This window comes from Bacillus sp. FSL P4-0290, assembly GCF_037975435.1.
Taxonomy (GTDB): domain Bacteria; phylum Bacillota; class Bacilli; order Bacillales; family Bacillaceae; genus Bacillus; species Bacillus subtilis.
Genome location: NZ_CP150253.1, coordinates 1940288 through 1997360 on the forward strand (window position 1 = coordinate 1940288; position 57073 = coordinate 1997360).

Below are 57073 nucleotides of genomic sequence, written 5' to 3' on the forward strand. Positions count from 1 at the left end.
AGAAAACGCGGTGCAGACAAAGCTGAAGATGAGAGACTGAAGGTTGAGCTCATGAAGGATGAAAAAGAAAAAGCGGAGCATTACATGCTCGTTGATCTTGCCCGAAACGATATCGGCAGAGTAGCAGAGTATGGTTCTGTTTCTGTGCCGGAGTTCACAAAAATTGTTTCCTTTTCACATGTCATGCACATTATCTCGGTGGTTACAGGCCGATTGAAAAAAGGGGTTCATCCTGTCGATGCACTGATGTCTGCTTTCCCGGCGGGGACTTTAACAGGCGCACCCAAAATCCGTGCCATGCAGCTTTTGCAAGAGCTCGAGCCAACACCGAGAGAGACATACGGAGGATGTATTGCCTACATTGGGTTTGACGGGAATATCGACTCTTGTATTACGATTCGCACGATGAGTGTAAAGAACGGCGTTGCATCGATACAGGCAGGTGCTGGCATTGTTGCTGATTCTGTTCCGGAAGCCGAATACGAAGAAAGCTGTAATAAAGCCGGTGCGTTGCTGAAAACGATTCATATTGCAGAAGACATGTTTCATAGCAAGGAGGATAAAGCTGATGAACAGATTTCTACAATTGTGCGTTGATGGAAAAACCCTTACTGCCGGTGAGGCTGAAACGCTGATGAATATGATGATGGCAGCGGAAATGACTCCTTCTGAAATGGGTGGTATATTGTCTATTCTTGCTCATCGGGGGGAGACGCCAGAAGAGCTTGCGGGTTTTGTGAAGGCAATGCGGGCACACGCTCTTACAGTCGATGGACTTCCTGATATTGTTGATACATGCGGAACAGGGGGAGACGGTATTTCCACTTTTAATATCTCAACGGCCTCGGCAATTGTTGCCTCGGCAGCTGGCGCGAAAATCGCTAAGCATGGCAATCGCTCTGTCTCTTCTAAAAGCGGAAGCGCTGATGTTTTAGAGGAGCTAGAGGTTTCTATTCAAACCACTCCCGAAAAGGTCAAAAGCAGCATTGAAACAAACAACATGGGATTTCTTTTTGCGCCGCTTTACTATTCGTCTATGAAACATGTAGCAGGTACTAGAAAAGAGCTAGGTTTCAGAACGGTATTTAATCTGCTTGGGCCGCTCAGCAATCCTTTACGGGCGAAGCGTCAGGTGATTGGGGTCTATTCTGTTGAAAAAGCTGGACTGATGGCAAGCGCACTGGAGACGTTTCAGCCGAAGCACGTTATGTTTGTATCAAGCCGTGACGGTTTAGATGAGCTTTCAATTACAGCACCGACCGACGTGATTGAATTAAAGGACGGAGAGCGCCGGGAATATACCGTTTCACCCGAAGATTTCGGTTTCACAAATGGCAGACTTGAAGATTTACAAGTGCAGTCACCGAAAGAGAGCGCCTATCTCATTCAGAATATTTTTGAAAATAAAAGCAGCAGTTCCGCTTTATCTATTACGGCTTTTAATGCGGGAGCTGCGATTTACACGGCGGGAATTACCGCCTCACTGAAGGAAGGAACGGAGCTGGCGTTAGAGACGATTACAAGCGGAGGCGCTGCCACGCAGCTTGAACGACTAAAGCAGAAAGAGGAAGAGATCTATGCTTGAAAAAATCATCAAACAAAAGAAAGAAGAAGTGAAAACACTGGTTTTGCCGGTAGAGCAGCCTTTCGAGAAACGTTCATTTAAGGAGGCGCTGGCAAGCCCGAATCGGTTTATCGGGTTGATTGCCGAAGTGAAGAAAGCATCGCCGTCAAAAGGGCTTATTAAAGAGGATTTTGTGCCTGTGCAGATTGCAATAGACTATGAGGCTGCGAAGGCAGATGCGATTTCCGTTTTAACAGACACCCCGTTTTTTCAAGGGGAAAACAGTTATTTATCAGACGTAAAGCGTGCTGTTTCGATTCCTGTACTTAGAAAAGATTTTATTATTGATTCTCTTCAAGTAGAGGAATCAAGAAGAATCGGAGCGGATGCCATATTGTTAATCGGCGAGGTGCTTGATCCCTTACACCTTCATGAATTATATCTTGAAGCAGGTGAAAAGGGGATGGACGTGCTAGTGGAGGTTCATGATGCATCAACGCTAGAACAAATATTGAAAGTGTTCACACCCGACATTCTCGGTGTAAATAATCGAAACCTAAAAACGTTTAAAACATCTGTAAAGCAGACAGAACAAATCGCATCTCTCGTTCCGAAAGAATCCTTGCTTGTCAGCGAAAGCGGAATCGGTTCTTTAGAACATTTAACATTTGTCAATGAACATGGGGCGCGAGCTGTACTTATCGGTGAATCATTGATGAGACAAACTTCTCAGCGTAAAGCAATCCATGCTTTGTTTGGGGAGTGAGGTTGTGAAGAAACCGGCATTAAAATATTGCGGTATTCGGTCACTAAAGGATTTGCAGCTTGCGGCGGAATCACAGGCTGATTACCTAGGATTTATTTTTGCTGAAAGCAAACGAAAAGTATCTCCGGAAGATGTGAAAAAATGGCTGAACCAAGCTCGTGTCAAAAAACAGGTTGCAGGTGTTTTTGTTAATGAATCAATAGAGACGATGTCACGTATTGCCAAGAGCTTGAAGCTCGACGTCATTCAGCTTCACGGTGATGAAAAACCGACGGATGCTGATGCTCTTCGCAAGCTGACTGGCTGTGAAATATGGAAGGCGCTTCACCATCAGGATAACACAACTCAAGAAATAGCCCGCTTTAAAGATAATGTTGACGGCTTTGTGATTGATTCATCTGTAAAAGGGTCTAGAGGCGGAACTGGTGTTGCATTTTCTTGGGAATGTGTGCCGGAATATCAGCAGGCGGCTATTGGTAAACGCTGCTTTATCGCTGGCGGCGTGAATCCGGATAGCATCACAGGCCTATTGAAATGGCAGCCAGAAGGAATTGACCTTGCCAGCGGAATTGAAAAAAACGGACAAAAAGATCAGAATCTGATGAGGCTTTTAGAAGAAAGGATGAATCGATATGTATCCATATCCGAATGAAATAGGCAGATACGGTGATTTTGGAGGAAAGTTTGTTCCGGAAACACTCATGCAGCCGTTAGATGAAATAGAAACAGCATTTAAACAAATCAAGGATGATCCCGCTTTTCGTGAAGAGTATTATAAGCTGTTAAAGGACTATTCCGGACGGCCGACTGCATTAACATACGCTGATCGAGTCACTGAATACTTAGGCGGCGCGAAAATCTATTTGAAACGAGAAGATTTAAACCATACAGGTTCTCATAAAATCAATAATGCGCTAGGTCAAGCGCTGCTTGCTAAAAAAATGGGCAAAACGAAAATCATTGCTGAAACCGGTGCCGGCCAGCATGGCGTTGCCGCTGCAACAGTTGCAGCTAAATTCGGCTTTTCCTGTACTGTGTTTATGGGTGAAGAGGATGTTGCCCGCCAGTCTCTGAACGTTTTCCGCATGAAGCTTCTTGGAGCGGAGGTAGTGCCTGTAACAAGCGGAAACGGAACATTGAAGGATGCCACAAATGAGGCGATCCGGTACTGGGTTCAGCATTGTGAGGATCACTTTTATATGATTGGATCAGTTGTCGGCCCGCATCCTTATCCGCAAGTGGTCCGTGAATTTCAAAAAATGATCGGAGAGGAAGCGAAGGATCAGTTGAAACGTATTGAAGGCACTCTGCCTGATAAAGTAGTGGCATGTGTAGGCGGAGGAAGCAATGCGATGGGGATGTTTCAGGCATTTTTAAATGAAGATGTTGAACTGATCGGCGCTGAAGCAGCAGGAAAAGGAATTGATACGCCTCTTCATGCCGCCACTATTTCGAAAGGAACCGTAGGGGTTATTCACGGTTCATTGACTTATCTCATTCAGGATGAGTTCGGGCAAATTATTGAGCCCTACTCTATTTCAGCCGGTCTCGACTATCCTGGAATCGGTCCGGAGCATGCATACTTGCATAAGAGCGGCCGTGTCACTTATGACAGTATAACCGATGAAGAAGCGGTGGATGCATTAAAGCTTTTGTCAGAAAAAGAGGGGATTTTGCCGGCAATCGAATCTGCCCATGCGTTAGCGAAAGCATTCAAACTCGCCAAAGGAATGGATCGCGGTCAACTCATTCTCGTCTGTTTATCAGGCCGGGGAGACAAGGATGTCAACACATTAATGAATGTATTGGAAGAAGAGGTGAAAGCCCATGTTTAAATTGGATCTTCAACCATCAGAAAAATTGTTTATCCCGTTTATTACGGCGGGCGATCCAGTTCCTGAGGTTTCGATTGAACTGGCGAAGTCACTCCAAAAAGCAGGCGCCACAGCATTGGAGCTTGGTGTTGCATACTCTGACCCGCTTGCAGACGGTCCGGTGATCCAGCGGGCTTCAAAGCGGGCGCTTGATCAAGGAATGAATATCGTAAAGGCAATCGAATTAGGCGGAGAAATGAAAAAAAACGGAGTGAATATTCCGATTATCCTCTTTACGTATTATAATCCTGTGTTACAATTGAACAAAGAATACTTTTTCGCTTTACTGCGGGAAAATCATATTGACGGTCTGCTTGTTCCGGATCTGCCATTAGAAGAAAGCAACAGCCTTCAAGAGGAATGTAAAAGCCATGAGGTGACGTATATTTCTTTGGTTGCGCCGACAAGCGAAAGCCGTTTGAAAACCATTATTGAACAAGCCGAGGGGTTCGTCTACTGTGTATCTTCTCTGGGTGTGACCGGTGTCCGCAATGAGTTCAATTCATCCGTGTACCCGTTCATTCGTACTGTGAAGAATCTCAGCACTGTTCCGGTTGCTGTAGGGTTCGGTATATCAAACCGTGAACAGGTCATAAAGATGAATGAAATTAGTGACGGTGTCGTAGTGGGAAGTGCGCTCGTCAGAAAAATAGAAGAATTAAAGGACCGGCTCATCAGCGCTGAAACGAGAAATCAGGCGCTGCAGGAGTTTGAGGATTATGCAATGGCGTTTAGCGGCTTGTACAGTTTAAAATGAGGTGACTGATTTGCGTATCAAAGAACATTTAAAACAGCTGAAGCCTTATCAGCCTGGAAAGCCGATTGAAGCAGTGAAATCAGAATATGGCTTGGATAAAGTTGTGAAGCTTGCTTCAAACGAGAATCCTTACGGCTGTTCAGAGGCTGCAAAAGAGGCGCTTCATCATGAGATTCAACAGCTAGCCCTTTACCCGGACGGGTATAGCGCCGCTTTGCGGACAAGGCTCAGTAAGCACCTCAATGTCAGCGAAACATCACTTATTTTCGGCAACGGTTCTGATGAAATCATACAGATCATCTGCCGGGCATTTTTAAACGATAAAACAAACACGGTTACTGCTGCCCCCACTTTTCCGCAATATAAACATAATGCGGTTATTGAAGGTGCTGAAGTACGTGAAATTGCACTTCGTCCCGACGGCTCACATGATTTAGACGCCATGTTAGAAGCCATCGACGAACAGACACAAGTCGTTTGGATATGCAGCCCGAATAATCCGACTGGCACTTATACATCTGAAGGAGAATTACTCGCATTTCTGGAGCGCGTTCCTTCACGTGTCCTTGTTGTTCTTGACGAAGCATATTATGAATATGTAACAGCAGAGGATTACCCGGAAACCGTGCCGCTCTTAAGCAAGTATTCCAATTTGATGATTTTGCGCACATTTTCAAAGGCATACGGTCTGGCAGCGCTCAGAGTCGGATACGGAATTGCTGACGAGAGCCTGATTCGCCAGATTGAGCCGGCGAGAGAGCCGTTTAATACGAGCCGTCTGGGCCAGGCTGCGGCGATTGCAGCACTTGATGATCAAGCGTTTATTGCTTCCTGTGTCGAGCAAAATAATGCAGGCCTTCAGCAGTATTATGATTTTGCGAAAACTCATGGTTTAAAGTGCTACCCTTCACAGACAAATTTTGTGTTAATTGACTTTAAACGTCTTGCTGATGAACTGTTTCAGGCTCTGCTGGAAAAAGGCTATATCGTCCGGTCAGGAAACGCATTAGGTTTCCCGACATCACTCCGGATTACGATCGGAACAAAAGAGCAAAATGAAGAAATACTTGCCATTTTAGCTGAAATTTTATAAGAGGTGATCAAATATCACCTCTTTAGTCTATAAACCAGGTGATGACGTATGAATCAAATGAAAGATACAATATTGCTCGCCGGTCTCGGATTGATAGGCGGTTCGATTGCCCTAGCCATCAAAAAAAATCATCCCGGCAAACGGATTATCGGAATCGACATCTCTGATGAACAGGCGGTAGCGGCATTAAAATTAGGCGTGATAGACGATCGTGCTGATTCGTTTATTAGCGGTGTGAAAGAGGCAGCTACAGTAATCATTGCGACACCTGTTGAACAAACACTGGTTATGCTTGAAGAGCTGGCTCATTCAGGAATTGAACATGAGCTTTTGATTACGGATGTAGGAAGCACAAAGCAAAAAGTGGTTGATTACGCTGATCAAGTGCTGCCTAGCCGCTATCAATTTGTCGGAGGGCATCCGATGGCGGGTTCACATAAATCAGGAGTGGCCGCTGCGAAGGAGTTCCTGTTTGAAAATGCATTTTATATTTTAACGCCAGGCCAGAAAACGGACAAACAAGCTGTGGAACAGTTAAAAAACCTGCTGAAGGGGACGAATGCCCATTTTGTGGAAATGTCGCCAGAGGAGCATGATGGTGTTACAAGTGTAATCAGTCATTTTCCGCATATTGTAGCAGCTAGTCTTGTTCACCAAACCCATCATTCGGAAAACCTGTATCCGCTTGTTAAACGTTTTGCTGCCGGCGGGTTCAGAGATATTACAAGGATTGCATCAAGCAGCCCGGCAATGTGGCGGGATATTTTATTACATAATAAAGATAAAATCTTAGACCGTTTTGATGAGTGGATTCGTGAAATTGACAAGATCCGTACATATGTAGAACAAGAAGATGCGGAAAATCTATTTCGTTATTTTAAAACCGCCAAGGATTATCGCGACGGGCTGCCGCTTCGGCAGAAGGGAGCGATACCTGCATTTTATGATTTATATGTGGATGTACCCGATCATCCGGGGGTGATATCCGAGATAACAGCGATTTTAGCTGCGGAACGCATCAGTATCACGAATATCCGCATTATCGAAACACGAGAAGATATTAACGGGATTTTAAGGATCAGTTTTCAGTCTGATGACGACCGCAAAAGGGCAGAACAATGCATTAAAGCCCGGGCGGAATATGAAACTTTTTATGCTGATTGAGGTGGAAAAAATGAAACGAGAAAAGGTGCAGACCTTACATGGAGAAATACATATTCCCGGTGATAAATCCATTTCTCACCGCTCTGTTATGTTTGGCGCGCTAGCGGCAGGCACAACAACAGTTAAAAACTTTCTGCCGGGAGCAGATTGTCTGAGCACGATCGATTGCTTTAGAAAAATGGGTGTTCACATTGAGCAAAGCGGCAGCGATGTCGTGATTCACGGAAAAGGAATCGATGCCCTGAAAGAGCCAGAAAGCCTTTTAGATGTCGGAAATTCAGGTACAACCATTCGCCTGATGCTCGGAATATTGGCGGGCCGACCTTTTTACAGCGCGGTAGCCGGAGATGAGAGCATTGCGAAGCGCCCAATGAAGCGTGTGACTGAGCCTTTGAAAAAAATGGGGGCTAAAATCGACGGCAGAGCCGGCGGAGAATTTACACCGCTGTCGGTGAGCGGCGCTTCATTAAAAGGCATTGAATATGTATCACCTGTTGCAAGCGCGCAAATTAAATCTGCTGTTTTGCTGGCCGGATTACAGGCTGAGGGCACAACAACTGTCACAGAGCCCCATAAATCTCGGGACCACACTGAGCGGATGCTTTCTGCTTTTGGCGTTAAGCTTTCTGAAGATCAAACGAGTGTTTCCATTGCTGGTGGCCAGAAACTGACAGCTGCTGATATTTTTGTTCCTGGAGACATTTCTTCAGCCGCGTTTTTCCTTGCTGCTGGCGCGATGGTTCCAAACAGCAGAATTGTATTGAAAAACGTAGGTTTAAATCCGACTCGGACAGGTATTATTGATGTCCTTCAAAACATGGGGGCAAAACTTGAAATCAAACCATCTGCTGATAGCGGTGCAGAGCCTTATGGAGATTTGATTATAGAAACGTCATCTCTAAAGGCAGTTGAAATCGGAGGAGATATCATTCCGCGTTTAATTGATGAGATCCCTATCATCGCGCTTCTTGCGACTCAGGCGGAAGGAACCACCGTTATTAAGGACGCGGCAGAGCTAAAAGTGAAAGAAACAAACCGTATTGATACTGTTGTTTCTGAGCTTCGCAAGCTGGGTGCTGAAATTGAACCGACAGCAGATGGAATGAAGGTTTATGGCAAACAAACGTTGAAAGGCGGCGCTGCAGTGTCCAGCCACGGAGATCATCGAATCGGAATGATGCTTGGTATTGCTTCCTGTATAACGGAGGAGCCGATTGAAATCGAGCACACGGATGCCATTCACGTTTCTTATCCAACCTTCTTCGAGCATTTAAATAAGCTTTCGAAAAAATCCTGAAGTTTTACTTCAGGATTTTTTATGCAGATCATAATTCGAGGCGAAAAAACATAGCTTGTCTTATAGAACGGATAGAAAAACGAAAAGGGGGGATGTGCTTTACTTACAAGCCGGCAGATCAAAGAGCTGCTTTACTGTACAGAGGGCGATCTTCCTTTTTTCATTTTCTATCTCAAGATCTTTTGGTAAACTAATAAGACTCAATAATTCCCTTCCGTACAGAAGCATCTTATTTGCCGGGGGCATTCGTCTGAATTATGATAAGATTAACCCGAACAAATAAAGCTTTTTTTGTATGGTTGATGTTGTATAGGAAAAGAAAGGACCGGTCCGATTTGAATACATTGATTCAAGAAGCCATAAAATTAGTTGAAGCAGGTGAAACAGAAAAAGGCCTCAACACGCTCTCGAAGGCTGAAAAACAGCTGCATGATGAAGATAAAGCCATTGCAGCCCAGCTTTATTACGAGTGGGGCGATGTAGAAAAAGCCATTTCACTGATTAGTGATCTACATGATTTATATCCAAATGAAACAGAACTGACGAATTTCTACGCTGAACTTTTAATAGATATTGACGAAGAAGAAAAAGCCCTCGCTGTGCTGGAGACTATTCCGGAAACAGATCCATCATATCCGGAAAGTTTGCTGCTTATGGCGGATCTTTATCAGATGCAGGGGTTATTCGAAGTCAGTGAACAAAAGCTTTTCCAGGCAAAGTCCATTCTGGACAATGAACCTGTTATTGATTTTGCACTGGGAGAACTTTACTTTGCTCAGGGAGCCTATGCAAAAGCGGTTCAATATTTTAAAACAACGGCTGAGGAGCAGAGTGAGATCGGGGGCGTTAATGTCCATCAAAGACTGGCAGAATCGTTAAGTGCCTCAGGTGAATTTGAGGATGCCATTCCATGGTATGAGAAAGCTGTCGATGAGAATCCTGATCCTAATACGATTTTCGGCTATGGTTTTACAGCCTTACAGGCGGGGCTTGTGAAAACAGCTATTAAGCAGCTGTCTGATTTAAAGGAGCTTGATCCATCTTATACTTCACTTTATATGCCGCTCTCGAAAAGCTATGAAGCTGAAGGAATGTATGAAGAGGCATTAAAAACGGCAAAAGAGGGGATCAGATATGATGAATATAACAAAGAACTTTTCCTTTATGCCGCCAAAATGGCCTTGAAAATCGGGAAGTCAGAAGAGGGGAAGAAGCTGCTTCAGGAGGCGCTTGCGCTTGATCCGGGCTTTGTCGAGGCCCTTCATACACTTCTTGCCGTGTATCACAAAGAAGAGGATTATGATCAGATCATTGATCTTATTCAAGAGGTTCGAAGCTACGGTGAAGAAGATCCTAAATACAATTGGTATCTTGCAAGCGCATATACTGAATTAGAGCAATACGAGGAAGCAAAACAATCCTTTGAGGCTGCCTATCTTCATTACCGGGAGGATAGAGATTTCTTATATGAATACGCAAGCTTCCTATTAGAAGAAGGCCTTCAAAAAGAAGCGCTGCCGCTTTTGAAAAAGGTTCTTGAAATGGACGGAGCCAATGAAGAGCTTGAAGAAACGATTTTGCGAATCGAGGATGAATTTTCTAGATAAGCAGGAATATTAACCATTCATGTGGAACATATAAGTATATAGATTATACGAACGATAGAGGAGGGAATTACATGCAGACCCCTGTTTCTGTCAATGAGAAAAAAGATTTTATCCGTTGGTTTTTAAACCATTATCAGTTAAAGCGCCGAGAGTGCGTTTGGATCTTGAACTACTTAATGAGCCATGATTCTCTCATGGAGAAGGTTCATTTTGTGGAGCAGGCTGAATTTTGCCCGAGAGGCATTATAATGTCAACACATTGTGTTGAAGAAGTTCCGTTCCGGTTCTATAAAGAGAATGTCATGACTACCGACGCGGAAAAATCTTTTCATGATATTAGATTAAATAAACAGCAAGATTTGTTTATCCAGCTTAATTTCCGTTCGGCTTACAGCTCACCTGAATATGCGGCGGTGCTGGAGTCCAACCCGCATATTCCGAAAAACCTTTTTGAGAATAAAAAAGATCAGGGATTGGCGGAACAGATTTTAGAGCACGCTATTTCCACATTCCAAAGAGAAAAATTATTAAAAGACATTGACGAGGCGTTAGATCGTCATGATAAAGAGGCATTTGAACAATTATCGCGCCAATTAAATCAGCTCACATAATATGACCAGCCTTGCAGTGAATTGCAAGGCTTGTTGCCGTAAAGGGGGAGAACGATGAGGTGGAGAATCACTGATGCCAAGGACTATTTACAAGCTAAGGATTACATTGATACCGCTGTCATACCATTAATTAACATAAGAGTTAATAACCATTTTAAAATGGCGGCGGAGAAAGGCGAGTTTACGCAGCTTCTCTCAGAAGAACTTGAAAGGCAGTTAAAGGGACGGGTATATTTACTTCCTCCTTATACATATGTTGATAGAAATGAAATAACCGTTCAAGGGCTTAAGGATTTGCGGGAAGAGCTGATAACGGAATTTCCGCATGTTGTCCTGCTCACATCTGACGAAAGTTGGAGAGCTGAGGATGCGTTAGGCAAAATGATTGTTACACCGTCTGTTCCATTAGAGCATTTAAATGACTCTTTAAAAAGAAAAATATTGGATGAACGCACTGCTGAAATTTTGAACGTTTTGTTACAGTTATGGAGCACTTCATAAAAACACTTACATTTCCTTATAAACAATATTTTGGCTATATTGACCTTGCTGAGAGATTCATATATTATGAGGGTGTCTAGAGTTATTGCAATATTTTCTATTTTAGTCAGTTTGCAGGGGTGACCTAGAGGGGGGAGAAGAGATGGGCGGAAAACATGATATATCCAGACGTCAATTTTTGAATTACACGCTCACAGGTGTAGGAGGTTTTATGGCGGCTAGTATGCTCATGCCTATGGTTCGCTTCGCACTCGACCCGGTATTAAAATCGACAGGGAAGCAGGATATGGTTCAGGTTGTCAGCGTTGATGAGTTGACAAAAGAGCCGCAGCGCTTTGATTTTAAAATTAATCAAGTCGATGCCTGGTATGAGTCAGAAGAGTCTAGATCAGCCTGGGTCTTCAAAAACGGGGATGAAATTGTAGCACTTTCGCCAATTTGTAAGCATTTAGGGTGTACGGTGAACTGGAATAGTGATCCTAAAAACCCGAATAAATTCTTTTGTCCATGCCATTACGGACTCTATGAAAAGGACGGCACCAATGTCCCTGGCACGCCGCCGCTTGCGCCTCTTGATCATTATGAGCAAGAAGTAAAAGACGGCTTCCTGTATCTTGGAAAAGCAAAGCCTAAGGGGGAAGGGTGACATGCTGAACAAAATTTATGACTGGGTAGACGAGCGGCTTGATATTACACCGATGTGGAGGGATATTGCCGATCACGAAGTACCGGAACATGTGAATCCCGCCCATCATTTCTCTGCGTTTGTGTATTGCTTTGGGGGACTGACGTTTTTTGTAACCGTTATCCAAGTATTATCTGGAATGTTTTTAACGATGTATTATGTGCCTGATATCAAAAATGCCTGGGAATCGGTATATTATTTGCAAAATGAAGTGGCATTCGGCCAGATTGTCAGGGGGATGCACCACTGGGGTGCGAGCCTGGTCATTGTGATGATGTTTTTACATACGCTGAGGGTCTTTTTCCAAGGCGCGTATAAAAAACCGCGCGAGCTGAACTGGATTGTCGGTGTGCTGATCTTTTTTGTTATGCTCGGTCTTGGCTTTACAGGCTACTTGCTTCCTTGGGATATGAAGGCTCTGTTTGCAACAAAAGTCGGGCTGCAGATCGCCGAAGCCACGCCTTTGATCGGAACGCAAGTTAAAACGCTCCTTGCAGGGCATCCGGATATTGTAGGCGCCCAAACGCTGACTAGGTTTTTTGCGATCCATGTATTTTTTCTTCCTGCCGCATTGTTCGGGCTGATGGCTGCACATTTTATTATGATCCGGAAGCAGGGGATTTCAGGACCGCTTTAAACTCTTGATCTGCGAATAAAAGGGAGGGGATGACATGCACCGGGGCAAAGGGATGAAATTTGTAGGCGACTCAAGGATACCGGCTGAAAAAAAGCCGAATATACCGAAGGATTATTCGGAGTATCCGGGTAAAACAGAGGCTTTCTGGCCAAATTTCTTGTTAAAGGAATGGATGGTTGGAGCTGTCTTTCTCATCGGTTTTCTCGTTTTGACGATTGTGCATCAGCCGCCTTTGGAGCGGATGGCGGACCCGACTGATACTGGTTATATTCCGCTGCCGGATTGGTATTTTCTTTTCTTATACCAGCTGTTGAAGTATGAATACGCCGCCGGAAGCTTTACAGTGGTCGGCGCCATGATTATGCCAGGTCTCGCTTTTGGGGCCCTGCTTTTGGCTCCATTCCTAGACAGAGGGACAGAAAGAAGGCCGTGGAAGCGTCCGGTCGCTGTCGGTATGATGCTTCTGGCCATTTCCGCTGCTGTATTTTTGACGTGGCAGTCAGTTGCTACTCATGACTGGGCCAAGGCAGAAGAACAGGGGAAAATTACAAAAGAAGCCGACATTGACACCAATGCAGAAGGATATAAGGTTTTTAAGGAACAGGGCTGTATTTCTTGCCATGGGGATAACCTTCAGGGAGGAGCGGCCGGGCCTTCATTGGTTGACAGCGGGCTGAAACCGGATGAAATCAAAAAAATCGCTGTAGAAGGGAAAGGCAAAATGCCGGCGGGTGTGTTCAAAGGAAATGATAAGCAGCTCGAAGAACTTGCAAAATTTATTTCTGAAACAACCGCAAAATAACGTATTGTGAATTGTCAAATGGAAGGATATACTTTTATTATCAAAAGCTGACCCGGCGTCAGCTTTTTTATTTGGACATATTATTTTTACAGACTGAGAGTTGATTCGATGTGAAATGGTTTCAATATGTATTAGGGCAGCGGCCGATGCTTATTCTTGTCTTAGCCATTAATTTTCTGGGAACGGTTTACGGCTACTATTGGTACTTGCCGCAGCTTTTGGAGACACCGGCACGTTTCCTGATTTTTGTTCCGGACAGTCCGACAGCAACGTTTTTCTTTCTGTTTGTGCTGCTTGCCTTTCTCATGAAACGGAATGCTCCGTTCTTTGAGGCGCTTGCGCTAGTTACCCTCGTAAAGTATGGCCTATGGGCGGTGGCTATGAATTTTCTTGTGCTTGCAGTAACTGGTGACTTGCCGTGGGAGGGCTACATGCTAATTGCTTCGCATTTTGCAATGGCAGTTCAAGGCGTATTATACAGTCCGTATTTTCGTTTTTCATTTTGGCATCTTGCAATTGCTGCAGTCTGGACACTGCATAACGATGTCATTGACTACTTGTTTGATATGATGCCGCAATACTCTATGCTTTCTGATTATATGACTGAAATAGGATACGGAACATTTTGGCTAAGCATCTTTTCAATCGCGCTTGCTTACTTTCTTGTGGTCTCAAAAAAACAAACGAAGCTTGAGCTGATGTAAAGACAATGTTGGTCTATCCTTGTCCCTTTCTTCATATTCTGTAAGGAGAGAGAGTGGGAGGGACCTGCATGAAACGAAAGCTGACGATCTGTTTGTTGATTGCACTTATTTTTTATAATGGAAATGCCAAGGCTGCAGAGCGGGGAAGCCTCGAGGAATTGAATGATTTATCCGATACAGTCTTTCAAATGACCCGACAAGCGAAATATGAAGAGGCGCTTCAAGTCTTGGAGTATTTTGAAAAAACATTAAAATCCGCTGAGAAAAAACAGCAAGACCCCATGCTAACGGGAGCCCAAATTCGTCAAATCACATTGGGCTATAATGATATGGTTCGGAGTTTAAAGCAAGCTGATACATCAGACACACAAAAACTCAGAGCAGCCGCGCAGTTCAGAATGCTGATGGATGCGGTTGACAATCGGTCTGACCCGCTTTGGGGCTCACTGGAAAAACCGATTATGGAAGCTTTTACTGAGCTGAAGCGAGATGTCCAGAAGAATGGAAGCACAAGCTTTCATGAAAAATGGAATGAATTTATCAGTTTATATGACTTGATTTACCCCAGTCTTACAATCGATGTATCAGAGGATCAGCTTGAAACAGTCGGAAAACATATAGATGTTATTGAGCAAGAGGAATTTCAGCAAATGACAGAGAGCACGAAGCTTGAACGGCTTTCCCTTCTTCAGCATGACCTGAAAAATGTGTTTGACAGGGTGGAGGAGGATGATGCCGATCCGTCTTTACTCTGGGTGATGATTACAACCGGCAGTATCATCATTACTGCTCTTACCTATGTCGGTTACAGAAAGTACAAGGCGGAAAAAAACAAGCTGAAAAAAAGGGACTACCCTAAATAAGGGTGAGGGGCGGCGGTCAGCCGCCTTTTTTCTATTACATGTCAGCGCGGAAGCGGATTTTTATTTTCATCAAGCGTAAATCCTTCTCCGAGCACATCGTGAACATCGCTTACCGCTACAAAGGCATGGGGATCAATGGAGTTAATCACGCTTTTCAGCATCACCAATTCGTTTTTCGGCACCACACAATAAAGTACATCTATATCCTCTTTTGTGTAGGAGCCTTGTCCTTTCAAAATGGTGACGCCCCGTTCCATTTCTTCAAGAATCTTTTTCTGAATCAGGTCGTTTTTCGAAGAGATGATCGTAGCGCCTTTAGCAGCGTATCCGCCTTCCTGAATAAAATCGATTAATCTTGCCGCTACAAATACAGCTACCAGCGTATACATCGCTTCTTTATAGGAGAGATAAGTAAGCAAAGACAAAATGATGACGCAGGCATCGAAAGCAAACATCGTTCTGCCCATCGGGATCCCAAAATACTTATTCACTAAACGTGCGATGATATCAACACCGCCTGTCGTACCGCCGAACTTAAAAATAATTCCCAGGCCGGCTCCGATGAATACGCCGGCAAATAAAGCGGCGAGCGCTAAGTCGTGCTGAAGGGGCATATGGATTTCATATCGCTGAAAGATGCTGAGGAACAAAGACAAGGCTACAGTGCCGACAAGGGTATAAACAAACATTGTCCTGCCGAGCAAACGCCAGCCAATAAAAAAAATCGGAATGTTCAACACCAGGTTCGATATAGAGGGGCTGATGTGGAAAAGGGCATAAAGCAAAAGTGTAATACCTGTAAAACCGCCCTCAGCCAGATTGTTCTGCATATTGAAATGAACCAAGCCAAATGAAAAAATTGCCGCTCCGATTAAAATAAAAAATATGTTTTTTAATCTAATTTCTCCAAGCATCACATAAAACCCCTTTTCCTTCCATTAGATAGCGTTTATATTATAGTGGATGAAAAAGAAAACAGCAAACGTGCTTAAACATTTGTCAAACGTATCTGAATTAGCTAACATGTAAGAGGATGATAGGAGGTTTCGTTCAGTGAGTGATAAAACAATGAAAGACATACAGGCTGAAGTAGACCGTTACATCGGCCAATTTAAAGAAGGATATTTCAGCCCGCTGGCCATGATGGCGAGGCTGACTGAAGAACTGGGCGAGCTTGCCAGAGAAGTGAATCACCGTTATGGAGAAAAACCAAAAAAAGCGACTGAAGATGATAAAAGCATGGAAGAGGAAATGGGCGATGTGCTATTTGTATTGGTTTGTTTAGCCAACTCCCTTGATATCTCTTTAGAGGAAGCCCACGACCGAGTCATGCATAAATTTAATACAAGAGATAAAGATCGCTGGACCAGAAAAGAAGAAGGAAAGTAGAGGAGATCGAGATGTCAAACGAAACAATTAAAGTAGTCATTGCGGGACCGCGTGGAAGAATGGGGCAGGAAGCTGTTAAATTGGCAGAACGAACACCTCATTTTGACCTTGTCGGGGCCATAGACCATACATACGATCAGCAAAAATTATCTGATGTGATGCCTGTTGAGTCAGATGCTTTCATTTATACAGATATCCATGCCTGTTTTACAGAAACACAACCGGATGTCTTGATTGATTTAACAACGCCCGAAATCGGAAAAGTACATACAAAAATTGCATTAGAGCACGGAGTCCGTCCAGTTGTCGGAACAACCGGTTTCTCAGAAGCTGATTTAAAAGAGCTCACATCTTTAACAGAAGAAAAAGGGATTGGAGCCATCATCGCGCCAAATTTTGCGCTCGGTGCGATACTGATGATGAAATTTTCAAAAATGGCTGCCAACTATTTTGAGGATGTTGAGATTATTGAGCTTCATCATGACCAGAAGCTTGACGCACCAAGCGGAACTGCGCTTAAAACAGCGGAAATGATTTCAGAAGTCCGTAAAGAAAAGCAGCAAGGACATCCGGATGAAAAAGAAATTCTCCCAGGGGCAAGAGGAGCGGAGCAAAACGGTATTCGCTTGCACAGCGTCCGTCTTCCGGGACTGATCGCGCATCAGGAGGTCATGTTCGGCATGGATGGCCAAACGCTTCAGATACGCCATGATTCTTATAACCGTGCTTCTTTCATGTCAGGCGTTAAACTGTCAGTCGAACAAGTCATGAAGATTGATCAGCTTGTGTATGGTTTAGAAAATATCATTGATTAGACGGGGGGATAAACAATGAAAATTGCTTTGATCGCGCATGACAAGAAAAAACAGGATATGGTTCAATTTACGACTGCCTATCGGGATATTTTAAAGAATCATGATCTATACGCAACCGGAACCACAGGGTTGAAAATTCATGAGGCGACAGGTCTTCAAATTGAACGTTTTCAATCCGGCCCTTTAGGGGGAGACCAGCAAATCGGTGCACTGATCGCTGCCAATGCACTCGATCTTGTCATTTTTTTGCGCGACCCGCTGACCGCGCAGCCGCATGAACCGGATGTCTCGGCATTAATCCGTTTATGTGATGTGTATTCCATTCCGCTCGCCACAAATATGGGTACTGCGGAAATTCTTGTGCGCACACTTGATGAAGGTGTTTTCGAATTCCGTGACCTTCTTCGGGGAGAAGAGCCGAATGTATAATGCTGACGTTCTTGCTTTTGGCGCCCACAGTGATGATGTCGAGATCGGAATGGGCGGCACAATAGCGAAGTTTGTCAAACAGGAAAAAAAAGTAATGATATGCGATTTGACAGAAGCGGAACTCTCTTCTAACGGTACGGTCAGTTTGCGTAAAGAAGAAGCAGCTGAAGCAGCCCGCATATTAGGCGCAGATAAAAGAATTCAGCTAACGCTTCCAGACCGCGGCCTAATAATGAGTGATCAGGCAATTCGGTCAATTGTCACTGTCATCAGAATCTGTCGGCCAAAAGCGGTTTTTATGCCGTATAAAAAGGATCGCCATCCGGATCACGGCAATGCGGCTGCACTGGTGGAAGAAGCGATATTTTCCGCCGGAATCCATAAATATAAAGACGAAAAAAGCCTTCCGGCGCATAAAGTCAGCAAGGTTTACTATTATATGATAAATGGTTTTCATCAGCCGGATTTTGTTATTGATATCTCGGATACAATAGAGGCAAAGAAACAAAGCCTCAACGCCTACAAAAGCCAGTTTATCCCGTCAAAGGATTCCGTTTCTACTCCTCTGACGAATGGGTATATTGAAATCGTTGAAGCGAGAGAAAAGCTTTACGGTAAAGAAGCGGGCGTGGAGTATGCCGAAGGTTTCTTTTCCAAACGGATGCTGATGCTTGATCATGATGTGCTTGGGGGCGAACAATGAGAAAACTAAAAATAGGAATCACATGCTATCCGAGCGTTGGAGGCTCAGGTATCATTGCGACAGAACTGGGGAAGCAGCTTGCTGAAAAGGGACATGAAATCCATTTCATCACATCAAGCATTCCGTTTAGACTGAATACATATCATCCCAATATTCATTTTCATGAAGTTGAGGTTAATCAATATGCTGTTTTTAAGTATCCTCCGTATGATTTGACATTGGCAAGCAAAATCGCTGAGGTGGCGGAACGGGAGAATTTAGACATTATCCATGCTCACTATGCTCTCCCGCATGCCGTTTGCGCCTATCTTGCAAAACAAATGCTGAAACGCAATATCGGCATTGTTACCACTTTGCATGGCACGGATATCACGGTGTTAGGTTATGATCCGTCTCTAAAAGATCTGATCCGTTTTGCTATTGAGTCATCAGACAGGGTGACGGCCGTCTCCTCAGCGCTTGCGGCTGAAACATACGATTTAATTAAACCGGAGAAAAAAATTGAAACGATTTATAACTTTATAGACGAGCGCGTGTATCTGAAGAAAAACACAGCGGCAATTAAAGAGAAACATGGAATTTTACCAGATGAAAAAGTCGTCATCCATGTGTCCAACTTCAGAAAAGTTAAACGCGTGCAGGATGTCATCCGTGTGTTCCGCAATATCGCTGGCAAAACGAAAGCGAAGCTGCTTTTAGTCGGAGACGGTCCGGAGAAATCGACAGCCTGCGAGCTTATCAGAAAATATGGCTTGGAAGACCAAGTCTTAATGCTTGGAAATCAAGACCGTGTTGAAGAGCTTTATTCTATTAGCGATTTGAAGCTGCTGCTATCTGAAAAAGAAAGCTTTGGCCTTGTCCTGCTTGAAGCGATGGCTTGCGGAGTGCCTTGTATTGGAACAAACATTGGCGGTATCCCTGAGGTTATAAAAAACAATGTGAGCGGATTTTTGGTGGATGTCGGTGATGTTACGGCCGCAACAGCCCGCGCGATGAGCATTTTAGAAGATGAACAGCTAAGCAATCGTTTTACAAAGGCGGCAATAGAGATGCTTGAAAATGAATTTTCTTCTAAAAAAATTGTCAGCCAGTATGAACAGATTTATGCCGATTTAGCAGAACCGGAGTGATCACATGGAAAAAGTTTTTATCAAAGCACTTCCCGTGCTCCGCATCTTAATCGAAGCGGGCCATCAGGCTTATTTTGTCGGGGGCGCAGTTCGTGACAGCTATATGAAACGAACGATCGGAGATGTCGATATCGCGACAGATGCGGCACCTGATCAAGTAGAACGGCTGTTTCAGCGGACTGTTGATGTAGGCAAAGAGCACGGGACCATTATTGTGCTCTGGGAGGATGAAACCTATGAAGTCACGACATTCCGGACTGAATCTGATTATGTTGATTTCAGAAGACCGTCAGAAGTGCAATTTATCTCATCATTAGAAGAGGATCTAAAACGCAGAGATTTAACGATCAATGCGATGGCCATGACAGCGGACGGGAAGGTGCTTGATTATTTTGGCGGCAAGAAAGATATTGATCAGAAAGTGATTCGAACCGTTGGAAAGCCTGAGGATAGATTTCAAGAGGATGCGCTTCGTATGCTGAGAGCCGTACGCTTTATGAGCCAGCTTGGCTTTACGCTTTCACCGGAAACAGAAGAAGCCATTGCGAAAGAAAAATCACTCCTCTCCCATGTTTCAGTCGAACGAAAAACTATAGAGTTCGAGAAATTGCTGCAGGGAAGAGCTTCTCGCCAGGCGCTTCAAACACTCATTCAAACGAGATTGTATGAAGAGCTTCCTGGTTTTTATCATAAACGAGAAAACCTGATTTCAACGAGTGAGTTTCCATTCTTCTCTTTAACATCCCGTGAGGAGCTTTGGGCTGCTCTTTTAATTAACCTTGGCATAGTTTTGAAAGACGCGCCCCTTTTCCTGAAAGCCTGGAAGCTCCCGGGAAAAGTGATCAAGGAAGCCATTCACATTGCCGATACGTTTGGCCAGAGCCTTGACGCAATGACAATGTACAGAGCTGGGAAAAAAGCACTGCTCTCAGCGGCCAAAATATCGCAGCTTCGGCAAAACGAAAAACTGGATGAAAAGAAACTGAAGGACATTCAGTACGCTTATCAAAACCTGCCGATCAAAAGCCTTAAGGATCTTGATATCACGGGTAAGGACTTGCTTGCGCTTCGAAACCGGCCGGCCGGAAAATGGGTATCAGAAGAATTACAGCGGATCGAGCAGGCTGTTGTGACAGGGAAGCTCTCCAATCAAAAGAAACACATAGAGGAGTGGCTGAAGACATGCGGTCAACATTAAGAAAAGACCTTATTGAATTATTTTCTCAGGCCGGCAATGAATTTATTTCCGGCCAAAAAATCAGTGATGCTCTCGGCTGTTCAAGAACTGCTGTGTGGAAGCATATTGAAGAGCTTCGGAAAGAGGGTTATGAAGTAGAAGCCGTTAGAAGAAAAGGATATCGGCTCATCAAAAAGCCCGGAAAACTCAGTGAAAGCGAAATCCGCTTTGGATTAAAAACGGAAGTGATGGGCCAGCATCTTATTTATCATGACGTTCTTTCAAGCACGCAAAAAACGGCTCATGAGCTTGCGAATAATAACGCACCGGAAGGCACCCTCGTGGTGGCTGACAAACAAACAGCCGGAAGGGGCCGAATGTCTAGGGTATGGCATTCTCAAGAAGGAAACGGCGTTTGGATGAGCCTGATTTTGCGGCCTGACATTCCGCTCCAAAAAACACCGCAGCTAACTCTGCTTGCTGCAGTAGCTGTTGTGCAGGGAATAGAAGAGGCAGCAGGCATCCAAACGGATATTAAATGGCCAAATGATATTTTGATTAACGGAAAAAAAACAGTCGGCATCCTAACGGAAATGCAGGCTGAAGAAGACCGCGTACGTTCAGTGATCATTGGGATCGGCATTAACGTTAACCAGCAGCCTAATGATTTTCCAGATGAATTGAAGGACATCGCGACAAGCCTCAGCCAAGCTGCTGGGGAAAAAATTGATCGGGCCGGCGTCATCCAGCATATTTTACTATGCTTTGAGAAACGGTACCGGGATTATATGACGCACGGATTTACGCCGATTAAGCTTTTATGGGAAAGCTATGCGCTCGGTATTGGCACTAATATGAGAGCCAGAACGTTAAACGGAACCTTTTACGGTAAGGCGTTAGGTATAGATGATGAAGGCGTTCTGCTTTTAGAAACGAACGAAGGCATTAAAAAAATCTATTCTGCCGATATCGAATTGGGCTAATGTGTTGGTACAAGCCCGTTGATTTTGGTATACTTCCATTGGGCAGTATCGCCTGCGAACTGCACCTATTATTAAAATAGATAGACATTGCAGCAGTCTGCCTTGATCCAAAAAAGGACTGGGACAGAGGGATGAAACTCGCCGAACTTTAGAAAGTGAAGAATCCTTCTCGTTGTAACGGAAGGTTTTTTTGGCTTGTAGAAGAAAACGGCAGATCATCTCCTCTAAACATAAGGAGGAGAAAACATGAAAACAAAACTGGATTTTCTAAAAATGAAGGAGTCTGAAGAAGCGATTGTCATGCTGACCGCTTATGATTATCCGGCAGCTAAACTTGCTGAACAAGCGGGAGTTGACATGATTTTAGTCGGTGATTCACTCGGAATGGTCGTCCTCGGCCTTGATTCAACTGTCGGTGTGACAGTTGCGGACATGATCCATCATACAAAAGCCGTTAAAAGGGGGGCGCCGAATACCTTTATTGTGACAGATATGCCGTTTATGTCTTATCACCTGTCTAAGGAAGATACGCTGAAAAATGCAGCGGCTATCGTTCAGGAAAGCGGAGCTGACGCACTGAAGCTTGAGGGTGGAGAAGGCGTGTTTGAATCCATTCGCGCATTAACGCTTGGAGGCATTCCAGTAGTCAGTCACTTAGGTTTGACACCGCAGTCAGTCGGCGTACTGGGCGGCTATAAAGTACAGGGCAAAGACGAACAAAGCGCCAAAAAATTAATAGAAGACAGTATAAAATGCGAAGAAGCAGGAGCTATGATGCTTGTGCTGGAATGTGTGCCGGCAGAACTCACAGCCAAAATTGCCGAGACGCTAAGCATACCGGTCATTGGAATCGGGGCTGGTGTGAAAGCAGACGGACAAGTTCTCGTTTATCATGATATTATCGGCCACGGTGTTGAGAGAACACCTAAATTTGTAAAGCAATATACGCGCATTGATGAAACCATCGAAACAGCAATCAGCGGATATGTTCAGGATGTAAGACATCGTGCTTTCCCTGAACAAAAGCATTCCTTTCAAATGAACCAGAAAGTGCTGGACGGCTTGTACGGGGGAAAATAAGATGAGACAGATTACTGATATTTCACAGCTGAAAGAAGCCATAAAACAATACCATTCAGAGGGCAAGTCAATCGGATTTGTTCCGACGATGGGGTTTCTGCATGAGGGGCATCTAACCTTAGCAGACAAAGCAAGACAAGAAAACGACGCCGTTATTATGAGTATTTTTGTGAATCCTGCACAATTCGGCCCTAATGAAGATTTTGAAGCATATCCGCGCGATATTGAGCGGGATGCAGCTCTTGCAGAAAACGCCGGAGTCGATATTTTATTTACGCCAGATGCTCATGATATGTATCCCGGTGAAAAGAATGTCACGATTCATGTAGAAAGACGCACAGACGTGTTATGCGGGCGCTCAAGAGAAGGACATTTTGACGGGGTCGCGATCGTACTGACGAAGCTTTTCAATCTAGTCAAGCCGACTCGTGCCTATTTCGGTTTAAAAGATGCGCAGCAGGTAGCTGTTGTTGATGGGTTAATCAGTGACTTCTTCATGGATATTGAATTGGTTCCTGTCGATACGGTCAGAGAGGAAGACGGCTTAGCCAAAAGCTCTCGCAATGTATACTTAACAGCTGAGGAAAGAAAAGAAGCGCCTAAGCTGTATCGGGCCCTTCAAACAAGTGCGGAGCTGATCCAAGCCGGTGAAAGAGATCCTGAAGCGGTGATAAAAGCTGCAAAAGAAATCATTGAAACGACTAGCGGAACCATAGACTATGTAGAGCTTTATTCCTATCCGGAACTCGAGCCTGTGAATGAAATTGCTGGAAAGATGATTCTCGCTGTTGCAGTTGCTTTTTCAAAAGCGCGTTTAATAGATAATATCATTATTGATATTCGAGAAATGGAGAGAATATAATATGTATCGAACAATGATGAGCGGCAAACTTCACAGGGCAACTGTTACGGAAGCAAACCTGAACTATGTGGGAAGCATTACAATTGATGAAGATCTCATTGATGCTGTGGGAATGCTTCCTAATGAAAAAGTACAAATTGTGAATAATAATAATGGAGCACGTCTTGAAACGTATATTATTCCTGGTAAACGGGGAAGCGGTGTCATATGCTTAAACGGTGCAGCCGCACGCCTTGTGCAGGAAGGAGATAAGGTCATTATTATTTCTTACAAAATGATGTCTGATCAAGAAGCGGCAAGCCACGAGCCGAAAGTGGCTGTTCTGAATGATCAAAACAAAATTGAACAAATGCTGGGAAACGAACCAGCCCGTACAATTTTGTAGAAGAAAAGCCCCCTTTATCGGGGGTTTTCTTTTAAGATTTTGAGAGTAAAACGGTTTTGCCGCTCCATTTCCGTACAAAACGTGTTACACTTTTGTCGTATGCAAGAATTGAGGTGTCCATTTTAATGAATAAGCAACGGTTCGTTGTTATAGATGTAGAGACAACAGGGAATTCGCCGAAGAAAGGCGATAAAATCATACAAATCGCAGCGGTTGTAATCGAAAATGGACAAATTACTGAGCGGTTTTCAAAATACATTAATCCAAATAAATCAATCCCTGCTTTTATTGAGCAGCTTACTGGAATCTCTAATCAAATGGTCGAGAATGAACAGCCATTTGAAGCAGTTGCTGAAGAAGTATTCCAATTGCTTGACGGCGCTTATTTTGTCGCCCACAATATCCATTTTGACCTTGGATTTGTCAAGTATGAGTTACATAAGGCGGGCTTTCAGCTCCCAGATTGTGAAGTGCTTGATACTGTCGAGCTCTCACGCATTGTTTTTCCGGGATTTGAAGGGTATAAGCTGACGGAATTAAGCGAGGAGCTTCAGCTGCGGCATGATCAGCCGCACCGGGCTGACAGCGATGCTGAAGTGACAGGGCTTATTTTTTTGGAAATCCTTGAAAAGCTGCGGCAGCTTCCTTATCCGACATTAAAGCAGTTAAGAAGGCTTTCGCAGCATTTCATCAGTGATCTGACGCATTTGTTGGATATGTTCATTAATGAAAACAGACATACCGAGATACCGGGCTATACGCGCTTTTCTTCGTTTTCTGTCAGAGAACCTGAAGCTATCGATGTTCGTATAAATGAGGACGAGAACTTCTCATTTGAGATCGAAAGCTGGGAAGCGGGAAATGAAAAAGCGCTGTCAGAGTTAATGCCTGGGTATGAAAAAAGAGACGGCCAAATGATGATGATGAGAGAGGTGGCTGATGCGTTTGCCAATCGTGAGCATGCGCTGATTGAAGCTCCTCCAGGCATCGGAAAAACGATTGGCTATCTGATTCCGGCTGCGCTTTTTGCCAAGAAATCAAAAAAGCCGGTCATAATCAGCACGTATTCGACGCTTTTACAGCAGCAGATTCTCACAAAGGATTTGCCGATTGTCCAAGATCTGTTTCCATTTCCGGTAACAGCGGCGATTTTAAAAGGGCAATCGCATTATTTATGCCTGTATAAATTTGAGCAGGTGCTTCATGAAGAAGATGATAATTATGATGCCGTACTGACAAAGGCACAGCTTCTCGTTTGGCTGACAGAGACAAATACAGGAGATGTAGCGGAACTGAATTTGCCTTCAGGCGGAAAATTGCTGTGGGACAGATTGGCTTATGACGATGACTCCTATAAAAGAAGTCGCAGTGAGCATGTGATCGGTTTTTACGAGCGGGCCAAACAGATTGCTATGCGTTCCGATTTGGTGATCACCAATCATTCTCTTTTGCTGACCGATGAAGGCAGCCAGAAAAAAAGGCTTCCCGAAAGCGGCACATTTATTATTGATGAAGCACACCATTTTGAACGTGCGGCAAGCGAACATTTAGGGAAAAGAGCCACGTACATAGAATTGCATACGAAATTGAGCAGAATCGGCACTCTGAAGGAGCAGGGACTTCTAAAAAAGATGAGACAGCTATTCCAGCGAAACAGCCTGCCGGTTGATTCATTTTTCGAATTGGAAGAGTGGCTTCAGCACGTTCAAGCAGAAAGTGATGCTTTCTTCAGCTCTGTACATTCTTTTGTCAAACGAAGAAAACCTAAAGAAGACTTAAACCGTCTAGTGTTTAAGGTGAACAAAGAAAGCCAGGATAAAAGCTGGTCGATCTTAACAGATGGTGCGGAGAGGCTTTGTTCCATGCTGACACATTTGCAGCAGCTTTTTGAGGCGCAGTCATCCCTGATGGAAAAACATTTGAAGGGTATGAAGAGCAAAACCGTCTTTTTAGCCGATGAATACCAAAGAAGCATGAAAGGCTTGCAGCATTACTGTCAGACGTTGCAGAAGCTCTTCTTTGGGTCTGATGACGATGAAGCGGTTTGGATTGAAATAGATGCAAAGGGTGCGAAAAATGCAGTGGCCATTTACGCACAGCCTCTTGAACCTGGTGAACTTCTGGCTGATCAGTTTTTCGCGCGCAAAAATAGTGTGGTGCTGACATCTGCAACCCTTACAGTCGAAGGTTCTTTTCAATTTATGATTGAACGACTGGGACTGAGTGACTTTTTCCCGCGGACAATGAGAATTGAGTCACCCTTTTCTTACGATGAGCGTATGCAGGTGATGATTCCAAAAGAAATGAAATCAATTCAGGATACAGGGCAACCTGAATTTATACAGGATACAGCCCGTTATATCGAACTGATGGCAAAGGAAAAACAGCCTAAAATCCTTGTGCTGTTTACATCCCATGATATGCTGAAAAAGGTTCACCAGGAGCTTAAGCATAACATGAGTGCTTCCGGCATTCAGCTCTTGGCACAAGGGATTACAGGCGGAAGTCCCGGCAAGCTGATGAAGACTTTTAAAACATCCAATCAGGCGATCCTGCTCGGAACAAATCATTTTTGGGAAGGCGTTGATTTCCCTGGTGATGAGCTGACGACAGTAATGATCGTGAGGCTCCCATTCCGGTCCCCTGATCACCCGCTTCATGCTGCAAAATGTGAGCTTGCCCGCAAAAAAGGAAAGAATCCGTTTCAAACAGTGTCATTACCGGAAGCTGTGCTGACCTTTAGGCAAGGAATTGGACGCTTGCTGCGTTCTGCGGGAGACAAGGGAACGATTATTATATTGGACAGACGGATTAAAACCGCTGGTTACGGCCGGCTGTTTCTTGATGCCTTGCCGACAACCTCAGTATCCGAAATGACTGACAGCGAGCTTGAAGCTTATGTTGCAGGGGAAAAAGAATAAAAGCCGCATAAAGCGGCTTTTGCGGTGTGGGAGTAGGATGGTGTTTTATTTAAAAGCGGATTTCCCGCTCTGTGATACTAGTATGGCGTGTCCTGAAATGGAGTATGACTAACAATATTTGTTCAAACTGGAGGATGAAAAAATGGAAAGTAAAATCGAAATTCTTTCAACAATTAATGTAGAGCATTCTGATGATCTGTATAAAATTGTGGACACATTGAATCGTACACTGAAAAGAGAAAATCTGATGTTCGGCCTTGCGCTGGATGAAGAAAACAAAAACCAAGCCGTTTTTACCATTTATCGTACGTAGGTGAGAAGATGAGAAAAAAAGCATTAATATTTACCGTCATTTTTGGTATTATTTTTTTAGCAGTACTTCTTGTCTCGGCAAGCATTTATAAATCAGCCATGGCACAAAAGGAAGAGGGGCACGAAGCAGCAGCTGCTGAAGCTAAAAAAGAAACCGATCTCGCCCATGTTGATCAAGTCGAAACATTTGTCGGAAAAGAGAAATATTATGTTGTAAAGGGAACGGATAAAAAAGGCACTGCATTATATGTCTGGGTTCCTGCTGATAAAAAAGCAAAAATTCTCTCAAAAGAAGCGAAAGAGGGAATCTCTGAAGACAAAGCGGCGAAAATCATAAAGGATGAAGGGCTGGTTTCAAAGCAAAAAGAGGTTCATCTGGCAAGAGAAGGAAACGTCCTGCTTTGGGAAGTGACGTACTTAGACAAAGAAGGGCAATACAGTTTAAGTTATGTGGACTTTACAACTGGAAAGATTCTCAAAAATATCACGCCTTAAGACGAATTAGGGGGAGTTCAAGTTGAAACTGGCAAAAAGAGTATCCGCATTAACACCATCAACCACACTGGCAATCACAGCGAAAGCGAAAGAACTGAAAGCCGCAGGCCATGATGTCATCGGCTTAGGAGCAGGCGAACCTGACTTCAATACACCGCAGCATATTATTGATGCCGCTGTGCGTTCGATGAACGAGGGCCATACGAAATACACGCCTTCCGGTGGTTTGGCTGAACTGAAAAACAGCATTGCAGAGAAATTTAAACGCGACCAGAATATTGAATACAAACCGTCTCAAATTATTGTCTGCACTGGTGCCAAACATGCTCTGTATACCCTTTTCCAAGTGATTTTGGATGAAGAAGATGAAGTTATTATTCCAACGCCTTACTGGGTAAGCTACCCGGAGCAGGTGAAACTCGCTGGCGGAAAGCCTGTTTATGTAGAAGGGCTTGAGGAAAATCACTTCAAAATTTCGCCTGAGCAGCTGAAAAATGCAATTACGGAAAAAACAAAAGCAATCGTTATTAACTCTCCAAGCAACCCGACTGGTGTCATGTATACGGAAGAAGAACTATCTGCGCTCGGTGAAGTGTGCCTTGAACATGATATCTTGATTGTGTCAGATGAAATTTATGAAAAACTTACATACGGCGGAAAGAAACATGTTTCCATTGCACAGCTGTCAGACAGACTGAAAGAGCAAACGGTCATTATAAACGGCGTATCGAAGTCCCACAGCATGACAGGCTGGAGAATCGGTTATGCGGCAGGCTCTGAAGACATTATTAAAGCGATGACGAACCTTGCAAGCCACAGCACGTCAAACCCGACATCAATCGCACAATACGGAGCGATTGCTGCTTATAACGGGCCTTCTGAGCCATTGGAAGAAATGAGAGAAGCATTTGAACATAGGTTAAATACGATCTATGCAAAGCTCATAGAAATCCCGGGGTTCAGCTGCGTGAAGCCGGAAGGTGCTTTTTACTTGTTCCCAAATGCAAAAGAGGCAGCTCAATCTTGCGGTTTCAAAGATGTAGATGAATTTGTTAAAGCGCTTCTCGAGGAGGAAAAAGTTGCGATTGTTCCAGGATCCGGGTTTGGCTCTCCTGAGAATGTCCGTCTTTCTTATGCAACATCGTTAGATCTTCTTGAAAAAGCCATTGAAAGAATCAAGCGTTTTGTAGAAAAACATAGCTAACAGATCAAAAAGCGGCTGACAGAAAAGCCGCTTTTTATCTGCATTGACCCGGTTAGTTAAGAGCGGGTATAATAAAGTGATGATAAAAGAGTTCGCGGGGCAATGAGCTTCCGAATGTCTTTCTTGTTTTGGAGGGAAATATGTTGAAAACAACAATCAACCAAGTGTACAAGCACGTAGGTGAGGAAGTAACGATCGGAGCTTGGGTCGCTAATAAGCGTTCAAGCGGGAAAATTGCGTTTTTACAGCTTCGGGACGGTACCGGTTTTATTCAGGGTGTCGTAGTAAAAGCGGAAGTGGAAGAAAGCATTTTCCAAACAGCTAAATCAGTGACGCAGGAAACGTCGCTCTATATAAAAGGAATTGTCAAAGAGGACGAGCGTTCTCCGCTTGGATATGAACTTGCTGTGACAGATATTGAAGTCATTCACGAAGCGACCGATTATCCAATTACACCAAAAGAACACGGAACGGAATTTTTGATGGATCACAGACATTTATGGCTGCGTTCAAAGCGCCAGCATGCGATCATGAAAATCCGTAATGAAATCATTCGCGCGACTTACGAATTCTTTAATAACGAAGGCTTCGTAAAAGTGGATCCGCCGATTTTGACTGGAAGCGCACCTGAAGGAACAACAGAACTCTTTGCGACAAAGTACTTTGATGAAGATGCATATCTGTCTCAAAGCGGACAGCTCTACATGGAAGCTGCGGCAATGGCTTTAGGAAAAGTATTCTCTTTCGGACCGACATTCAGAGCGGAAAAGTCTAAAACAAAGCGTCACTTAATCGAATTCTGGATGATCGAACCGGAAATGGCGTTTGTAGAATTTGAAGAAAATCTCCAAGTACAGGAAAATTACGTTTCTTTCATCGTGCAATCAGTTCTTAAAAATTGCAAAATTGAACTAAACACATTGGGAAGAGACACGTCAAAACTTGAGCAAATCAAAGCCCCGTTCCCAAGAATTACGTATGATGAAGCGATTGAATTTCTGAAAGAAAAAGGCTTTGACGATATCGAGTGGGGAGATGATTTCGGAGCGCCTCATGAAACAGCGATTGCTGAACATTATGACAAACCGGTATTCATCACTCGCTATCCGACGTCCTTAAAACCGTTCTATATGCAGCCGGCTTCTGACCGTGAGGACGTTGTGCTTTGCGCTGACTTGATTGCGCCGGAAGGCTATGGAGAAATCATCGGCGGGTCTGAACGAATTCACGATATGGAACTTTTGGAATCGCGTCTTAAAGAACATGGACTGGATTCTGACGCATATAAATGGTATGCTGAACTTAGAAAATATGGATCAGTTCCTCATTCCGGCTTCGGCCTTGGATTAGAGCGGACAGTAGCTTGGATCAGCGGAGCGCCTCACGTTCGTGAAACGATTCCGTTCCCAAGACTGTTAAACCGTCTGTATCCGTAATACATTCAAATGAAACAAAAAAGAGTCTCCTGCAAGGGAGACTTTTTACAGTAAAGGGGCAATCACAATCCTTTACAGTAAGAGGTGTGACGATGAAAAAACAGCAATTTATTGATATGCAGGAGCAGGGAACATCAACCATCCCCAATCTTCTGCTCACGCATTATAAACAGCTTGGGCTTAATGAAACAGAACTTATTCTGCTGTTAAAAATTAAAATGCATTTAGAAAAAGGATCATATTTTCCTACACCGAATCAGCTGCAGGAAGGTATGTCAATTTCTGTTGAAGAATGTACAAACAGATTGCGGATGTTTATTCAAAAAGGCTTTCTGTTTATTGAAGAATGCGAGGATCAAAACGGCATCAAATTTGAGAAATATTCTCTTCAGCCTTTATGGGGCAAGCTGTACGAGTATATTCAGCTTGCACAGAATCAAACACAGGAAAGAAAAGCAGAAGGGGAACAAAAAAGCCTTTATACCATTTTTGAGGAAGAGTTCGCAAGGCCGTTATCGCCTTTGGAGTGTGAAACGCTGGCGATCTGGCAGGACCAGGATCAGCATGACGCACAACTGATCAAACACGCGTTAAAAGAGGCTGTACTATCAGGAAAACTCAGTTTCCGCTACATTGACCGGATTTTGTTTGAATGGAAGAAAAACGGGCTTAAAACTGTGGAGCAGGCAAAAATACACAGCCAAAAATTCCGGCGTGTACAAGCAAAGCAGAATGAACCGCAAAAAGAGTATAAAAGGCAGGTTCCTTTTTACAATTGGCTTGAACAATAAAGTGAAAAGGTGACAATCGTGTTAAATCTAAAACAAATTGAATTCTGTTTAGACAAGATAGGTGACATGTTTCCTCATGCGGAGTGTGAACTGGTTCATTCCAATCCTTTTGAATTAGTGGTGGCTGTTGCTTTATCTGCGCAATGTACAGATGCACTTGTAAACAGAGTGACCAAAACATTATTCCAAAAATATAAACGGCCGGAAGACTATTTGGCTGTTCCGCTGGAAGAGCTTCAGCAGGATATTAAATCAATCGGTTTATATCGTAATAAAGCGAAAAATATTCAAAAGCTGAGTAAAATGATTATTGAAGATTACGGCGGAGAAGTGCCGAGAGACCGCGATGAGCTTGTCAAACTGCCAGGGGTCGGGAGAAAGACTGCAAACGTAGTGGTATCCGTTGCGTTTGGCGTGCCGGCCATTGCCGTAGATACCCATGTGGAGAGAGTCAGCAAACGATTGGGCATTTGCCGGTGGAAGGACTCGGTTCTGGAAGTTGAAAAGACGCTGATGCGCAAGGTTCCCAAAGAAGACTGGTCCGTTACGCATCACCGGCTTATTTTCTTCGGCAGATATCACTGTAAAGCCCAATCTCCGCGCTGTGCGGAGTGTCCGCTGCTTTCTTTGTGCAGAGAAGGGCAGAAGAGGGATAAAAAAGGACTGGTGAAACGATGACGCAAGCAAAAGAAGTGTTGGCTTCCTATGAGCAATACTTGCGCAGTCTTGGCCAGAAGAGTTCCTCGGATATGAAGAAAACCTTGCAGACCAATCCCGTGTATTTTGATTTCTGCACGGAATTACAAGGCGATTTGCCATGGGAGGACAGCGGGAAATACGTTCCGCTTTTATTTGAAGTGTGGGATGACATCAAAGCATCACTTCTCCCAGTCTTTCAAACACGAAAATCGAGATGTGACCAAAACGAAATGTTAAAGGGCATTGTGTGTTTGCTGGCTTCGTTACATTGGACAGCAGGTGAGCCGGTGAAATCGCTCGATTGGCAAGAACTGAGGGAGAAATCATATCCCGCAAAGCCGATTAATTGGGCTGAACGAGTGGAATTTATTCTTCTTAAGCCGACCCAATACCATTGCTTTATTCAGCTTGATGAGCTGTTTACAGAAATGAAAAAGCATTTTTACAAATATCATGCGATGAATCGATAAAACCTCCTGTTAAAACGGGAGGTTTTTTATTGTGTACCAAAAAAGCCATCACCCCAAAGGTGACGGCTTTTTTGTTTAATTTGTTTTTTCAATGGATGATGAGTTTGTTTGTGTTTTATTAGATGTGTCTGTTTTATTTTTATTCGTGTCAGAACCTGTTGAATCATTCTTACCAGAGTTCGAATCATCATCCGACGTATCCTGGTTGTTACTGTTGTCGTTTGATTGGTCTTGGTTATTGTTGTCGGACGGATTGGTGTTCGTATTGTCTTGTTTTTTGTCTTGATCGTTTGTTGAATCATCTGTCTGATCTTGATCCGTCTGACCGTCATCTTTTTGAGAATCATCATTTTGTGTATCATCCTGAGTCTTCTCATCATCTTGTTTTTCATCATCCGTTTGTTGCTGGTCTTTTTTATCTTCATCGTCTTCAGCTTTTGGCACCTCATAGGATGTGGAAGCTGTACTTTTGCCATCATCACTGACGGCTGTTACTTCGAATTTGTATACAGATCCTGGCTGCACACCCGAAATAACTGCCTCTTTTGCAGAGCTGTTTTGAATTTCCGAGTAGCTGCCGCCGTCAACAGATTGCTTTACAGCAAAGGTCGCATCTCCGTCATAATTCCAGCTTAACGTTAAAGATTGATTGTCTTTATCGTATTTCACGTTTAAACCAGACAGTTTAGCTGTTTCCTCTTTTTCTTCTTTCTCATATGTTTTAGAAACAGTAGAAGGAGCTGTGCCTTTAACAAAGTACTCTGTGAGCTTCTTATCGCTTGGCGTATTTGGCCCTGCCAGTTTTGCAGGGTTTGAGCCTTTTTCTACAGAGGCTTCCACTACGCTGTCAGGCTTCTCAAATGATCCGCTTCCGTCATCGACATCGGCGATGAGCTGGGCGAAGATGCGCTTTGCAACTTTTTGCTCTTCAGCTGAAAGTGATTTCTTTCCAGCCTCGTTTTCTCCCATTCCCGTCCAGACGGCAGCTGTATATTGCGGTGTGTAGCCAACGAACCAAGAATCTCGGGCGCCACCGCTAGCGATATTGTACCTTTTGACTTCATTATCATCAAAGTTAGTCGTTCCTGTTTTTCCTGCAACTTCTACACCAGGTACTTGTGCAAGCTGTCCAGTACCTGTCTTCACAGCTGTTTTCAGCATATCTGTAATCATAAACGCAGTATAATCACTCATGGCTGATTTTGATTTTGGTGTTAAGTCAAGCTTCGTGCCATCGTTAAATTCGATAGATTTTACAAAATGCGGTTCATTATACGTTCCGTTATTTCCAAACGCGCTGTATGCACCTGCCATTGTCAGAGGAGAAACACCATCGTTCCCACCGAAACCGCCAATAGAATAGGCCTCTGTTACATTATCTTTTGTTAAACCAAGCCCGAGTCCATTTGCAAAGTCTACAGCAGTATCTTTACCGACTGCCTGGAATGCTTTTAAAGCAGGTATATTTCTTGATTGGGCCAAAGCGTAACGCATTGAGATAGGCCCTAGATATTTGCGGTCCCAATCACGAATCGGTTTTCCGTTAGAATACGTATAAGCTGAGTCATCAATTTGTTCGTATGTGGACCATTTCTTATTTTCAATAACTGGTCCGTAGTCCAAAATCGGTTTTATGGTCGAACCAGGCTGTGCCTTAGTTTGAGTAGCATAGTTAAAGCCTCCGACAGGCTGATTGCGTCCCGCACCAATCGCTCGGACTTCTCCGTTTTTGGTATCGAGAAGCGTCACACCGCCCTGCATGCCTTCAGTAAATCCGACGGTGTCTCCGTCCATTAATTCATCTAGTTTATCTTGTGCTTTTGTATCTAATGTCGTATAGATCTTTAATCCGTCAGCAGATGGATCGACATCAGATTTTTCATCAATTTCCTTCATAACCTCTTCAACAAATGCGCTGTATTTGTTTGTACTTGCTTTTTCATATTCCTTCTGTGACACGACGCCTTCGTCTTTCACTGCCACTTTTTTCGCTTTGTTATATTGAGAATCAGAAATAAATCCTTGCTTTTTCATCAGACTGAGTACGATGTTGCGTCGTTTTTCCGCTTTATCCGGGTTTTTGACCGGGTTGTACGCTGTTGGGCTCTGCGGCATTCCTGCAAGCGTCGCAGCCTGTTCGACAGTCAATTTGCTTAAATCTGTAACGCCGAAAAATTCTTCCGCCGCTTTTCCGATTCCGTATGCTCTAGGAGAAAAATAAATCCGGTTTAAATACATTTCTAAAATTTCATCTTTAGAGTAATTGCGCTCCAGCTGAATCGAAAGCCATACTTCCTGGACCTTCCGTTTCAACGTCTTCTGATGTGAAAGAAGGGAGTTTTTGACGACCTGCTGGGTGATCGTACTTCCGCCTTCAGCCCCGAAGCCGTCTTTAAAGTTGGCAACTAAAGCACCGCCGATACGGACAGGGTCAATCCCGTGGTGCTCATAAAAACGAGCGTCTTCTGTCGCGATAAAGGCTTCTTTTACAACATCGGGAATTTCATCTATCGAGACGTAGGTCCGTTTTTCGGCGCCGACTTCGGCGATCTCTTTTCCATTTTTATCATAAATCGTTGATGAATAAGGCGTCTTCAATTTGCTTTCATCAAGGGACGGCGCATCAGAAACCATGACGGCAAATGTAACAGCACCGCCGACTACGCCTAAAACAAACAGAATGAGTAAAGTGAAAAGGGTCTTTTTAAACAATCCGCCCTTTTTTCGTTTCTTGCCTTTTTTCGGTGAAGGACTCGACTTGCTGTTCGCTTTTCGTCGAGCTTCACGGCTGTTAAATTGATCTGACATAACATCTCAACCTTTCGTTAATCAACCTTTCGCACCAGATGATGGCGAAAAATAAAGCTGTTCAATAATACTAATATAATCAATTCTGGGTGCGTATCCAAGAGAAATCGGATAAGCTGTTTCTTCCAACTCATCTTTTCGAATTGATTTTCTGCCGTTTTTTTCTTTTCTGTCCCAGAAATAAAACAGCTTATCGGCTTCCAAAAAATAAACCTGGTCGAAAGCGGATATAATAACAAAACAAATACCGTCTTGAGCCTTTACCTGCTTCATATGCTCGATTTGATGGTCATGAAAATTCTGCAGGGGGAAAGAGGTCTTGTTTTTCGTTTCTTTCGCCTCAAAATCAATATACCGCCCTTTGTAAATCCCATTGTAGTCTGTTGTCGATGATTGTTTAAAGTAAGCTTCTTTAATCACTGCGGCACTTCTTTTTGGATAATGGACATTTACAATTTGAACAGGTGTCGGCTTTTTGTGTATAACGGCAATTTGGTTTGTCAGATAATACTTATTCGTTTCGTTTAAGTCATCTTCGAGGGTCATTCCGCGATTACTGTAAGACGGGGCCCTTTTCTGACTGTTTTGGGATGAAACCGAATGTTTCGGCTGAAATGTTTTTCCATTAGGATACCGAATCACTTTCTCATCCTCCTTATTAAACTAATCATGACGGAAGTGAATGAACGTGCAAGAACAACAGACCATTAGAAAGCTTCTGAGCCGGATTGAGCGGCAGACAAAAATAAAAAACGCGGATAACATTTCAAGAACAAATGCTTATAAAGCATTTTACGACCGTCACCCGGAAATCAAATGGTCGCTTTTGGCTTCTTTCGTTTCTCGTAATGCCGGCTGGTCAATGACTGACTTAAAAGGCAGTCTGTTTCAGCTTGGACTCCGTGAGAGACAGCAAAAATGGTTCTTTTTAGCCTATGAAAGAGCGAACTGGCTTATTTTTTCGGATGCCTATCCGCAGCTTCTTTTATACCACTGGTCAAAAAGAGTCGGGAAACCGCTGTTTCATCTTCTGCATGTGTTTGGCGTCTCACAATTTATGTCGGAAGAATGGACCCGTTTTTGGCATGAGCGAAATACGGAGCGGCTAATGTATGCCCTCATTATAAATGAACAAAACACTATCCAAACACCTATTATACAAAATCCTTCGTTTAAAAAGAATGTTTTTGACACGATTCCTTTTTATTTAAGTGACTGGTTTCATTTTAACACCGTTATTTTTCCTTCCTCAAATGGGTTTTTTTACGGCATTTCAGTGAAACGCTTTTCGAAGGCGGAGGAAAGGATAAGGCTGGGAAAGCAGCTGTCTCAATTGCTGTTCAAGCCAGAATTGTTCTCCTCTTTTTATCACTTTTTGCACACAGTGCCGCACACAGGTTCCCGTTTTGATATGGAAAAGATGATCGGGATTACAAAAAGAACATCTCCTATGCTAAGGACATGCTACCCTGAGTTAATCCACTCATTAGACGGAACGAAAACAGATTGGTTTCATGGAAAGATAAAGAAAACGTTCTTTAGGCGCGAGGAATTGCCGAAGCAGATTGAATTGACAGACTGGTATTTACATAAAAAGCGCCAGCTTCATGCGCTTTTTGCGGTGGAGCAGTGGCTCAAAAAATAAAGAAGCAAGGAAATTCCTTGCTTCTTACGTAGAAGGGCGGTTCGGGCCGCCTAATTTTTTATCTAAAGAATCGATTGCCTTTGATTCAGTCTTTTTTTGCTGGCCGGCTTTTTTCGGTCTTGTTTTCATACGGCACCTCCTCACAAGTATCGTTTGCATTAAGGAGGAGGATCATACAATTTTTGCGGGTGTTTTTGTCGAAAACTTCAGCTTTTCGTGGAATACCTGTTTGTTTGGCGATTTGCTTCTAGTTTTGTCATGAGGAAGGAAAGAGCCTTGAGAGCAAAGAATTTTAACCGGGAGAGACAAGGAAAGGGAGGTACACGAATGTCCGGTTATGTATGCAAGACAGATATTCTCCGTATGCTTTCTGATATAGAAGATGAATTAACGCGAGCTGAGCAAAGCCTGAATCATTCTGTAAATGCATTAGAGGCTGAGATGCGGGAAACGGAAAACGATCGCCTAAGTATGCTGGAAGAAGAAATCATAGATCTTCATATTTGTATAAATGAGCTGTATCAATCGCCTGAACACAGGTATGCGTTTGAGAAGGTATACCGTATCGGCTGAATTTGCGAGTGAAATTTGGTACGATAGGCATTGAGGTGAAAGATATTGCTATCACAAACTTTGCTGGAAATGACCGAGCAAATGATTGAAGTTGCTGAAAAAGGCGCTGATCGGTATCAGGAAGGAAAAAACAGTAATCATTCTTATGATTTTTTTGAGACGATAAAGCCTGCAGTTGAAGAGAATGATGAACTGGCTGCTCGCTGGGCAGAGGGTGCTCTTGAATTGATAAAAGTCCGCCGGCCAAAATATGTGCATAAAGAGCAAATTGAGGCCGTAAAGGATAATTTCCTGGAATTGGTCCTTCAATCTTATGTTCATCATATTCATAAAAAACGATTCAAGGACATCACTGAGTCAGTCCTTTATACATTGCACGCAGTAAAGGATGAAATTGCAAGAGAAGACAGCCGGTAAAAGGCTGTCTTCTTTTCGTTTTTATAGGGGGCCGGACGTTAATTCATCTCATATGCCGGGCTTTCTGCTCCATTTGCTTCGAGAACCTTCATACTGTTACGAAACTCAGTTATGCTGAGATGTCCTTGAATATAGAGGAACTTGGCAAAGTCCATCAGTTTATTCATACAGTCTGTTTCATATTTCTTCATTTCTGCAAAACGTTTGCTTAAGTATGATACGTTCATTATGGTGCATCCCCTCTCATCTGTATTGAAAATATGGTACCATAATGATTCGACTTTTTTCTGTTTTTAAAAAATTTAAACTTTCGACACAATTTGACAAATGCTAATCATCACTTGTGACACAAACAATAGAAGTCATTCATACATATATAGAAGAGAAATATGTTGTGTTTAAGGGGGAATCGCAATGAACGGGAGCTCTCGAAGCTATCCTCGGCAAATGGGCTATTATTATCCTCAGCAAATGCAAGGATATTATCAGCAGGCTGCACCCGGTTATTTAGAGCAACAACTGCCTCAGCAGCATTATGGACAGCAGGATTATTATCAGCCTTATGCTCCGATTCAGCCTATGCCTATGCAGCCGCCTGTATTTTCTAACCCTTATCCTATCCCAAGGCCTAATCAACAGCAGCCTTCGCAATTTCAAAGCATTATGTCGCAGTTTAAAAAAGCCAATGGGCAATTTGATTTTAATAAAATGATGGATACGACAGGTCAAGTAATGAGTGCAATGAATCAGGTCGGATCTTTAATAAAGGGATTTACCAGCTTTTTTAAATGATAGAAGCATGAATGAATCGTTCATTCATGCTTATTTTTTGGAAAGAAAAGTGTCATTGTCTGCTCGTTCCAAGACGTTTCCATATCTTCTTGGCGAACTTCATAAGGCAGCTGAACCGTTCTTGTCATGCTTGTAAAGGTAGCCTCATTTTGGTGTTTCTGTTTTTCTTGGAGTGTTACATGGAGATACCTCGATTTAACATCAACGACGATCTCGCCATCTCGAAACGTCGCCGGAATGGTAATATCGATATACAGCCCAGTATCTCTTTCTCTGACATGTATGGTCGTCTGCACATCCTTTAAACTCGAGTTGATCAGGTTCTGAAATCTGTTTATAAGGTTGCCGAACGCTGAGGATTGAAAAAGAGTGTCGATTGCCTCCGTTATGATTTCTTCTTTCTTTTGCAGTTCGTTCTTTTTGTCATCATAGAATTCCAATTTCGCCACCGCCTTTTTTATCCAGATTATGCGTCTATGCCAGATGTTGTTATAAATTGAAGCAAAATTGAAAGTGTGGTTAAATAGTGGTGAATGAAGGGATAACGGTTGAAGTGAATGAGAAGGGAGAAAATACATTGCTGAAAAAATTATTCGGAATGGGCAAAACTCAGGAAAAGGTGACAGAAGAGGTTATTTATTCTCCGGCAGACGGTACAGTAATGGACCTGTCAGATGTACCGGACCCTGTTTTTTCACAGAAAATGATGGGAGAAGGAATAGCGGTGGAACCTTCTAGCGGTGAAATCGTTTCTCCCGCTGAAGGTGAAGTCATTCAGATTTTCCACACCAAACACGCCGTTGGCATTCGGACTCGCTCGGGAATTGAGCTGTTAATTCATGTCGGGCTGGAGACAGTCAATATGAACGGAGAAGGATTTACTGCCCACATTAAAGAAGGGGATAAAGTGAAGGTCGGTGACCCGCTGATTACATGTGATTTGGAATTAATAAAAGAAAAAGCGAGCAGCACAGTCATCCCAATCGTTATAATGAATGGTGAGGCTGTAGGATCAATGGTATCGGCAGGCGAAAAGGCTGCTCGTAAAGGCGAATCAAAGCTCCTTACAATAAAAGCGAAATAAGCAGGGCGTATGCCTTGCTTTTTTTATTCAACTGTATAAAATTTGCACCTAGCCATGCAAACAAATATTCGGTAAACTGTACTTGACAAAGAGGTGTAAAGAATGAAAAAGAAATCACTGACTGAACTCATTTCTGATTTAAAAGGAAATGAAAACGTTGTGAATTGGCATGAAATTGAGCCTCGGGAAGCAAAAACAAGGCCTATGCCCGAAAGTATAGACGAGAGAATCAAAGCGGCCCTTTCGAAAAGGGGCATTGATGAACTATATACTCACCAATATTCCGCTTTTCAATATGTGCAAAAAGGAGAAAGCATCGTTACCGTAACGCCAACAGCATCAGGAAAAACGTTATGCTACAACCTCCCAGTCCTGCAGTCCATCGCCCAAGATGAAACAAACCGGGCGTTATATTTATTTCCGACTAAAGCGCTGGCACAAGACCAAAAGAGCGAGCTAAATGAAATTATTGATGAAATGGGCATTGATATTAAAAGCTTTACATATGACGGGGATACGTCTCCGGCAATCAGACAAAAGGTGAGAAAAGCAGGTCATATTGTCATTACAAACCCCGATATGCTGCATTCTGCCATTCTACCGCATCATACGAAATGGGTCAGTTTGTTTGAAAACCTTAAGTATATCGTCATCGATGAGCTTCATACGTATCGAGGTGTGTTCGGCAGCCATGTGGCAAATGTGATCCGGCGGCTAAAGCGGATCTGCCGGTTTTATGGAAGTGATCCGGTTTTTATTTGTACTTCCGCAACAATTGCCAACCCAAAGGAATTGGGAGAGCAGCTGACAGGCAAACCGATGCGGCTGGTCGATGACAATGGCGCACCGAGCGGACGCAAGCATTTTGTGTTTTACAATCCGCCAATTGTGAACAAACCGCTGAATATTAGAAGGAGCGCAACCGCAGAAGTGAATGAACTGGCGAAAGAGTTCCTTAAAAACAAAGTGCAGACCATTGTTTTTGCCAGAAGCAGAGTTCGGGTGGAAATTATTTTAAGCCATATTCAGGAGCTTGTGAAAAAAGAGATTGGAACAAAATCAATCAGAGGCTATCGGGGAGGCTATCTGCCGAAAGAGCGAAGAGAAATCGAAAAAGGCCTGAGAGAAGGCGACATTTTAGGAGTGGTCAGTACGAATGCCTTAGAGCTTGGTGTTGATATCGGCCAGCTGCAAGTGTGTGTAATGACGGGGTATCCCGGAAGTGTTGCAAGTGCTTGGCAGCAGGCGGGACGAGCCGGCAGAAGACACGGTGAATCTTTGATTATCATGGTAGCCAATTCAACACCGATTGACCAATATATTGTGCGGCATCCTGAATATTTCTTTAATCGTTCGCCTGAATCTGCAAGAATCAATCCGGAGAATTTGATTATTTTAGTAGACCACTTAAAGTGTGCGGCTTATGAGCTTCCTTTTAGAGCTGATGAAGAATTTGGACCCATGGAAGTCAGTGATATTCTTGAGTATCTTGAGGAAGAGGCTGTTCTTCACCGCAACGGCGAACGGTACCATTGGGCAAGTGAGTCGTTTCCTGCTTCAAACATCAGTTTGCGTTCCGCCTCCCAGGAAAATGTCGTTATAGTTGATCAGTCGGATATTGCAAATGTAAGGATTATCGGTGAAATGGACCGTTTTAGTGCGATGACGCTTTTGCATGATGAAGCGATTTATTTGCATGAAGGCGTTCAGTATCAAGTTGAGAAGCTCGATTGGGACCATAAAAAGGCGTATGTCAGAAAAGTCGATGTCGAATATTATACGGATGCAAACCTGGCAGTTCAGCTGAAGGTATTAGAAATCGATAAAACGAAAGAAAAAAGCCGTACATCATTGCACTACGGAGATGTCACTGTCAATGCCCTGCCGACCATTTTTAAAAAAATAAAAATGACCACTTTTGAAAATATTGGGTCTGGACCCATTCATTTGCCGGAAGAAGAACTGCATACAAGTGCAGCTTGGCTCGAAATCAAAACAGCGGATGAAGACATCGGGGAAAAGACACTGGAACAGCTGCTTCTTGGCATCTCGAATGTGCTGCAGCATATTGTCCCTGTGTATATCATGTGTGATCGAAATGATGTTCATGTTGTTTCTCAAATTAAAGCAGCCCATACCGGATTGCCAACCATATTTTTATATGATCATTATCCGGGCGGTATCGGTTTGGCGGAGGAAGTCTTTAAACGTTTTTCAGACATTAATGAAGCGGCGAAACAACTGATTACACATTGTCCTTGTCATGACGGCTGTCCGTCTTGTATAGGTACGGAAATAGAAGGGATAAAAGCAAAGGAAAGAATTTTGCAGCTGTTGGATCAAATGTCGTAAGGAGGGAGGCCGGATATGTCATTAAAAGGGAAACTCCAACGGATGAAAAAGCACATGGCGCTCGACGAAGGAGAACAAAAAATAGAAGCAGGCAAACAAGAAAACCACTTTGATGACATCCCGTTTTTAGAAGAGTGGGAGGCTTTTGGCATGAAGCCTTTCATCTTCGAAGATGAATATTGCCTCATCAGAGAAGTAGAATATCCGCTTTCTCACCGCCATGGGTTATACAGCTTTTCTGAGCTTGAGGAAGTGATCACAATGTGGAATCAAAGCGGCCTGTCGCATACATTGTCAGCAAAAGGGTATAACAAAAACAACCTCTTTTTCTTTGATACAGAAACAACCGGTCTTGGGGGTGGAGCTGGGAATACCATTTTTTTGCTTGGGCATGCGAGAGTATATGAAGACCGAGTGACAGTCAAACAGCATCTTTTGCCCAAACCGGGGAACGAAGTCGCCTTGTACCAAAGCTTTTTAAGCGAGGTTGACATTACATCACTTGTGACCTACAACGGCAAAGCCTTTGATTGGCCGCAGGTGAAAACAAGACACACCTTGATCCGTGACAGACTTCCGAAGCTTCCGGAATTTGGCCACTTTGATCTTTTGCATGGAGCTAGACGCCTGTGGAAACACAAAATGGACCGCGTATCTCTTGGCACGGTTGAAAAAGAGGAGCTCGGCATCCGCAGACTAGAAGACACACCGGGCTACTTGGCGCCAATGCTTTACTTTCATTTTATCAAGGCGCAAGAGCCGGATCTTTTAAAAGGTGTCCTGCATCATAATGAAATGGATGTGTTATCACTCATTTCATTGTACATCCATATGTCTAAAAAAATCCTTTCAGAATCACATGCGCCAAAAGAACACAGTGAAGCCTATGCTATGGCGAAATGGTTTATGGCTCATAAGGAAACGGACCAAGCGATCAAGCAGTTGGAAAGGCTTATAGAAAAATCGTTTGAGGATCAGGACAGTGCACGGCTGGATTTATCGCTCCTGTACAAAAAACAAAACCGCTTGGAAGAAGCAGTGCCGCTTTGGGAAAAGCTGTCCCGCTCGCAAAACCAGAAGTGCAGATACGCTGCTGTAATAGAGCTCGCGAAATATTTTGAGCATAAGAAAAAAGAATTCGAAAAAGCATTGCAAGTAGCAGAGCAATTGCTTAGCGATGCGGCATGCTTATCAGAGAAAGAAACTGAAAAACTGCATGTGAGAATTGCCCGGCTAAAGAGGAAATATTCCTCTTAAATATTCCCCGGGAAAGCGCAAAAGACGACTTGTTTCGCCATGAATTTTTTTTGCTGAATTCACATTGATTTTGTTGTAGAATAGCGGCGAATCCTGTAAAATGACGTTAGTTATTTTTAAAGGGAGAGTTGGTATGTATAAGGGTGTTTTTTACTTGTTCTTTGTTGTGGTATTTTTGATTGCTTTTGTGTTTTCAAACTTTAAAGACAGCTTAATTGCACACTTTTAAAATAGGTCTTTGCATCAGAACATGTACCCCTTATTTTTCATAGCTTAGTATTGTAATAAAGTTTATGGAAAGGGGATTTTATCATGCATCACTGCAGACCGCATATGATGGCGCCAATTGTCCATCCTACTCATTGCTGTGAACACCATACGTTTTCGAAGACTATCGTGCCGCACATTCACCCACAGCATACAACAAACGTAAACCACCAGCATTTTCAGCACGTTCACTACTTTCCACACACTTTCTCAAATGTTGACCCGGCTACGCATCAGCATTTTCAAGCAGGAAAACCTTGCTGCGACTACTAGTATGGAAAACGTGCAGCTTGATGGTGTAAACAATGCAGCACAACAAATGGGGCCCACGGGAGCCCCATTTTTTAAAGCAGGTGAAATGATGAAAGTATTGGCAATAACGGGCTATAAACCGTTTGAACTCGGGATATTTAAGCAGGATGACAAGGCGCTGTATTACATAAAAAAAGCCATTAAGAATCGGCTGATTGCTTTTTTGGATGAAGGATTAGAATGGATTTTAATTTCGGGCCAGCTTGGAGCGGAGCTGTGGGCGGCAGAAGCTGCATATGATTTGCAGGAGGAATTCCCTGACTTAAAGGTAGCTGTCATCACACCATTTTACGAGCAGGAAAAGAACTGGAAAGAACCGAATAAGGAACAGTATGAAGCAGTTCTGTCTCAGGCAGACTATGAAGCAAGCCTGACTCACCGTCCTTATGAAAGCCCGCTTCAATTCAAACAAAAAAATCAGTTCTTCATTGATAAGTCCGACGGGCTTCTGCTTTTATATGACCCGGAAAAGGAAGGCTCCCCTAAGTATATGCTTGGGACAGCGGAAAAAAGGCGCGAACAGGATGGCTATCCCATCTACTTTATTACAATGGATGACTTGAGAGTGACAGTGGAGGAAGACAGCTACTAACAATGAGAGAGAAATTTGACAACCGTACAGATTTCTGAAAAAATATATGTGATGATTCACGATACGAGGTGAAAAAGATGCTTGCTGATAAAGTAAAGCTTTCTGCGAAAGAAATTTTGGAAAAAGAATTTAAAACAGGCGTTAGAGGCTACAAGCAAGAAGACGTTGACAAATTTTTAGATATGATTATTAAGGATTATGAAACCTTCCATCAAGAAATTGAAGAACTGCAGCAGGAAAATCTGCAGCTGAAAAAACAGCTTGAAGAAGCCAGCAAAAAACAGCCTGTGCAATCTAACACAACAAACTTTGATATTTTAAAACGGCTGTCTAACTTAGAAAAACACGTTTTTGGCAGCAAGCTTTATGATTGATCACGCTTGAAAAAAATGGCGCTTGTAAATTGTAATCAGTTGTTATATAATAATTCATGTTCTTAACGTTCGGGTAATCGCTGCAGATCTTGAATCTGTAGAGGAAAGTCCATGCTCGCACGGTGCTGAGATGCCCGTAGTGTTCGTGCCTAGCGAAGTCATAAGCTAGGGCAGTCTTTAGAGGCTGACGGCAGGAAAAAAGCCTACGTCTTCGGATATGGCTGAGTATCCTTGAAAGTGCCACAGTGACGAAGTCTCACTAGAAATGGTGAGAGTGGAACGCGGTAAACCCCTCGAGCGAGAAACCCAAATTTTGGTAGGGGAACCTTCTTAACGGAATTCAACGGAGAGAAGGACAGAATGCTTTCTGTAGATAGATGATTGCCGCCTGAGTACGAGGTGATGAGCCGTTTGCAGTACGATGGAACAAAACATGGCTTACAGAACGTTAGACCACTTACATTTAAAATGATGAAAACAAGCTCTCCCGTATAAGGAGAGCTTTTATCTTGAAAAGAGAAAAGTTTTAAAAGACAGGGTGATACGATGACGAAGTATACACTAATTGCAACGGCGCCGATGGGCATTGAAGCTGTTGTCGCAAAGGAAGTACGAGATTTAGGATACGAATGCAAGGTTGATAACGGGAAAGTTATTTTTGAAGGTGATGCACTTGCCATCTGCCGTGCGAACCTTTGGCTTAGAACAGCCGACCGCATAAAGGTTCAGGTTGCTTCTTTTAAAGCGAAAACATTTGATGAACTGTTTGAAAAAACGAAAGCGATTAACTGGCGCTCATTTATACCTGAAAACGGGAAATTCCCTGTCATCGGAAAATCGGTAAAATCAACACTTGCAAGCGTTCCTGACTGTCAGCGGATCGTCAAAAAAGCAATTGTCGAAAAGCTCAAGCTGCAGTCCGGCAAAGCCAATGATTGGATTGAAGAAACAGGTGCCGAGTATAAAGTCGAAATTTCTTTATTGAAAGATCAGGCTTTGATTACACTGGACTCATCAGGGACAGGCCTTCACAAACGAGGATACCGTGTCGATCAGGGCGGTGCGCCGATTAAAGAAACACTTGCTGCCGCTTTGGTGCAATTAACCAATTGGACGCCGGACCGCCCGTTTGTTGATCCTTTCTGCGGCTCCGGAACAATCGCGATAGAAGCGGCGCTAATTGGCCAAAACATCGCCCCGGGATTCAATCGCGATTTTGTTTCAGAGGATTGGGAATGGATCGGTAAAGATCTGTGGAACAAAGCGCGGCTTGAAGTCGAAGAAAAGGCAAATTATGATCAGCCGCTTACAATTTTCGCTAGCGACATAGACCACCGCATGGTTGAAATCGCAAAAGAAAATGCAGAGGAAGCAGGATTGGGAGATCTAATCCAGTTCAAACAGATGCAGGTCAAAGACTTTACCACAAATCTGGAATTTGGCGTAATTGTCGGCAACCCGCCATATGGAGAGCGTCTCGGCGAGAAAAAAGCCGTTGAGCAGATGTACAAAGAAATGGGGAAGGCGTTCGAGCCGCTTGATACTTGGTCTGTGTATATGCTGACATCAAATGAAAACTTTGAGGAAGCATATGGCAGAAAAGCAACGAAGAAACGAAAGCTCTTTAACGGGTTTATTAAAACGGATTATTATCAATACTGGTCAAAGAAAAAGAAAATTCGCAATAAAGAATAGTCTTATTAATTGTTTAGCCAGATAATGGATGTTGAGATCTTCCATATCTGGCTTTTTTGTTTGAAATAATAACGTGTTTATTACTTTAAGGAAAAAAAAAGAAATTTAATAGTTAATTAGGTTGATTTCTATATAGAGTTATTTTAAAATAAATTTTGTATAAAAAAGAAGGAGATGGAATATATGAGATTTTTATTAAAGAAAAGTACTTTGTTGATTACTACTCTACTTATAATAAGTACTTCTTTTGCTTTTGATTCTACAGCAGAAGCTGCAACTAGTTCATGGCAAACTGTAAATGGTGTAAAAGGTTGTAAAGTTAGAGTGTATACTGATGCTTCTACATATACAAAAAGAGCTAGTTCAATAGATACCTATGCTGAGACAAATGGTAAATGTGGGACATTAAACTACCGGATGGGCGTAACAACTAGAGATGGTGAGTGGAATCTCGGTAATTATTTTATAAAGGGATCTTTTTCTAAAAGAACACCTATTAAGAAATTTTACTTTAGTAAATTAGCAAAACCCGAGTTTAAAGAACGTTGGGAAGTAAACGTGGAGTTATACAAAGGAAGTAAATTCAAAGATGCTGTACAATCTAAAATATTTTATGTGGAAAAAAGAAAATAAAATATATTGATACATGACTTGTCAACTTTGATTTAAAAGTTGACAAGTTTTTTTAAAATATTGCATATTCAATATATGCATTTCTTAAACTACTATTATTAATAAGATTTTTTTATTTTAATATGAATTATTTTTCATATTACTTCTACTTAAGAAAGAACAAAGGCATAATTTGCCTTTGTTCTCACATCTTTCAGCCCTATTCTATCGTTACCAACGGTGAGCTTTCGCGTTGCTTCTCAATATAATGTTGGTTTGGGACATTTCAGTGTGACCGTTTACTTGAGACTTAGAACGTTTAGGCCGCGTCCAATTGTGATGAAACAGTTCAGAATGCTGATCTAATCGGTTTCTATAACTCATGTCAACATCACTCCCTGATAGAATATTGTTGATAAGACGGATAATCCGGAGACGGAATATCAAGTGTAGTTTGTGCATGTTTCGGTGATAACATGCGGTAAAGCATGTATATAAAATGAAAAGTTCGCATACAATGATGATTATTTCCATCAGAGGTGATCTCATGCTGAACAGTGAACATTTTAATCTTATTGAAAGGGCGCTTGACGCAACAGCAAACGAGCTGAAGGAGCTCGGGACTGAATCGTCTCCGTCTATGATTTCGCATGCGCAAACTAATTTAGAAAAAGCGGTAGAACATATTTATTCAACAGACCATCCTTTTTTATCGTCGCATGTGATCAATCGTAAGTAAACTGCAAAAAACTTGGCATTGCCAAGTTTTTTTATTGTATTCATCAGCGGAAAATGATATTATTGGTGGTCTGAATGTCGAATAGTTGGGGGTTGGAACTAGGTGACAACATCACGTTTGCCTTTTTCTTTAACGAAAACAAAGAATTTTTATGAAGAATTGAACAATTGGATTGGTGACGTGTTTTACGATATCCTTCCCGAAAAAGGGTTTGATCTTCGGGACGAGCAAGTATTTATGGCTTTTCAGCTGGAGCGGGCGTTTAAAGAGAAAAAAGTCATGTTCGCCGAAGCTGGAGTGGGAACGGGGAAAACGCTGGTATATCTTCTTTTTGCAATCAGCTATGCAAGGTATGTCGGCAAACCTGCCATCATCGCTTGTGCGGATGAAACATTAATTGAACAGCTGGTGAAAAAAGAGGGCGATATTTCTAAGCTGGCTGAGCATCTTGACCTGAAAATTGATACAAGGCTGTCAAAATCACATGAGCAATATTTATGCTTGAAGAAGCTTGAAAAAACAATGCAGCGTTCTGATGATGATAAATGGCTGGATCTTTATGAGTCGTTACCGTCATTTGTCCACGAGTCCCAGGCGATGCAGCGCTTTTATCCGTATGGCGACCGTAAGCAGTACGCAAATCTATCGAATGAAGAGTGGTCTGACGTAAGCTACGACTCGTTTCAGGACTGTCTGACTTGTGATATGAGACACAGATGCGGTCTGACACTTTCCAGAGATTACTACCGCAAGTCAACGGACTTAATCATTTGTTCCCATGATTTTTATATGGAGCATGTGTGGACGGAAGAATCACGCAAACGAGAGGGCCAGCTGCCGCTCTTGCCTGATCATAGTGCAGTTGTATTTGATGAGGGGCATTTGTTAGAGTTTGCTGCGCAAAAAGCGCTAACCTATAGAGTGAAGCAGTCTACTCTTGAATTGTTTTTAGAACGTTTGCTGCAAAATGACATCAGAGAAGAGTTTGCAGAATTGATTGAAGATGCGCTTCTCGCAAACGACGAATTTTTCTATGTTCTTTCTGAAGAATCAAAGGAAGTAGCCGGTTCACACCGTTTAGAAATAAAAAATGACCATCGTGTCAAAAAGGCGGCGGACGAGCTTTGCCGTTTACTTGATAAAATCGGTGAGGCACTTGTATTTGAGTCTGAAATGTATACGATTGATCAATACGAGTTGTCAGTAGTGGAAGAATATGTTGAACAAATGGCGTATTCATTATCTCTATATCAAAAGGATGCAATCAGCTGGCTGGAGAAAAAGGAAGCAGAATCAACTTTTGTCGTGATGCCGAGAACGGTAGCAGAAGTACTTGGCGAAAAAGTGTTTTCTAAGAAAATTCCTTATATCTTCTCTTCTGCTACGCTGTCAGAAGGCGGTTCGTTTGATTATATTGCCGACAGTCTTGGGATTCATGATTATTTGTCATTAACTGTTGATTCCCCTTATGATTATGACGAGCAAATGAGTATTAATTTATACGCAAAAACAGATATGGCCGCTGAACAAAAAACGGCTGAAACGATTGAAACAATCAAACGATACAAAGGAAGAACGCTGGTGCTTTTCCCTTCTTTTGAAGAATTAAACGAGTTTAAAGAGCTGTCGGCGGCATGGGAGCTGCCGTATCCAATTTTCTTCGAAGGTGATGAGGAAATCAGCAGCTTAGTAGAGAAATTCCAAGAGGAAGAAGAAACAGTACTTTGTTCAGTTCACTTATGGGAAGGACTCGACATTCCCGGTGACGCATTGAAGAATGTTACCATTTGGTCATTACCGTTCCCGCCACACGATCCTGTATTTACAGCGAAGCGCAACGGAGCGAAAAAAGATCCGTTCGAAGAAGTTGATCTGCCATATATGTTGTTACGTGTACGGCAGGGCATCGGGCGCCTGATTCGCTCGAATCAAGACAGCGGCTCGATTCACATTTACGCTGGCGGAGAAAATGAACGCATCATCGATGAGGTCAAAAAGGTCTTGCCTGTTGAACCGCACATGATGTAATGAAAAAAAGCTGACGATCGTTCGTCAGCTTTTTTATTTGTCAGCGGGATAGCCAGCCGCCATCAACTGCTAAAATATGTCCATTTACATAATCTGAAGCACGTGATGCCAAAAAGACTGCAGTCCCCCCGATATCATCCGCTTGGCCCCAGCGGCCGTCAGGAATTCTCTTTAAAATGTCCTCATTTCGCTTTTCGTCATCCCGAATAGGCTTTGTATTCGCAGTAGAAATATAGCCTGGGGCGATTGCGTTGACCTGAATACCTGACGCTGCCCACTCATTTGCAAATGATTTTGTCAAACCGGCAACAGCGTGTTTGCTCGCGGTGTAAGCCGGAACGAGGATGCCGCCTTGAAAAGACAGGAGAGAGGCAATATTAATAATCTTTCCATGACCTCTTTTCAGCATGTGCCTGCCAGCAAGCTGTGTCAGAATAAACAGGCTGTTTAGATTGACATTCAGTACGTGCTGCCAGTTCTCTTCTGAAAAATCTTCCGCTTTTTCCCGATGAATAATGCCGGCATTATTGACAAGGATGTGGATCTGCCTGTTTTCAAACAGCTCAGCTGCAGAATCCTTTATCGCTTCCGGCTTGCTCATGTCCAATGTAAAAGATGTAAATATCCGGCCTTCCTGTTCCACAAGCTGCTGTGTTTCAGACAGGCTGCTTTTATGTGATGTGCCGATAATATCAGCGCCAGCACCGGCTAGGGCTTTGGCAATTCCTTGACCGATCCCTGTTCCAGGGCCTGTCACCAGCGCTGTTTTTCCTTCTAATGAAAAGGCGTCATGTAGATAACCCATCTTATTTCAGCCCATCCATCGGAACGAGATCCATGTCCGTAAATGTGTAATTTTCTCCAGCCATCGCCCACACAAAGCTATAGTTTGATGTTCCTGCGCCAGAATGAATAGACCAGGCGGGAGAAAGGACAGCCTGCTCATTTCCAACAACAAGATGGCGTGTTTCGTCCGGCTGGCCCATGAAATGAAATACCTTTGAATCCTTTTCAAGATCCAGATAAAGATAAGCCTCCATCCGACGGTCATGAACGTGTGCTGGCATGGTATTCCAGTTGTTGTTTTGATCTAACATCGTTATTCCCATCATCAGCTGACAGCTTTTAATGCCATCCTGATGAATAACTTTGTACAGACTTCTGACATTAGACGCTGCATCATCACCAAGGCGGTCCGGTGTCAGTTCAGCTAGGGCGGCTTTTTGTGTTGGATAGCTTTTGTGGGCGCAAGCGGAGACGAAGTAAAACTTCGCTTTTTCACCGTTCAGGCTTGAAAATGATACATCCTGATTACCCATTCCGATATAGAGAAAATCCTTTGTTTGAAGCACATATTCATCATCGCCGACTCTAACGGCACCAGGCTGGCCGACATTAATAATCCCGATTTCACGCCGTTCCAAAAAGAAGTCTGTTTTTAGAAAATCACCTGCATCAAGCTTCAGTTCACTTTGCCCTGGAGCCGCTCCGCCGATGACAACCCGGTCTTCATGTGAGTAATACATCGAAAGTTTATTTTCTGTAAATAAAGGATCCATTAAGAAATGACTGCGAAGCTCCTCTGTTGTAAAGCGTTTTACTTGTTCAGGATGTACAGAATAACGATTTTCCATTATATTTCCCCCTTGGTTAGGATTTCAGCATCACTTGAATGAAAATATTTTGGTAACGGTTTCAAAGAAAATTTTAGGATAAATAGTGAAAAGAGTCAACGGAAAATAATGAATTGACACATTATTAAAAAAACTCTTTCCAAATTTTAAAATTATGGTATTCTTTTGTTGTAACGGTTTTGAAATCGGTTTCAAATATATGAGATACAGGAGCACTTGAATGAAAAAGAAAACAACAGGCCATACAACCATCAAAGATGTAGCTGAATGTGCAGGAGTTTCGAAATCGACAGTTTCCCGCTATATTAACGGAAAAATTGACGCGATTTCTCCTGAAAAAGTGAAAAACATTAAAAAGGCAATCGCAGAATTGAATTATCGGCCGAGTAAAATGGCACAAGGTTTGAAAATAAAAAAAAGCAAGTTAATCGGATTTGTTGTAGCTGACATTACAAATCCTTTTTCGGTCGCTGCTTTCAGGGGAGTCGAAGAGGTTTGTGATCAATATGGTTACAGCATTATGGTGTGCAACACAGATAACAGTCCTGAAAAAGAGCGGGAAATGCTCTTAAAGCTAGAAGCCCATTCGGTTGAGGGCTTGATTTTAAACGCAACAGGGGAAAACAAGGATGTACTCCGCGCTTTTGCTGAACAGCAAATTCCAACAATCTTAATTGACCGGAAACTGCCGGATCTGAAACTGGATACCGTAACGACTGACAACAGATGGATCACAAAAGAGATTCTTCAGAAGGTGTACAGCAAAGGGTATACTGATGTCGCGCTGTTTACCGAACCGATTTCCTCTATCAGCCCTCGTGCAGAAAGAGCAGCTGTGTATCAGGAAATGGCTTCGGTTCATAATGTGAACGGGGTCAGATTGCATGAAATTGACGTAAAGGACAAGGAGCAGCTTAAGGCGGCGCTTCGTTCTTTTCACAAGGAAATGCCGGAGCAAAAAAAAGCGATTCTGGCTTTGAATGGCTTGATTATGCTGAAAATCATCAGCTGTATGGAAGAGCTTGGCCTGCGCATCCCTCAAGATATAGGGATTGCAGGATTCGATGATACGGAATGGTATAAACTGATCGGTCCAGGTATTACAACGATCGCCCAGCCGTCACATGATATGGGCAGGACGGCGATGGAACGTGTATTAAAAAGGATTGAAGGTGACAAAGGAGCGCCTCAAACCATTGAATTAGAGGCAAAAGTCATCATGAGAAAGTCACTTTAATCCTAGGTGCCCTCAACTAAGAGGAGGTTGGGAAGAGATGAAGCTTGATGCGGTGACATTCGGGGAATCAATGGCCATGTTTTATGCAAATGAGTATGGAGGCCTTCATGAAGTATCCACTTTTTCTAAAGGGCTTGCCGGAGCAGAAAGCAATGTCGCCTGCGGCCTTGCCAGACTCGGATTTCGAATGGGATGGATGAGCAAGGTCGGCAATGATCAGCTCGGAACGTTTATTTTACAAGAGCTTAAAAAAGAGGGAGTGGATGTGTCCCGCGTGATCCGCTCGCAGGACGAAAATCCCACCGGGCTGCTGCTGAAGTCAAAAGTGAAAGAAGGCGACCCGCAAGTTACCTACTATAGGAAAAACTCAGCTGCAAGCACATTAACTACAGCTGAATATCCGAGAGATTATTTTCAATGCGCAGGCCATTTGCATGTGACAGGTATTCCGCCTGCTTTATCAGCCGAGATGAAAGACTTCACGTATCATGTCATGAACGACATGAGAAACGCAGGGAAGACCATTTCATTCGACCCTAATGTAAGACCTTCGCTTTGGCCTGATCAAGCAACAATGGTACACACAATCAATGATCTGGCTGGGCTTGCAGACTGGTTTTTCCCGGGTATCGCAGAGGGAGAGCTATTGACCGGAGAAAAAACACCTGAAGGCATTGCCGACTATTATTTGAAAAAAGGTGCCAGCTTTGTTGCTATTAAACTTGGAAAAGAAGGCGCTTACTTTAAAACGGGGACAAGTGAAGGATTTCTAGAAGGCTGCCGGGTCGACCGGGTGGTTGATACGGTCGGCGCCGGAGACGGATTTGCAGTCGGTGTAATCAGCGGTATCCTAGACGGTTTGTCGTACAAGGATGCGGTGCAAAGGGGAAATGCGATTGGCGCTTTGCAAGTGCAGGCACCGGGGGATATGGACGGTTTGCCGACCAGGGAGAAATTAGCTTCTTTTTTATCTGCTCAAAGAACGGTTCACCAAAAGAAAGGGGATTATTAATATGGAGTCCAAAGTCGTTGAAAACCGTCTGAAAGAAGCAAAGCTGATTGCAGTCATTCGTTCAAAGGATAAGCAGGAGGCCTGTCAGCAGATTGAGAGTTTATTAGATAAAGGGATTCGTGCAGTTGAAGTGACGTATACGACCCCCGGGGCATCAGATATTATCGAATCCTTCCGTAATAGGGAAGATATTTTAATTGGCGCGGGCACGGTCATCAGCGCGCAGCAAGCTGGGGAAGCTGCTGAGGCTGGCGCGCAGTTTATTGTCAGTCCGGGTTTTTCAGCTGATCTTGCTGAACATCTATCTTTTGTAAAGACACATTATATCCCCGGCGTCTTGACTCCGAGCGAAATTATGGAAGCGTTGACATTCGGGTTCACGACATTAAAGCTGTTCCCAAGCGGTGTGTTTGGCATTCCGTTTATGAAAAATTTAGCGGGTCCTTTCCCGCAGGTGACCTTTATTCCGACAGGCGGGATACATCCGTCTGAAGTGCCTGATTGGCTTAGAGCCGGAGCTGGCGCCGTCGGAGTCGGCAGCCAGTTGGGCAGCTGTTCAAAAGAGGATTTGCAGGCTGTTTTCCAAGTGTAAGTGGAATTGTTTTTTCATAACCGGAGGATGGGAGAATCCACAATATGAAAATCAAGGCGACAATTGAACAGGTACCTGGCGGAATGATGATTATTCCGCTATTTCTTGGAGCGGCGCTCAACACGTTTGCGCCTGGAACAGCGGAGTTCTTTGGAGGGTTTACGGGTGCTTTGATTACCGGAACGCTGCCGATACTGGGTGTTTTTATCTTTTGCGTAGGAGCAACGATTGATTTTCGTTCTTCAGGCTATATCGCAAGAAAAGGAATCACGTTATTATTGGGAAAGGTCGGATTTGCGGCACTGCTCGGCGTGATCGCAGCGCAATTTATACCTGACGAAGGCATACAATCCGGCTTTTTTGCAGGCCTTTCTGTTTTAGCAATTGTCGCGGTAATGAATGAAACGAACGGCGGACTGTATTTGGCGCTCATGAATCACATGGGAAGAAAAGAGGATGCGGGCGCTTTCGCCTTTATCAGTACAGAATCTGGTCCTTTTATGACCATGGTGACGTTTGGTGTGACGGGACTTGCCGCATTCCCATGGGAAACGCTGGCAGCGACAGTCATCCCGTTTTTACTTGGATGTATACTTGGAAATCTGGATCATGATCTCAGAGACTTATTCAGCAAGGTTGTGCCGGCGATCATTCCATTTTTCGCCTTTTCGCTCGGCAATACCTTGAATTTTGGAATGCTGATCCAATCAGGGCTGCTCGGCATTTTTATCGGAGTTTCTGTCGTCATTTTATCGGGCAGTTCTTTGTTTTTGCTTGATCGTTTTATTGCGCGGGGAGATGGTGTCGCGGGAGTGGCCGCTTCTTCTACGGCAGGGGCGGCTGTAGCCGTGCCATATGCATTAGCGGAAGCGAATGCCTCATTTGCGCCAGTTGCTGAGTCGGCAACTGCAATTATCGCGACAAGCGTTATTGTCACCTCGCTCTTAACCCCGCTGGCAACAGTGTGGGTAGATAAAAAAATCAAGCAGAAAAAGCGGAGAACACCTCCTCCAAAAAATCAAATGACGATCAACTGAATAAAAAGGCTGCCACAAAACATACCGGCAGCCTTTTATACAAACAATTTGACTTTCATACCCCCTTCCATTAGCCTGTAATGGAACGGCTAGAATAGGGAGGGAATGGATATGGAGATACATACATATGAAAAAGAATTTTTTGATCTTTTAAAAAGAATCTCACATTACAGCGAAGCAGTTGCGTTAATGCACTGGGACTCCAGAACAGGCGCGCCGAAAAACGGCTCAGAGGATCGTGCCGAAAGTATCGGCCAGCTTTCAACAGATATATTCAATATCCAAACATCAGATCGAATGAAGGAGCTTATCGATGTCCTGTATGAACGATTTGATGACTTGTCGGAAGATACGAAAAAAGCAGTGGAACTGGCGAAAAAAGAGTATGAAGAGAATAAGAAAATCCCTGAGGCTGAATACAAAGAATACGTGATTCTGTGTTCAAAGGCAGAAACAGCGTGGGAGGAAGCGAAAGGAAAATCTGATTTCAGCTTGTTTTCTCCTTATTTAGAACAGCTGATTGAATTCAATAAACGTTTTATTACGTATTGGGGATATCAAGAGCATCCTTATGATGCATTGCTTGATTTGTTTGAGCCCGGCGTCACGGTAAAGGTGCTTGATCAGCTGTTTGCTGAGCTGAAGGAAGCGATTATCCCTCTTGTTAAACAGGTGACAGCTTCCGGAAATAAACCAGATACAAGCTTTCTTACAAAAGCGTTCCCGAAAGAAAAGCAAAAAGAGCTCAGTCTGTATTTTTTACAGGAGCTTGGCTACGATTTTGATGGCGGAAGACTTGATGAAACCGTTCATCCGTTTGCAACTACGCTGAATCGGGGAGACGTTCGGGTCACGACGAGATATGATGAAAAAGATTTCCGGACGGCGATCTTTGGCACCATTCATGAGTGCGGGCACGCGATTTACGAGCAAAATATTGATGAAGCACTCAGTGGCACGAACTTGTCAGACGGCGCATCAATGGGAATTCATGAATCGCAATCATTATTTTACGAGAATTTTATCGGCCGCAACAAGCATTTTTGGACACCGTACTATCAGAAGATTCAAGAAGCATCACCTGAACAGTTCAAGGACATCTCCCTGGATGATTTTGTCCGGGCAATCAATGAATCAAAACCTTCATTTATCAGGGTCGAAGCGGATGAATTAACGTATCCTCTTCATATCATCATCCGTTATGAAATTGAAAAAGCGATTTTTAGCAATGAAGTGTCTGTGGAAGATCTGCCGTCGCTTTGGAATCAAAAATACCAGGATTATTTAGGGATTACACCGCAGACCGACGCAGAGGGGATTTTACAGGACGTCCATTGGGCAGGTGGAGATTTCGGCTACTTCCCATCCTATGCGCTCGGCTACATGTATGCGGCTCAGCTGAAACAAAAAATGCTTGAGGATCTCCCTGAATTTGACGCTCTCTTGGAAAGAGGAGAGTTCCATCCGATAAAGCAATGGCTGACGGAAAAGGTGCACATTCACGGAAAACGGAAAAAGCCGTTAGACATTATTAAAGATGCAACAGGAGAAGAGCTGAATGTTCGCTATTTAATTGATTATTTAACAAACAAATATTCAAATCTCTATCTGTCATAATCAAAAGCCTGGCGGCGCGGTCGTCAGGCTCTTTTATATCGAATTCCCTTGAAATACGAATGATATCTAAAAAAACAAAAATAAAGTTCGGGAATTTTTATTTTCAGCCTATGCAAGGGATTAGAATCTTGATATAATTTATTACAATATAATAGGAACACTCATATAATCGCGTGGATATGGCACGCAAG

Annotated in this window: 64 protein-coding genes, 1 other RNA gene and 1 riboswitch (2 of these 66 cut by a window edge); of the genes, 56 read left to right on the forward strand and 9 right to left on the reverse strand. The window is 43.3% G+C overall.

What is annotated here, in order from left to right; translation table 11 throughout:
• From trpE to ypjB, 17 genes are all read left to right on the forward strand, one after another.
• Nucleotides 1-597: the end of an anthranilate synthase component I gene (trpE, locus tag MKY10_RS10435; RefSeq protein WP_015251813.1), read on the forward strand. It extends 951 nt beyond the left edge of the window; only the last 597 of its 1548 coding nucleotides appear in the window; the start codon falls outside the window, past its left edge; its stop codon occupies nt 595-597.
• Nucleotides 569-1585 carry an anthranilate phosphoribosyltransferase gene (trpD, locus tag MKY10_RS10440; RefSeq protein ID WP_015251814.1) on the forward strand — a complete coding sequence of 339 codons (1017 nt, stop codon included), beginning with the start codon at nt 569-571 and terminating at the stop codon, nt 1583-1585. Before trpE ends, trpD begins: the two co-directional genes overlap by 29 nt.
• A complete protein-coding gene (gene trpC, locus MKY10_RS10445) occupies nt 1578-2330 on the forward strand; it encodes an indole-3-glycerol phosphate synthase TrpC (protein ID WP_015251815.1) in 753 nt (250 codons plus the stop codon). The genes trpD and trpC overlap by 8 nt, the downstream gene beginning before the upstream one ends.
• Nucleotides 2331-2334: 4 nt before the next feature.
• Nucleotides 2335-2982: a phosphoribosylanthranilate isomerase gene (locus MKY10_RS10450; protein ID WP_015251816.1), complete on the forward strand. Its 648-nt coding sequence runs from the start codon at nt 2335-2337 to the stop codon at nt 2980-2982.
• Nucleotides 2963-4165 carry a tryptophan synthase subunit beta gene (trpB, locus tag MKY10_RS10455; RefSeq protein WP_014480121.1) on the forward strand — a complete coding sequence of 401 codons (1203 nt, stop codon included), beginning with the start codon at nt 2963-2965 and terminating at the stop codon, nt 4163-4165. The genes MKY10_RS10450 and trpB overlap by 20 nt, the downstream gene beginning before the upstream one ends.
• Entirely contained in the window at nt 4158-4961 is an 804-nt protein-coding gene (gene trpA, locus MKY10_RS10460; protein ID WP_003230608.1) for a tryptophan synthase subunit alpha, read from the forward strand. The genes trpB and trpA overlap by 8 nt, the downstream gene beginning before the upstream one ends.
• A 10-nt stretch (nt 4962-4971) precedes the next feature.
• Complete coding sequence (hisC, locus tag MKY10_RS10465; protein WP_015251817.1) at nt 4972-6054, forward strand: histidinol-phosphate transaminase; 1083 nt, start codon at nt 4972-4974, stop codon at nt 6052-6054.
• A gap of 48 nt (nt 6055-6102) precedes the next feature.
• Complete coding sequence (locus tag MKY10_RS10470; protein WP_015251818.1) at nt 6103-7218, forward strand: prephenate dehydrogenase; 1116 nt, start codon at nt 6103-6105, stop codon at nt 7216-7218.
• A 10-nt stretch (nt 7219-7228) separates the two neighbouring features.
• Entirely contained in the window at nt 7229-8515 is a 1287-nt protein-coding gene (aroA, locus tag MKY10_RS10475) for a 3-phosphoshikimate 1-carboxyvinyltransferase (RefSeq protein WP_015251819.1), read from the forward strand.
• Nucleotides 8516-8850: 335 nt separating this feature from the next.
• On the forward strand, nt 8851-10122 hold the full coding sequence (locus MKY10_RS10480) for a tetratricopeptide repeat protein (protein WP_003230620.1): 1272 nt from the start codon (nt 8851-8853) through the stop codon (nt 10120-10122).
• Between the two features lie 71 nt (nt 10123-10193).
• On the forward strand, nt 10194-10733 hold the full coding sequence (locus MKY10_RS10485) for a ReoY family proteolytic degradation factor (RefSeq protein ID WP_015251820.1): 540 nt from the start codon (nt 10194-10196) through the stop codon (nt 10731-10733).
• A 54-nt stretch (nt 10734-10787) separates the two neighbouring features.
• Complete coding sequence (locus tag MKY10_RS10490; protein WP_014480115.1) at nt 10788-11234, forward strand: YpiF family protein; 447 nt, start codon at nt 10788-10790, stop codon at nt 11232-11234.
• Between the two features lie 142 nt (nt 11235-11376).
• Nucleotides 11377-11880, forward strand: a complete 504-nt coding sequence (locus MKY10_RS10495; RefSeq protein WP_003230627.1) for a ubiquinol-cytochrome c reductase iron-sulfur subunit — start codon at nt 11377-11379, stop codon at nt 11878-11880.
• 1 nt (nt 11881) lies between these two features.
• Nucleotides 11882-12556, forward strand: a complete 675-nt coding sequence (qcrB, locus tag MKY10_RS10500; protein ID WP_003225560.1) for a menaquinol-cytochrome c reductase cytochrome b subunit — start codon at nt 11882-11884, stop codon at nt 12554-12556.
• A gap of 34 nt (nt 12557-12590) precedes the next feature.
• Complete coding sequence (locus tag MKY10_RS10505; protein WP_003225562.1) at nt 12591-13358, forward strand: menaquinol-cytochrome c reductase cytochrome b/c subunit; 768 nt, start codon at nt 12591-12593, stop codon at nt 13356-13358.
• Between the two features lie 110 nt (nt 13359-13468).
• Nucleotides 13469-14062, forward strand: coding sequence for a DUF1405 domain-containing protein (locus MKY10_RS10510; RefSeq protein ID WP_003230630.1), 594 nt, complete (start codon nt 13469-13471; stop codon nt 14060-14062).
• 68 nt (nt 14063-14130) lie between these two features.
• Nucleotides 14131-14925 carry a sporulation protein YpjB gene (gene ypjB / locus MKY10_RS10515; RefSeq protein ID WP_015251822.1) on the forward strand — a complete coding sequence of 265 codons (795 nt, stop codon included), beginning with the start codon at nt 14131-14133 and terminating at the stop codon, nt 14923-14925.
• A 41-nt stretch (nt 14926-14966) separates the two neighbouring features.
• On the opposite strand, the gene MKY10_RS10520 is transcribed toward ypjB, so the two are convergent.
• The gene (locus MKY10_RS10520; protein WP_003230635.1) at nt 14967-15839 is read right to left on the reverse strand and encodes a YitT family protein; all 873 of its coding nucleotides are present in this window, start codon (nt 15837-15839) and stop codon (nt 14967-14969) included.
• A gap of 139 nt (nt 15840-15978) precedes the next feature.
• On the opposite strand from MKY10_RS10520, the gene MKY10_RS10525 reads away from it, so the two are divergent.
• The 18 genes from MKY10_RS10525 (at nt 15979) to MKY10_RS10610 (ending at nt 32206) form a co-directional block, all read left to right on the forward strand.
• Entirely contained in the window at nt 15979-16314 is a 336-nt protein-coding gene (locus MKY10_RS10525) for a nucleotide pyrophosphohydrolase (protein WP_004398044.1), read from the forward strand.
• A gap of 11 nt (nt 16315-16325) precedes the next feature.
• Entirely contained in the window at nt 16326-17129 is an 804-nt protein-coding gene (gene dapB, locus MKY10_RS10530; RefSeq protein WP_003230638.1) for a 4-hydroxy-tetrahydrodipicolinate reductase, read from the forward strand.
• 15 nt (nt 17130-17144) lie between these two features.
• Nucleotides 17145-17558, forward strand: coding sequence for a methylglyoxal synthase (gene mgsA / locus MKY10_RS10535; RefSeq protein ID WP_003230640.1), 414 nt, complete (start codon nt 17145-17147; stop codon nt 17556-17558).
• Nucleotides 17551-18261 carry a bacillithiol biosynthesis deacetylase BshB1 gene (gene bshB1, locus MKY10_RS10540; protein WP_003230642.1) on the forward strand — a complete coding sequence of 237 codons (711 nt, stop codon included), beginning with the start codon at nt 17551-17553 and terminating at the stop codon, nt 18259-18261. Before mgsA ends, bshB1 begins: the two co-directional genes overlap by 8 nt.
• Nucleotides 18258-19391: an N-acetyl-alpha-D-glucosaminyl L-malate synthase BshA gene (gene bshA, locus MKY10_RS10545; protein WP_015251824.1), complete on the forward strand. Its 1134-nt coding sequence runs from the start codon at nt 18258-18260 to the stop codon at nt 19389-19391. The genes bshB1 and bshA overlap by 4 nt, the downstream gene beginning before the upstream one ends.
• Nucleotides 19392-19395: 4 nt before the next feature.
• Nucleotides 19396-20589, forward strand: a complete 1194-nt coding sequence (locus MKY10_RS10550; RefSeq protein WP_116316588.1) for a CCA tRNA nucleotidyltransferase — start codon at nt 19396-19398, stop codon at nt 20587-20589.
• Nucleotides 20574-21551, forward strand: coding sequence for a bifunctional biotin--[acetyl-CoA-carboxylase] synthetase/biotin operon repressor (locus MKY10_RS10555; RefSeq protein WP_003230650.1), 978 nt, complete (start codon nt 20574-20576; stop codon nt 21549-21551). Before MKY10_RS10550 ends, MKY10_RS10555 begins: the two co-directional genes overlap by 16 nt.
• Nucleotides 21552-21797: 246 nt before the next feature.
• The gene (gene panB, locus MKY10_RS10560) at nt 21798-22631 is read left to right on the forward strand and encodes a 3-methyl-2-oxobutanoate hydroxymethyltransferase (RefSeq protein WP_029726777.1); all 834 of its coding nucleotides are present in this window, start codon (nt 21798-21800) and stop codon (nt 22629-22631) included.
• A 1-nt stretch (nt 22632) separates the two neighbouring features.
• Nucleotides 22633-23493: a pantoate--beta-alanine ligase gene (gene panC, locus MKY10_RS10565; protein WP_024571841.1), complete on the forward strand. Its 861-nt coding sequence runs from the start codon at nt 22633-22635 to the stop codon at nt 23491-23493.
• 1 nt (nt 23494) lies between these two features.
• A complete protein-coding gene (gene panD, locus MKY10_RS10570; RefSeq protein ID WP_003225586.1) occupies nt 23495-23878 on the forward strand; it encodes an aspartate 1-decarboxylase in 384 nt (127 codons plus the stop codon).
• A gap of 125 nt (nt 23879-24003) precedes the next feature.
• Nucleotides 24004-26799, forward strand: coding sequence for an ATP-dependent DNA helicase DinG (gene dinG, locus MKY10_RS10575; RefSeq protein ID WP_015251827.1), 2796 nt, complete (start codon nt 24004-24006; stop codon nt 26797-26799).
• 142 nt (nt 26800-26941) lie between these two features.
• The gene (locus MKY10_RS10580) at nt 26942-27112 is read left to right on the forward strand and encodes a YpmA family protein (protein WP_015251828.1); all 171 of its coding nucleotides are present in this window, start codon (nt 26942-26944) and stop codon (nt 27110-27112) included.
• 8 nt (nt 27113-27120) lie between these two features.
• Complete coding sequence (tseB, locus tag MKY10_RS10585) at nt 27121-27606, forward strand: cell wall elongation/penicillin-binding protein regulator TseB (protein ID WP_003230665.1); 486 nt, start codon at nt 27121-27123, stop codon at nt 27604-27606.
• A gap of 22 nt (nt 27607-27628) precedes the next feature.
• A complete protein-coding gene (gene aspB / locus MKY10_RS10590) occupies nt 27629-28810 on the forward strand; it encodes an aspartate transaminase AspB (RefSeq protein ID WP_003230667.1) in 1182 nt (393 codons plus the stop codon).
• A 143-nt stretch (nt 28811-28953) separates the two neighbouring features.
• Nucleotides 28954-30246 (forward strand): asparagine--tRNA ligase, encoded by a 1293-nt coding sequence (asnS, locus tag MKY10_RS10595; RefSeq protein WP_004398777.1) that lies wholly within the window; start codon nt 28954-28956, stop codon nt 30244-30246.
• Between the two features lie 92 nt (nt 30247-30338).
• Nucleotides 30339-31037, forward strand: coding sequence for a DNA replication protein DnaD (dnaD, locus tag MKY10_RS10600; RefSeq protein WP_004398499.1), 699 nt, complete (start codon nt 30339-30341; stop codon nt 31035-31037).
• Between the two features lie 18 nt (nt 31038-31055).
• Nucleotides 31056-31715 (forward strand): endonuclease III, encoded by a 660-nt coding sequence (nth, locus tag MKY10_RS10605; protein ID WP_009967580.1) that lies wholly within the window; start codon nt 31056-31058, stop codon nt 31713-31715.
• Complete coding sequence (locus MKY10_RS10610; protein ID WP_029726783.1) at nt 31712-32206, forward strand: YpoC family protein; 495 nt, start codon at nt 31712-31714, stop codon at nt 32204-32206. Before nth ends, MKY10_RS10610 begins: the two co-directional genes overlap by 4 nt.
• A gap of 75 nt (nt 32207-32281) precedes the next feature.
• Here MKY10_RS10610 and MKY10_RS10615 read toward each other — a convergent pair whose 3' ends face one another.
• Nucleotides 32282-35014: a PBP1A family penicillin-binding protein gene (locus MKY10_RS10615; RefSeq protein WP_339226439.1), complete on the reverse strand. Its 2733-nt coding sequence runs from the start codon at nt 35012-35014 to the stop codon at nt 32282-32284.
• A gap of 21 nt (nt 35015-35035) precedes the next feature.
• Nucleotides 35036-35656 carry a Holliday junction resolvase RecU gene (recU, locus tag MKY10_RS10620; protein ID WP_004399067.1) on the reverse strand — a complete coding sequence of 207 codons (621 nt, stop codon included), beginning with the start codon at nt 35654-35656 and terminating at the stop codon, nt 35036-35038.
• A gap of 40 nt (nt 35657-35696) precedes the next feature.
• Here recU and MKY10_RS10625 point away from each other — a divergent pair, with 40 nt between their 5' ends.
• On the forward strand, nt 35697-36659 hold the full coding sequence (locus MKY10_RS10625; protein ID WP_015251830.1) for a DUF2515 domain-containing protein: 963 nt from the start codon (nt 35697-35699) through the stop codon (nt 36657-36659).
• 24 nt (nt 36660-36683) lie between these two features.
• On the opposite strand, the gene sspM is transcribed toward MKY10_RS10625, so the two are convergent.
• Complete coding sequence (gene sspM / locus MKY10_RS10630; protein WP_003225606.1) at nt 36684-36788, reverse strand: acid-soluble spore protein SspM; 105 nt, start codon at nt 36786-36788, stop codon at nt 36684-36686.
• Between the two features lie 198 nt (nt 36789-36986).
• Between sspM and MKY10_RS10635 the strand changes: the two genes are divergently transcribed.
• Together MKY10_RS10635 and MKY10_RS10640 are read left to right on the forward strand one after the other, a co-directional pair.
• A complete protein-coding gene (locus MKY10_RS10635) occupies nt 36987-37232 on the forward strand; it encodes a YppD family protein (protein WP_015251831.1) in 246 nt (81 codons plus the stop codon).
• A 45-nt stretch (nt 37233-37277) separates the two neighbouring features.
• Nucleotides 37278-37649 carry a YppE family protein gene (locus tag MKY10_RS10640; protein ID WP_003246080.1) on the forward strand — a complete coding sequence of 124 codons (372 nt, stop codon included), beginning with the start codon at nt 37278-37280 and terminating at the stop codon, nt 37647-37649.
• 38 nt (nt 37650-37687) lie between these two features.
• Here MKY10_RS10640 and MKY10_RS10645 read toward each other — a convergent pair whose 3' ends face one another.
• Nucleotides 37688-37876 carry a YppF family protein gene (locus MKY10_RS10645; protein WP_003230690.1) on the reverse strand — a complete coding sequence of 63 codons (189 nt, stop codon included), beginning with the start codon at nt 37874-37876 and terminating at the stop codon, nt 37688-37690.
• A 187-nt stretch (nt 37877-38063) separates the two neighbouring features.
• On the opposite strand from MKY10_RS10645, the gene MKY10_RS10650 reads away from it, so the two are divergent.
• Nucleotides 38064-38441 carry a YppG family protein gene (locus tag MKY10_RS10650; RefSeq protein WP_015251832.1) on the forward strand — a complete coding sequence of 126 codons (378 nt, stop codon included), beginning with the start codon at nt 38064-38066 and terminating at the stop codon, nt 38439-38441.
• 20 nt (nt 38442-38461) lie between these two features.
• Here the strand turns inward: MKY10_RS10650 and MKY10_RS10655 are convergent, their stop codons facing one another.
• Nucleotides 38462-38881, reverse strand: coding sequence for an Hsp20/alpha crystallin family protein (locus tag MKY10_RS10655; protein ID WP_015251833.1), 420 nt, complete (start codon nt 38879-38881; stop codon nt 38462-38464).
• A 137-nt stretch (nt 38882-39018) separates the two neighbouring features.
• On the opposite strand from MKY10_RS10655, the gene MKY10_RS10660 reads away from it, so the two are divergent.
• From MKY10_RS10660 to MKY10_RS10705, 10 genes are all read left to right on the forward strand, one after another.
• On the forward strand, nt 39019-39525 hold the full coding sequence (locus MKY10_RS10660) for a PTS glucose transporter subunit IIA (RefSeq protein WP_044052678.1): 507 nt from the start codon (nt 39019-39021) through the stop codon (nt 39523-39525).
• A 102-nt stretch (nt 39526-39627) separates the two neighbouring features.
• On the forward strand, nt 39628-41877 hold the full coding sequence (gene mrfA, locus MKY10_RS10665; protein ID WP_003230697.1) for an ATP-dependent helicase MrfA: 2250 nt from the start codon (nt 39628-39630) through the stop codon (nt 41875-41877).
• A gap of 15 nt (nt 41878-41892) precedes the next feature.
• Nucleotides 41893-43134 carry a metal-dependent exonucleaseMrfB gene (gene mrfB, locus MKY10_RS10670; protein ID WP_015251835.1) on the forward strand — a complete coding sequence of 414 codons (1242 nt, stop codon included), beginning with the start codon at nt 41893-41895 and terminating at the stop codon, nt 43132-43134.
• Nucleotides 43135-43234: 100 nt separating this feature from the next.
• Nucleotides 43235-43363, forward strand: coding sequence for a hypothetical protein (locus MKY10_RS10675; protein WP_003230707.1), 129 nt, complete (start codon nt 43235-43237; stop codon nt 43361-43363).
• Nucleotides 43364-43446: 83 nt separating this feature from the next.
• Entirely contained in the window at nt 43447-43674 is a 228-nt protein-coding gene (gene cotD / locus MKY10_RS10680) for a spore coat protein CotD (RefSeq protein WP_010886551.1), read from the forward strand.
• Nucleotides 43675-43762: 88 nt separating this feature from the next.
• Nucleotides 43763-44305, forward strand: a complete 543-nt coding sequence (locus MKY10_RS10685) for a DUF1273 domain-containing protein (RefSeq protein WP_015251836.1) — start codon at nt 43763-43765, stop codon at nt 44303-44305.
• 77 nt (nt 44306-44382) lie between these two features.
• Nucleotides 44383-44679, forward strand: a complete 297-nt coding sequence (gpsB, locus tag MKY10_RS10690; RefSeq protein WP_003225629.1) for a cell division regulator GpsB — start codon at nt 44383-44385, stop codon at nt 44677-44679.
• A gap of 65 nt (nt 44680-44744) precedes the next feature.
• Nucleotides 44745-45125: RNase P RNA component class B (rnpB, locus tag MKY10_RS10695), an RNA gene on the forward strand.
• A gap of 100 nt (nt 45126-45225) precedes the next feature.
• Nucleotides 45226-46374 (forward strand): class I SAM-dependent RNA methyltransferase, encoded by a 1149-nt coding sequence (locus MKY10_RS10700; protein WP_015251838.1) that lies wholly within the window; start codon nt 45226-45228, stop codon nt 46372-46374.
• A 183-nt stretch (nt 46375-46557) separates the two neighbouring features.
• A complete protein-coding gene (locus MKY10_RS10705; protein ID WP_015251839.1) occupies nt 46558-47007 on the forward strand; it encodes a hypothetical protein in 450 nt (149 codons plus the stop codon).
• A gap of 210 nt (nt 47008-47217) precedes the next feature.
• Here the strand turns inward: MKY10_RS10705 and MKY10_RS10710 are convergent, their stop codons facing one another.
• A complete protein-coding gene (locus MKY10_RS10710) occupies nt 47218-47370 on the reverse strand; it encodes a YpzG family protein (RefSeq protein ID WP_010327933.1) in 153 nt (50 codons plus the stop codon).
• A gap of 163 nt (nt 47371-47533) precedes the next feature.
• Between MKY10_RS10710 and MKY10_RS10715 the strand changes: the two genes are divergently transcribed.
• Nucleotides 47534-47725, forward strand: coding sequence for a hypothetical protein (locus MKY10_RS10715; RefSeq protein WP_044052679.1), 192 nt, complete (start codon nt 47534-47536; stop codon nt 47723-47725).
• Nucleotides 47726-47827: 102 nt separating this feature from the next.
• Nucleotides 47828-49753 (forward strand): ATP-dependent DNA helicase, encoded by a 1926-nt coding sequence (locus tag MKY10_RS10720; RefSeq protein ID WP_015251842.1) that lies wholly within the window; start codon nt 47828-47830, stop codon nt 49751-49753.
• A gap of 40 nt (nt 49754-49793) precedes the next feature.
• Here MKY10_RS10720 and kduD read toward each other — a convergent pair whose 3' ends face one another.
• The gene (gene kduD / locus MKY10_RS10725; protein ID WP_046160508.1) at nt 49794-50558 is read right to left on the reverse strand and encodes a 2-dehydro-3-deoxy-D-gluconate 5-dehydrogenase KduD; all 765 of its coding nucleotides are present in this window, start codon (nt 50556-50558) and stop codon (nt 49794-49796) included.
• Nucleotide 50559: 1 nt separating this feature from the next.
• Entirely contained in the window at nt 50560-51387 is an 828-nt protein-coding gene (kduI, locus tag MKY10_RS10730; protein WP_017696982.1) for a 5-dehydro-4-deoxy-D-glucuronate isomerase, read from the reverse strand.
• Nucleotides 51388-51607: 220 nt separating this feature from the next.
• Between kduI and kdgR the strand changes: the two genes are divergently transcribed.
• From kdgR to ypwA, 5 genes are all read left to right on the forward strand, one after another.
• On the forward strand, nt 51608-52624 hold the full coding sequence (gene kdgR / locus MKY10_RS10735) for a pectin utilization transcriptional regulator KdgR (RefSeq protein ID WP_029726794.1): 1017 nt from the start codon (nt 51608-51610) through the stop codon (nt 52622-52624).
• 37 nt (nt 52625-52661) lie between these two features.
• Nucleotides 52662-53636 (forward strand): 2-dehydro-3-deoxygluconokinase, encoded by a 975-nt coding sequence (gene kdgK, locus MKY10_RS10740; protein ID WP_003230727.1) that lies wholly within the window; start codon nt 52662-52664, stop codon nt 53634-53636.
• Nucleotide 53637: 1 nt separating this feature from the next.
• Nucleotides 53638-54228, forward strand: a complete 591-nt coding sequence (eda, locus tag MKY10_RS10745; RefSeq protein WP_029726795.1) for a bifunctional 4-hydroxy-2-oxoglutarate aldolase/2-dehydro-3-deoxy-phosphogluconate aldolase — start codon at nt 53638-53640, stop codon at nt 54226-54228.
• Between the two features lie 44 nt (nt 54229-54272).
• Complete coding sequence (gene kdgT, locus MKY10_RS10750; protein WP_046160507.1) at nt 54273-55265, forward strand: 2-keto-3-deoxygluconate transporter; 993 nt, start codon at nt 54273-54275, stop codon at nt 55263-55265.
• Nucleotides 55266-55376: 111 nt separating this feature from the next.
• Nucleotides 55377-56882 (forward strand): carboxypeptidase, encoded by a 1506-nt coding sequence (ypwA, locus tag MKY10_RS10755; RefSeq protein WP_044052507.1) that lies wholly within the window; start codon nt 55377-55379, stop codon nt 56880-56882.
• Between the two features lie 141 nt (nt 56883-57023).
• Nucleotides 57024-57073: riboswitch (purine riboswitch) on the forward strand; it runs 50 nt beyond the window's last position.

Bases quoted from the DNA above. Each gene is read 5' to 3' on its own strand.
- trpD (WP_015251814.1), top strand. From the start codon at position 569: ATGAACAGATTTCTACAATTGTGCGTTGATGGAAAAACCCTTACTGCC.
- trpC (WP_015251815.1), top strand. From the start codon at position 1,578: ATGCTTGAAAAAATCATCAAACAAAAGAAAGAAGAAGTGAAAACACTG.
- trpB (WP_014480121.1), top strand. From the start codon at position 2,963: ATGTATCCATATCCGAATGAAATAGGCAGATACGGTGATTTTGGAGGA.
- trpA (WP_003230608.1), top strand. From the start codon at position 4,158: ATGTTTAAATTGGATCTTCAACCATCAGAAAAATTGTTTATCCCGTTT.
- MKY10_RS10470 (WP_015251818.1), top strand. From the start codon at position 6,103: ATGAATCAAATGAAAGATACAATATTGCTCGCCGGTCTCGGATTGATA.
- aroA (WP_015251819.1), top strand. From the start codon at position 7,229: ATGAAACGAGAAAAGGTGCAGACCTTACATGGAGAAATACATATTCCC.
- MKY10_RS10485 (WP_015251820.1), top strand. From the start codon at position 10,194: ATGCAGACCCCTGTTTCTGTCAATGAGAAAAAAGATTTTATCCGTTGG.
- MKY10_RS10490 (WP_014480115.1), top strand. From the start codon at position 10,788: ATGAGGTGGAGAATCACTGATGCCAAGGACTATTTACAAGCTAAGGAT.
- MKY10_RS10495 (WP_003230627.1), top strand. From the start codon at position 11,377: ATGGGCGGAAAACATGATATATCCAGACGTCAATTTTTGAATTACACG.
- qcrB (WP_003225560.1), top strand. From the start codon at position 11,882: ATGCTGAACAAAATTTATGACTGGGTAGACGAGCGGCTTGATATTACA.
- MKY10_RS10505 (WP_003225562.1), top strand. From the start codon at position 12,591: ATGCACCGGGGCAAAGGGATGAAATTTGTAGGCGACTCAAGGATACCG.
- ypjB (WP_015251822.1), top strand. From the start codon at position 14,131: ATGAAACGAAAGCTGACGATCTGTTTGTTGATTGCACTTATTTTTTAT.
- MKY10_RS10520 (WP_003230635.1), bottom strand. From the start codon at position 15,839: ATGCTTGGAGAAATTAGATTAAAAAACATATTTTTTATTTTAATCGGA.
- dapB (WP_003230638.1), top strand. From the start codon at position 16,326: ATGTCAAACGAAACAATTAAAGTAGTCATTGCGGGACCGCGTGGAAGA.
- mgsA (WP_003230640.1), top strand. From the start codon at position 17,145: ATGAAAATTGCTTTGATCGCGCATGACAAGAAAAAACAGGATATGGTT.
- bshB1 (WP_003230642.1), top strand. From the start codon at position 17,551: ATGTATAATGCTGACGTTCTTGCTTTTGGCGCCCACAGTGATGATGTC.
- bshA (WP_015251824.1), top strand. From the start codon at position 18,258: ATGAGAAAACTAAAAATAGGAATCACATGCTATCCGAGCGTTGGAGGC.
- MKY10_RS10550 (WP_116316588.1), top strand. From the start codon at position 19,396: ATGGAAAAAGTTTTTATCAAAGCACTTCCCGTGCTCCGCATCTTAATC.
- MKY10_RS10555 (WP_003230650.1), top strand. From the start codon at position 20,574: ATGCGGTCAACATTAAGAAAAGACCTTATTGAATTATTTTCTCAGGCC.
- panB (WP_029726777.1), top strand. From the start codon at position 21,798: ATGAAAACAAAACTGGATTTTCTAAAAATGAAGGAGTCTGAAGAAGCG.
- panC (WP_024571841.1), top strand. From the start codon at position 22,633: ATGAGACAGATTACTGATATTTCACAGCTGAAAGAAGCCATAAAACAA.
- panD (WP_003225586.1), top strand. From the start codon at position 23,495: ATGTATCGAACAATGATGAGCGGCAAACTTCACAGGGCAACTGTTACG.
- dinG (WP_015251827.1), top strand. From the start codon at position 24,004: ATGAATAAGCAACGGTTCGTTGTTATAGATGTAGAGACAACAGGGAAT.
- MKY10_RS10580 (WP_015251828.1), top strand. From the start codon at position 26,942: ATGGAAAGTAAAATCGAAATTCTTTCAACAATTAATGTAGAGCATTCT.
- tseB (WP_003230665.1), top strand. From the start codon at position 27,121: ATGAGAAAAAAAGCATTAATATTTACCGTCATTTTTGGTATTATTTTT.
- dnaD (WP_004398499.1), top strand. From the start codon at position 30,339: ATGAAAAAACAGCAATTTATTGATATGCAGGAGCAGGGAACATCAACC.
- MKY10_RS10610 (WP_029726783.1), top strand. From the start codon at position 31,712: ATGACGCAAGCAAAAGAAGTGTTGGCTTCCTATGAGCAATACTTGCGC.
- MKY10_RS10615 (WP_339226439.1), bottom strand. From the start codon at position 35,014: ATGTCAGATCAATTTAACAGCCGTGAAGCTCGACGAAAAGCGAACAGC.
- MKY10_RS10625 (WP_015251830.1), top strand. From the start codon at position 35,697: ATGAACGTGCAAGAACAACAGACCATTAGAAAGCTTCTGAGCCGGATT.
- sspM (WP_003225606.1), bottom strand. From the start codon at position 36,788: ATGAAAACAAGACCGAAAAAAGCCGGCCAGCAAAAAAAGACTGAATCA.
- MKY10_RS10635 (WP_015251831.1), top strand. From the start codon at position 36,987: ATGTCCGGTTATGTATGCAAGACAGATATTCTCCGTATGCTTTCTGAT.
- MKY10_RS10645 (WP_003230690.1), bottom strand. From the start codon at position 37,876: ATGAACGTATCATACTTAAGCAAACGTTTTGCAGAAATGAAGAAATAT.
- MKY10_RS10650 (WP_015251832.1), top strand. From the start codon at position 38,064: ATGAACGGGAGCTCTCGAAGCTATCCTCGGCAAATGGGCTATTATTAT.
- mrfA (WP_003230697.1), top strand. From the start codon at position 39,628: ATGAAAAAGAAATCACTGACTGAACTCATTTCTGATTTAAAAGGAAAT.
- mrfB (WP_015251835.1), top strand. From the start codon at position 41,893: ATGTCATTAAAAGGGAAACTCCAACGGATGAAAAAGCACATGGCGCTC.
- MKY10_RS10675 (WP_003230707.1), top strand. From the start codon at position 43,235: ATGACGTTAGTTATTTTTAAAGGGAGAGTTGGTATGTATAAGGGTGTT.
- cotD (WP_010886551.1), top strand. From the start codon at position 43,447: ATGCATCACTGCAGACCGCATATGATGGCGCCAATTGTCCATCCTACT.
- MKY10_RS10685 (WP_015251836.1), top strand. From the start codon at position 43,763: ATGAAAGTATTGGCAATAACGGGCTATAAACCGTTTGAACTCGGGATA.
- gpsB (WP_003225629.1), top strand. From the start codon at position 44,383: ATGCTTGCTGATAAAGTAAAGCTTTCTGCGAAAGAAATTTTGGAAAAA.
- MKY10_RS10700 (WP_015251838.1), top strand. From the start codon at position 45,226: ATGACGAAGTATACACTAATTGCAACGGCGCCGATGGGCATTGAAGCT.
- MKY10_RS10705 (WP_015251839.1), top strand. From the start codon at position 46,558: ATGAGATTTTTATTAAAGAAAAGTACTTTGTTGATTACTACTCTACTT.
- MKY10_RS10710 (WP_010327933.1), bottom strand. From the start codon at position 47,370: ATGAGTTATAGAAACCGATTAGATCAGCATTCTGAACTGTTTCATCAC.
- MKY10_RS10715 (WP_044052679.1), top strand. From the start codon at position 47,534: ATGCTGAACAGTGAACATTTTAATCTTATTGAAAGGGCGCTTGACGCA.
- kduD (WP_046160508.1), bottom strand. From the start codon at position 50,558: ATGGGTTATCTACATGACGCCTTTTCATTAGAAGGAAAAACAGCGCTG.
- kduI (WP_017696982.1), bottom strand. From the start codon at position 51,387: ATGGAAAATCGTTATTCTGTACATCCTGAACAAGTAAAACGCTTTACA.
- kdgR (WP_029726794.1), top strand. From the start codon at position 51,608: ATGAAAAAGAAAACAACAGGCCATACAACCATCAAAGATGTAGCTGAA.
- kdgK (WP_003230727.1), top strand. From the start codon at position 52,662: ATGAAGCTTGATGCGGTGACATTCGGGGAATCAATGGCCATGTTTTAT.
- eda (WP_029726795.1), top strand. From the start codon at position 53,638: ATGGAGTCCAAAGTCGTTGAAAACCGTCTGAAAGAAGCAAAGCTGATT.
- kdgT (WP_046160507.1), top strand. From the start codon at position 54,273: ATGAAAATCAAGGCGACAATTGAACAGGTACCTGGCGGAATGATGATT.
- ypwA (WP_044052507.1), top strand. From the start codon at position 55,377: ATGGAGATACATACATATGAAAAAGAATTTTTTGATCTTTTAAAAAGA.